The organism is Saccharothrix ecbatanensis (assembly GCF_014205015.1).
Taxonomy (GTDB): Bacteria; Actinomycetota; Actinomycetes; order Mycobacteriales; family Pseudonocardiaceae; genus Actinosynnema; species Actinosynnema ecbatanense.
Map to the genome: position 1 here is coordinate 5,117,259 of NZ_JACHMO010000001.1, position 57,171 is coordinate 5,174,429.

50 protein-coding genes and 1 pseudogene (2 of these 51 running past the window's edge) are annotated in these 57,171 nt (G+C 71.0%); 22 read left to right on the top strand and 29 right to left on the bottom strand.

The genetic code is table 11. The features are described from left to right. The 3 genes from F4560_RS21275 to fxsA form a co-directional block, all read right to left on the bottom strand. Positions 1-783, bottom strand: partial view of a hypothetical protein gene (locus F4560_RS21275; protein ID WP_184922488.1) — the 5' portion only. 180 nt of this gene lie to the left of the window's left edge; the window shows 783 of its 963 coding nt (coding positions 1-783); its start codon is at positions 781-783; its stop codon lies off the left edge, out of view. Between the two features lie 19 nt (positions 784-802). Further along, entirely contained in the window at positions 803-4,513 is a 3,711-nt protein-coding gene (gene fxsT, locus F4560_RS21280) for an FxSxx-COOH system tetratricopeptide repeat protein (RefSeq protein WP_184922490.1), read from the bottom strand. A 95-nt stretch (positions 4,514-4,608) separates the two neighbouring features. Continuing rightward, positions 4,609-4,776 (bottom strand): FxSxx-COOH cyclophane-containing RiPP peptide, encoded by a 168-nt coding sequence (fxsA, locus tag F4560_RS21285; protein WP_184922492.1) that lies wholly within the window; start codon positions 4,774-4,776, stop codon positions 4,609-4,611. 195 nt (positions 4,777-4,971) lie between these two features. Here fxsA and F4560_RS21290 point away from each other — a divergent pair, with 195 nt between their 5' ends. The 3 genes from F4560_RS21290 to F4560_RS21300 all read left to right on the top strand — a co-directional run bounded on the left by F4560_RS21290 (position 4,972) and on the right by F4560_RS21300 (position 10,715). Then, positions 4,972-6,093, top strand: a complete 1,122-nt coding sequence (locus F4560_RS21290) for an FxsB family cyclophane-forming radical SAM/SPASM peptide maturase (protein ID WP_184922494.1) — start codon at positions 4,972-4,974, stop codon at positions 6,091-6,093. Then, positions 6,090-7,229: an aKG-HExxH-type peptide beta-hydroxylase gene (locus tag F4560_RS21295; RefSeq protein WP_184922496.1), complete on the top strand. Its 1,140-nt coding sequence runs from the start codon at positions 6,090-6,092 to the stop codon at positions 7,227-7,229. Before F4560_RS21290 ends, F4560_RS21295 begins: the two co-directional genes overlap by 4 nt. An 84-nt stretch (positions 7,230-7,313) precedes the next feature. Beyond that, positions 7,314-10,715, top strand: a complete 3,402-nt coding sequence (locus F4560_RS21300; RefSeq protein ID WP_184929288.1) for a TM0106 family RecB-like putative nuclease — start codon at positions 7,314-7,316, stop codon at positions 10,713-10,715. 9 nt (positions 10,716-10,724) lie between these two features. Here the strand turns inward: F4560_RS21300 and F4560_RS21305 are convergent, their stop codons facing one another. Beyond that, entirely contained in the window at positions 10,725-11,678 is a 954-nt protein-coding gene (locus F4560_RS21305) for an RNA polymerase subunit sigma-70 (protein WP_184922498.1), read from the bottom strand. Between the two features lie 117 nt (positions 11,679-11,795). Here F4560_RS21305 and F4560_RS21310 point away from each other — a divergent pair, with 117 nt between their 5' ends. Then, positions 11,796-12,170, top strand: coding sequence for a nuclear transport factor 2 family protein (locus tag F4560_RS21310; protein WP_184922500.1), 375 nt, complete (start codon positions 11,796-11,798; stop codon positions 12,168-12,170). A 119-nt stretch (positions 12,171-12,289) separates the two neighbouring features. Beyond that, positions 12,290-12,964, top strand: coding sequence for an LAVTG motif-containing sortase-dependent surface protein (locus tag F4560_RS21315; protein WP_184922502.1), 675 nt, complete (start codon positions 12,290-12,292; stop codon positions 12,962-12,964). A gap of 49 nt (positions 12,965-13,013) precedes the next feature. Here F4560_RS21315 and F4560_RS21320 read toward each other — a convergent pair whose 3' ends face one another. From F4560_RS21320 to F4560_RS21345, 6 genes are all read right to left on the bottom strand, one after another. Continuing rightward, the gene (locus tag F4560_RS21320; protein WP_184922504.1) at positions 13,014-14,003 is read right to left on the bottom strand and encodes a zinc-dependent alcohol dehydrogenase family protein; all 990 of its coding nucleotides are present in this window, start codon (positions 14,001-14,003) and stop codon (positions 13,014-13,016) included. Then, on the bottom strand, positions 14,000-14,800 hold the full coding sequence (locus tag F4560_RS21325) for a carbohydrate ABC transporter permease (RefSeq protein WP_184922506.1): 801 nt from the start codon (positions 14,798-14,800) through the stop codon (positions 14,000-14,002). The genes F4560_RS21320 and F4560_RS21325 overlap by 4 nt, the downstream gene beginning before the upstream one ends. Continuing rightward, positions 14,797-15,744, bottom strand: a complete 948-nt coding sequence (locus F4560_RS21330) for a carbohydrate ABC transporter permease (RefSeq protein ID WP_184922508.1) — start codon at positions 15,742-15,744, stop codon at positions 14,797-14,799. Before F4560_RS21330 ends, F4560_RS21325 begins: the two co-directional genes overlap by 4 nt. 31 nt (positions 15,745-15,775) lie before the next feature. Further along, the gene (locus tag F4560_RS21335; protein ID WP_184922510.1) at positions 15,776-17,119 is read right to left on the bottom strand and encodes an ABC transporter substrate-binding protein; all 1,344 of its coding nucleotides are present in this window, start codon (positions 17,117-17,119) and stop codon (positions 15,776-15,778) included. Positions 17,120-17,212: 93 nt separating this feature from the next. Further along, positions 17,213-17,974 (bottom strand): DeoR/GlpR family DNA-binding transcription regulator, encoded by a 762-nt coding sequence (locus tag F4560_RS21340; RefSeq protein ID WP_184922512.1) that lies wholly within the window; start codon positions 17,972-17,974, stop codon positions 17,213-17,215. A 431-nt stretch (positions 17,975-18,405) separates the two neighbouring features. Continuing rightward, entirely contained in the window at positions 18,406-19,467 is a 1,062-nt protein-coding gene (locus F4560_RS21345) for an alkene reductase (protein ID WP_184922515.1), read from the bottom strand. Positions 19,468-19,575: 108 nt separating this feature from the next. Between F4560_RS21345 and F4560_RS21350 the strand changes: the two genes are divergently transcribed. Next, on the top strand, positions 19,576-20,082 hold the full coding sequence (locus F4560_RS21350; protein WP_184922517.1) for a MarR family winged helix-turn-helix transcriptional regulator: 507 nt from the start codon (positions 19,576-19,578) through the stop codon (positions 20,080-20,082). 47 nt (positions 20,083-20,129) lie between these two features. On the opposite strand, the gene F4560_RS21355 is transcribed toward F4560_RS21350, so the two are convergent. The 6 genes from F4560_RS21355 to F4560_RS21380 form a co-directional block, all read right to left on the bottom strand. Further along, positions 20,130-21,650: a glycoside hydrolase family 13 protein gene (locus F4560_RS21355; RefSeq protein ID WP_184922519.1), complete on the bottom strand. Its 1,521-nt coding sequence runs from the start codon at positions 21,648-21,650 to the stop codon at positions 20,130-20,132. A gap of 26 nt (positions 21,651-21,676) precedes the next feature. Continuing rightward, positions 21,677-22,516 (bottom strand): carbohydrate ABC transporter permease, encoded by an 840-nt coding sequence (locus F4560_RS21360; protein ID WP_312869402.1) that lies wholly within the window; start codon positions 22,514-22,516, stop codon positions 21,677-21,679. Beyond that, complete coding sequence (locus tag F4560_RS21365) at positions 22,513-23,382, bottom strand: carbohydrate ABC transporter permease (RefSeq protein ID WP_184922521.1); 870 nt, start codon at positions 23,380-23,382, stop codon at positions 22,513-22,515. Before F4560_RS21365 ends, F4560_RS21360 begins: the two co-directional genes overlap by 4 nt. Next, positions 23,382-24,737 (bottom strand): ABC transporter substrate-binding protein, encoded by a 1,356-nt coding sequence (locus F4560_RS21370; protein WP_184922523.1) that lies wholly within the window; start codon positions 24,735-24,737, stop codon positions 23,382-23,384. Before F4560_RS21370 ends, F4560_RS21365 begins: the two co-directional genes overlap by 1 nt. 193 nt (positions 24,738-24,930) lie before the next feature. Further along, entirely contained in the window at positions 24,931-25,932 is a 1,002-nt protein-coding gene (locus tag F4560_RS21375; protein ID WP_184922525.1) for a LacI family DNA-binding transcriptional regulator, read from the bottom strand. Beyond that, a complete protein-coding gene (locus F4560_RS21380; RefSeq protein WP_184922527.1) occupies positions 25,929-26,456 on the bottom strand; it encodes an enoyl-CoA hydratase/isomerase family protein in 528 nt (175 codons plus the stop codon). The genes F4560_RS21375 and F4560_RS21380 overlap by 4 nt, the downstream gene beginning before the upstream one ends. A gap of 82 nt (positions 26,457-26,538) precedes the next feature. Here F4560_RS21380 and F4560_RS21385 point away from each other — a divergent pair, with 82 nt between their 5' ends. From F4560_RS21385 to F4560_RS21405, 5 genes are all read left to right on the top strand, one after another. Continuing rightward, on the top strand, positions 26,539-27,096 hold the full coding sequence (locus tag F4560_RS21385) for an acyl-CoA synthetase family protein (RefSeq protein ID WP_184922530.1): 558 nt from the start codon (positions 26,539-26,541) through the stop codon (positions 27,094-27,096). 188 nt (positions 27,097-27,284) lie between these two features. Continuing rightward, a complete protein-coding gene (locus tag F4560_RS21390) occupies positions 27,285-30,188 on the top strand; it encodes a type 2 lanthipeptide synthetase LanM family protein (RefSeq protein WP_184922532.1) in 2,904 nt (967 codons plus the stop codon). Further along, entirely contained in the window at positions 30,185-30,394 is a 210-nt protein-coding gene (locus F4560_RS21395; RefSeq protein WP_184922534.1) for a hypothetical protein, read from the top strand. Before F4560_RS21390 ends, F4560_RS21395 begins: the two co-directional genes overlap by 4 nt. Positions 30,395-30,491: 97 nt before the next feature. Beyond that, entirely contained in the window at positions 30,492-33,416 is a 2,925-nt protein-coding gene (locus F4560_RS21400) for a helix-turn-helix transcriptional regulator (protein ID WP_184922536.1), read from the top strand. 32 nt (positions 33,417-33,448) lie between these two features. Then, positions 33,449-34,144, top strand: a complete 696-nt coding sequence (locus tag F4560_RS21405) for a peptidylprolyl isomerase (protein WP_184922538.1) — start codon at positions 33,449-33,451, stop codon at positions 34,142-34,144. 21 nt (positions 34,145-34,165) lie between these two features. Here the strand turns inward: F4560_RS21405 and F4560_RS21410 are convergent, their stop codons facing one another. Continuing rightward, the gene (locus F4560_RS21410; protein WP_184922540.1) at positions 34,166-34,891 is read right to left on the bottom strand and encodes an SCO4651 family lipoprotein; all 726 of its coding nucleotides are present in this window, start codon (positions 34,889-34,891) and stop codon (positions 34,166-34,168) included. Between the two features lie 95 nt (positions 34,892-34,986). On the opposite strand from F4560_RS21410, the gene F4560_RS21415 reads away from it, so the two are divergent. Together F4560_RS21415 and F4560_RS21420 are read left to right on the top strand one after the other, a co-directional pair. Then, complete coding sequence (locus tag F4560_RS21415; RefSeq protein WP_184922542.1) at positions 34,987-35,646, top strand: MOSC domain-containing protein; 660 nt, start codon at positions 34,987-34,989, stop codon at positions 35,644-35,646. Positions 35,647-35,796: 150 nt separating this feature from the next. Continuing rightward, positions 35,797-36,789: a Ca2+-dependent phosphoinositide-specific phospholipase C gene (locus F4560_RS21420; RefSeq protein WP_184922544.1), complete on the top strand. Its 993-nt coding sequence runs from the start codon at positions 35,797-35,799 to the stop codon at positions 36,787-36,789. A gap of 63 nt (positions 36,790-36,852) precedes the next feature. Here F4560_RS21420 and paaZ read toward each other — a convergent pair whose 3' ends face one another. Further along, the gene (gene paaZ, locus F4560_RS21425; protein WP_184922546.1) at positions 36,853-38,877 is read right to left on the bottom strand and encodes a phenylacetic acid degradation bifunctional protein PaaZ; all 2,025 of its coding nucleotides are present in this window, start codon (positions 38,875-38,877) and stop codon (positions 36,853-36,855) included. Between the two features lie 136 nt (positions 38,878-39,013). Here paaZ and F4560_RS21430 point away from each other — a divergent pair, with 136 nt between their 5' ends. The 3 genes from F4560_RS21430 to F4560_RS21440 all read left to right on the top strand — a co-directional run bounded on the left by F4560_RS21430 (position 39,014) and on the right by F4560_RS21440 (position 42,445). After that, positions 39,014-40,255, top strand: a complete 1,242-nt coding sequence (locus F4560_RS21430) for a glycoside hydrolase family 16 protein (RefSeq protein WP_184922548.1) — start codon at positions 39,014-39,016, stop codon at positions 40,253-40,255. Positions 40,256-40,277: 22 nt separating this feature from the next. Beyond that, positions 40,278-41,357: an acyl-CoA dehydrogenase family protein gene (locus F4560_RS21435; protein WP_184922550.1), complete on the top strand. Its 1,080-nt coding sequence runs from the start codon at positions 40,278-40,280 to the stop codon at positions 41,355-41,357. A 119-nt stretch (positions 41,358-41,476) separates the two neighbouring features. Beyond that, positions 41,477-42,445, top strand: a complete 969-nt coding sequence (locus F4560_RS21440; RefSeq protein WP_312869403.1) for an LLM class flavin-dependent oxidoreductase — start codon at positions 41,477-41,479, stop codon at positions 42,443-42,445. A 283-nt stretch (positions 42,446-42,728) separates the two neighbouring features. Here the strand turns inward: F4560_RS21440 and F4560_RS21445 are convergent, their stop codons facing one another. From F4560_RS21445 to F4560_RS21455, 3 genes are read right to left on the bottom strand one after another with little or no spacing between them, the layout of a single operon-like run. Then, entirely contained in the window at positions 42,729-43,097 is a 369-nt protein-coding gene (locus F4560_RS21445) for a chorismate mutase (RefSeq protein WP_312869404.1), read from the bottom strand. A gap of 50 nt (positions 43,098-43,147) precedes the next feature. Further along, positions 43,148-44,047, bottom strand: coding sequence for a proteasome assembly chaperone family protein (locus tag F4560_RS21450; RefSeq protein WP_184922554.1), 900 nt, complete (start codon positions 44,045-44,047; stop codon positions 43,148-43,150). A 19-nt stretch (positions 44,048-44,066) separates the two neighbouring features. Beyond that, positions 44,067-44,999: a TetR/AcrR family transcriptional regulator C-terminal domain-containing protein gene (locus F4560_RS21455; RefSeq protein WP_184922556.1), complete on the bottom strand. Its 933-nt coding sequence runs from the start codon at positions 44,997-44,999 to the stop codon at positions 44,067-44,069. 92 nt (positions 45,000-45,091) lie between these two features. Here F4560_RS21455 and F4560_RS21460 point away from each other — a divergent pair, with 92 nt between their 5' ends. The 3 genes from F4560_RS21460 (at position 45,092) to F4560_RS21470 (ending at position 49,498) form a co-directional block, all read left to right on the top strand. Beyond that, positions 45,092-46,297 carry an FAD-dependent monooxygenase gene (locus tag F4560_RS21460; RefSeq protein WP_184922558.1) on the top strand — a complete coding sequence of 402 codons (1,206 nt, stop codon included), beginning with the start codon at positions 45,092-45,094 and terminating at the stop codon, positions 46,295-46,297. A gap of 46 nt (positions 46,298-46,343) precedes the next feature. Beyond that, positions 46,344-48,194 (top strand): ABC transporter ATP-binding protein, encoded by a 1,851-nt coding sequence (locus tag F4560_RS21465; protein WP_246478649.1) that lies wholly within the window; start codon positions 46,344-46,346, stop codon positions 48,192-48,194. A 620-nt stretch (positions 48,195-48,814) separates the two neighbouring features. After that, positions 48,815-49,498, top strand: a complete 684-nt coding sequence (locus F4560_RS21470) for an aspartate/glutamate racemase family protein (protein ID WP_184922562.1) — start codon at positions 48,815-48,817, stop codon at positions 49,496-49,498. Here F4560_RS21470 and F4560_RS21475 read toward each other — a convergent pair. Together F4560_RS21475 and F4560_RS21480 are read right to left on the bottom strand one after the other, a co-directional pair. Further along, positions 49,495-50,175, bottom strand: coding sequence for a fibronectin type III domain-containing protein (locus tag F4560_RS21475; protein ID WP_221483600.1), 681 nt, complete (start codon positions 50,173-50,175; stop codon positions 49,495-49,497). The genes F4560_RS21470 and F4560_RS21475 overlap by 4 nt on opposite strands. Then, positions 50,172-50,771, bottom strand: coding sequence for a hypothetical protein (locus F4560_RS21480; RefSeq protein ID WP_246477863.1), 600 nt, complete (start codon positions 50,769-50,771; stop codon positions 50,172-50,174). Before F4560_RS21480 ends, F4560_RS21475 begins: the two co-directional genes overlap by 4 nt. A 148-nt stretch (positions 50,772-50,919) precedes the next feature. Between F4560_RS21480 and F4560_RS21485 the strand changes: the two genes are divergently transcribed. Then, on the top strand, positions 50,920-51,492 hold the full coding sequence (locus F4560_RS21485) for a hypothetical protein (protein ID WP_184922564.1): 573 nt from the start codon (positions 50,920-50,922) through the stop codon (positions 51,490-51,492). An 18-nt stretch (positions 51,493-51,510) separates the two neighbouring features. On the opposite strand, the gene F4560_RS21490 is transcribed toward F4560_RS21485, so the two are convergent. Then, positions 51,511-52,026, bottom strand: coding sequence for a hypothetical protein (locus tag F4560_RS21490; protein WP_221483601.1), 516 nt, complete (start codon positions 52,024-52,026; stop codon positions 51,511-51,513). An 83-nt stretch (positions 52,027-52,109) separates the two neighbouring features. On the opposite strand from F4560_RS21490, the gene F4560_RS21495 reads away from it, so the two are divergent. Together F4560_RS21495 and F4560_RS21500 are read left to right on the top strand one after the other, a co-directional pair. Then, positions 52,110-52,427, top strand: a complete 318-nt coding sequence (locus F4560_RS21495) for a YciI family protein (protein WP_184922566.1) — start codon at positions 52,110-52,112, stop codon at positions 52,425-52,427. A 41-nt stretch (positions 52,428-52,468) separates the two neighbouring features. Beyond that, a complete protein-coding gene (locus F4560_RS21500; RefSeq protein WP_184929294.1) occupies positions 52,469-53,707 on the top strand; it encodes an RNA polymerase sigma factor in 1,239 nt (412 codons plus the stop codon). Here the strand turns inward: F4560_RS21500 and F4560_RS21505 are convergent. The 5 genes and pseudogenes from F4560_RS21505 to F4560_RS21525 form a co-directional block, all read right to left on the bottom strand. Next, on the bottom strand, positions 53,685-54,665 hold the full coding sequence (locus F4560_RS21505; protein ID WP_184922568.1) for an RICIN domain-containing protein: 981 nt from the start codon (positions 54,663-54,665) through the stop codon (positions 53,685-53,687). The genes F4560_RS21500 and F4560_RS21505 overlap by 23 nt on opposite strands. 316 nt (positions 54,666-54,981) lie before the next feature. Further along, a complete protein-coding gene (locus F4560_RS21510) occupies positions 54,982-55,437 on the bottom strand; it encodes a pyridoxamine 5'-phosphate oxidase family protein (protein ID WP_184922570.1) in 456 nt (151 codons plus the stop codon). Between the two features lie 14 nt (positions 55,438-55,451). Next, positions 55,452-56,078, bottom strand: a complete 627-nt coding sequence (locus tag F4560_RS21515) for a VOC family protein (RefSeq protein WP_184922572.1) — start codon at positions 56,076-56,078, stop codon at positions 55,452-55,454. Positions 56,079-56,164: 86 nt separating this feature from the next. Then, positions 56,165-56,407, bottom strand: a pseudogene (locus F4560_RS21520) (helix-turn-helix transcriptional regulator); the annotation flags it as partial. A 123-nt stretch (positions 56,408-56,530) separates the two neighbouring features. Then, positions 56,531-57,171 carry the 3' portion of a sugar phosphate isomerase/epimerase family protein gene (locus F4560_RS21525; RefSeq protein WP_312869405.1) on the bottom strand. It continues 238 nt past the right edge of the window, so 641 of the gene's 879 nt are visible here — the last part of the coding sequence; its start codon lies beyond the right edge, outside the window; it ends in the stop codon at positions 56,531-56,533.

Here is a 57,171-nt window from a genome sequence, read left to right on the forward strand (position 1 = left end):
GCTCACCGCCCGGTTCAGCTTGGTGGCCAGCGCGCCCAGCTCCTGCACGAACCCGTGGTAGAACCGGCGCCGCGCGTCCACCGTGATCTGCCTGAAGAACGGGGCCAGCGACGGGTCGCCGAGGCAGTCGACCATCGCCCGCACCTCGGCGTCCACCACGTGCGCGACGAGGTGCAGGTCGGTCGCCCGCACCGCCTCCATGCACGACACGAGCGGCCCGTCCCCCACCGAGACGTGCGGCTGCGCCTCCTCGTCCACCGGCAGCGCGACGACGTCCTCCGCGCTCTCCCACCCGCCGGGGTTGAGCGAGCCGAGGCTGAGCTGGCCGCGCAGCCGGGTGGCGAGCCCGGCCACCGCGCGGTCCGCCTCGTCCACCGCCGGGTGGCCGAACAGCGGACCGGCGCCCGTGTGGTCCAGCACCAGGCCGACGACGTGCTCGGTCGGCACGACGGAATCGCAGAACAGCGCGCCTTCCTCGGTGTGCACCACGGTCCGGATGACCCGCCCGGTGCGCACTTCCTGGAGGGTCCGGTCCAGCGTGGCGACCTGGAACGTCAGGTGCCGCCCGAGCCGCTTCAGCTCCTCGCGCCGGGTGCCGCCGGGCAGGCCGTCGGGCGGGGGCGGCTGGTCGCCGAGGGCGTCGATGCCGAAGTCGAACACCCCGCTGCTGTAGTGCGCGAGGTAGTGCAGCGCCGGTGTCTCCCGGATCGCCGCGCCGCACGCCTGCCTGGCCAGGTCGAACTCGGGGCCGACGTGCTCGGCCTGCTCCTCGTGCAGCTCCACGCCGGTCCCTCCTGCGCCCTCAGGTGTGCGGGATGTCGACATCGCACTCCCGCCAGTCCTGGTCGGTCGGGTGTGCCGCGAGCCGCAGGTTGTGCGCCGCCACGGCGGTGTGCGGGTGATCGTGCCCCAGGAACTCCACGCAGTCTGTGTGCGTTTCCGAAATCAGTTCGGCGGCCCGGTCCGCGTCACCCGCCGCGGCGAGCACCCGGGCCTCGTCCACGGCCGCCGCGAGCGTCCACGGGTGGGTGTCGCCGAGCCGTGAGCGCAAGGTCTCGGTCGCCGCCGCCACGTGGCTCACCGCGCCGGTGAAGTCGCCCGCGCCACGCAGCGCCAAGCCGAGCCCGAGCTTGCACAGCGCCACGAACGGGTGGTGGTCGCGCAGGCCGACGTGCTGCTGGAAGCCGGTCAACGCGGTGCGCGCCAGCTCCGCCGCCAGCTCCGGGTCGACGCCGATCCGGCGGTGGTCGGCGGCGAAGCTCAGCGAGCAGCCCAGCGTGTACGGGTGGTGCGGGCCGAGGAGTTCGCGGTAGTCGCGCAACGCCTTGCCGGTGCGTTCCTTGGCCGCCTTGGGCCGACCCGCGAGCCGTAACGCGATCGCGTAGTTCCAGTGCACGCCGACCTGGATCTGGTTCAGCTCCGGCCGCAGCGCCTGCAACTGCTGCGACGCGGACAGCAGCGACTCCAGGGCGTCCGGGTAGCGGCCCAGCTCGCGCTGGTACAGGCCGAGCTGCGCGAGCGTCGACCACGTCCGCACGTCACCGGTGCCGAACAGGCGGCGACGACGGCGGAAGTTGTCCTCCTCCATCGCGAGCGCGCCGGCCGCGTCACCGGACAGGAACATCGAGGCCGCCAGGTTGTTCGCCGCACGGCGGGTGTCCGGGTGGTCGTCGCCGAGCACGGAACGCAGACCTTCCCAGGTCGCCTGGTCCTCCGCCAGCGCCTCGGCGAACAGACCGAGCCCGCGCAGGTCGCCGCCACGGCCGCGCGCGGTGATCAGCGGACGGGGGTGGGTGAGGTCCAGCGCGCGCCGCTGCTGCGCCAACGCCAGGTCGTCCAGCCGCAGCGCCTCGACCGGGTCACCCAGGATGCGGTGCACGTTGGCCAGTTCGGTGGCCAGCCGGTTGCGCAACGGGTCGGCCGGGCCGAACCGCCGCGTCCACGCGTCCAGCAGCGCGCGACCCGGCCCCACCGCCGCCCGCCGCACCCCAGCGCCGCCGTCGGTGAACAGGAACCGCACCTGGTTGACCAGCCAGCGCCGCACCTTCGGGTCGGAACTGCCCATCGCGCCGGACGGGATGACGTGCTTCTGCAACTCGGCGAACCGGGCCCGCCGGGTCGGTGACTTGTCCTCCACCTCGGTCGGCGCCAACGCGGCCAGCGCGCTCAGCACGTCCGCCTGCCGTGCGTCCCGTTCGGCCGGGCCCATCCGGTCGCGCAGCGCGCCCTGCACGACCCGGTGCAGGCGCAGCGAGTACTGGTCGCCCCAGTCGACGCGGAACAGCCCGTACCGCGCGCCGTACCAGAGCACCCGGTCGATCTCGGCGGCGTCCAGCTCCAACGGCTCCGCGTCCACCCCGCCCGACGTGATCACCCGGCCGAGGAACGCGGGCGAGCGGACCAGCCCGAGGTCCGCGCCCTCCGGCGACAGGAACGCGCACAGCTGCGCGACCAGCACCGCCAGCCGCCCGGTCGCGTTGGCCCGCAACGAGTCCACCGTGACGTCCACGATCCGCGCCACACCGTCCGATTCGGACCGGTCGAGGCGTTCGAACAGGGTGCGGGTGGCCCACGTCGCCGCGTCCGAGTCCCGGGAGCCCGCGGCCAGCTCGGCGCGTGCCGTCTCGTCCAGCCACGACGACGCCAGGTCCAGCGAGAGCGGCAGGTGGTCGACGGCGTCCGCGACCCGCCGCGCGTCGTCCGCGGTCAGCCCCGGCACGCGGTCGAGCAGCAGGCGCACGCTGTCGTCCGCACGCATCGGCACCAGCTCCACCGACCCGTCGACCGGGCCGGACGTGATCAGCACGTGGCCGGTGGCGCCGGTCGGCAGCAGGTCGGCGATCACGTCCGGGTCGTCGGCGTTGTCGTAGACGAGCAGGGAACGCCCGTACACCGGGTCGTTCGCCAGCCGTTCCAACGCGGAGAGCGTGCCGTAGTCGGTCGAGCCGGGGTGGCTCAGCCGGACGGCGAGGTCGGCGAGGCCGCTCAGCACGGACTGCCGGTCGTGCGCGGACAGCCACCACACCGCCGCGTAGTCCGCCGAGAACCGGTACGCGTACTCCAGCGCCAGTTCGCTCTTGCCGACGCCGGGCACGCCGTTGACCGTGATCACGGCCCGTTCGTCGCCCGCCGCCATGAACTGGTCGCGCAACGCCTCCAGGTCGTCGTCACGGCCGACGAACGCGGGGTGGCGCGGCGGGAGTTCGAACACCTGCGGGTGGCTGCCGGGCACCCGCATACCCGGCTCGTGCACCGTGCCGGGCCTGTCGATCAGGCCGAAGTGGCCGACCAGCCGGGCGCTCAACGTCTCCGGGGTGTGCTCGTGCACGGACAGCGCGCCGTCCACCGGCTCGTCGTCGGACAGGACCAGCCGGAGGATCGTCAGCGGACGGTCGGGCAGCTCCACCGGACCGAGGTTCGGCGACGACAGCACCACCACGCCCGGTGGCACGTCGGCCTCGAACCACTCCGCCGCCTCGGTCGACCGGCGGACCTGTGCGCCCGCACGCTCCAACTGGCCGCGCACCCAGTCCGCCCAGGCCCGGTCGCACGGGGCGTAGACGACGACCACGCGGTCCGGCTCGTCGGTCGACGTCAGGCCGAACACCCGCCGGTAGCGGGACCGCAGCACCGCCGACACCGGGGCCGGTTCGGTCACCGCGCCGCCCGTCACCGCCGCCGCGAGCCTGCCGTACTGGGCCTCCAGCGCGCCGCCGCTGGTCGGCTCCTCGACCAGGATCGCGAGCAGCGGGTCGAACGCGTCGAACGGGCGGTACGGGATCTCGATCGTGCCGCCGTCCGGCACCCGTTTCGCCTGCCCCGCCAGCAGTTCGGCGAACGCGGCGTGGATCGCGGACCGGATGCGCCGCGCGCGGGACTGCTCGTCGGCGTCGTCGAACAGCGTCGCCACCGGCACCACGTCGATCCGGATGGGCGCCCGCTTGCGCAGGCGTGCGGCCAGGTCCGCCGCGTCGGCGATGGCCCTGGGGCGCGGCCGGAAGCACACCACGGCCAGGTCGCACAGGGTCGCGATCAGGGTCAGGGACTCGTCACCGGCTCCGGTCGGCGCGTCGATCAGCACCTGGTCGTAGTCGGACTCGGCGAACCGCTCGCGCAGGTCGGCGATCGCACCGGCGTCACCAGTGCCGGGCCGGGTCGCCGCGACCGGTGACACCACGTCGATGTGGCCGGCCTCGGCCACGTCACCGGCAGGCGGCGCGAACCGCTCGGCCGCGGGCGCCGGTTCCTCGTCGCGCGACGGGTCCGCCCGGTACGCGGCGACCAGGCCTCGGCCCAGCGCGTCCGGCAGGGCGAGGCGGTCGACCAGGAACGGCTCCAGGTACTCGCGGACCCGCGGCACCTCCGAACCCCAGTCCACCACCAGGACCCGCTGCCCGGCCGCGGCCAGCGTCCACGCCAGGTTCGCCACCGCGCTGGTGCGGCCGGTGCCGCCGGTCGCGGACAGGAAGGCGGCGACCCCGGTGTGGGCCGGGGTGGTGCGCGGGGTGCTCATCTGCTTGCTCCAGGGCGGCCGGGGGGACTTCGGAATACCGGGATCTCGGGCCTGCGCGCCCGTGACTCAGCCGCGTTTCACCCGAATGGCCCTGCTCACAGCGAACTCTCGAACGCGGCGAACCGGTTGGGCAGTTCGGCGTTCTCCGCCAGGATCCGGTGCAGCGCGGCGCGCAGCGCGGTCTCCGGCAAATCGGCCAATCGGGCCAGGTCCACGCCCGTGACGTCCAGGAGTTCGGACTCCAGAACGGGTTCCTCCGCCATGTCCGGTGTACCCCCTCACCGCAATGCTGCGGGTTTGTCGGCGGTCGCCGCATTGCCGGCCCCGCCGACGCCGTACTTCCATCGTAGTGAACGACAACGGTCGCCGTCCGGAATCCACCGATTGGCGGAGGCAGCGGGGCGCCGGGCTGTGTTTGGTTGCTTGTGGGGGTTTTGATTGCTGTGGGGTGGGGTGAAATGAAAGCGGCGCCGTTCCGCCAGTTCGTGCTGAAGGTGCACGGCCGCTGCAACCTGGCGTGCGACTACTGCTACGTCTACGAACTGGCCGACCAGCGGTGGCGTTCCCGTCCCCGGGCGATGTCGCCGGTGATCGTCGCGCACACCGCCGAACGGGTGGCGGAACACGTGTGCGGGCACGGGTTGTCCGACGTGGAAGTGGTGCTGCACGGCGGGGAACCGCTGCTCGCCGGACGTGCGGCACTCGGCGCGCTGGTGGCGCGGTTCCGTTCGGTGGTGCCCGTTCCGGTGCGGTTCACGGTGCAGACGAACGCCACATTGCTGGACCGCGAATTCCTGGAGCTGTTCTCGGCGCTCGGTGTGCGGGTCGGGGTGAGCGTGGACGGCACACCGGAAGCGCACGACCGGCACCGCGTGCGGCCGGACGGGACGGGGACTTGGGCGGCGGTGCGGACGGCGTTGGAGTCGTTGCGTTCGTTCCCCGAGGTGTACGGCGGGCTGTTGTGCGTGGTGGATGTGCGGAACGACCCCGTGCGCACCTACGAGTCGTTGCTGGAATTCTCGCCGCCGGTGGTGGATTTCCTGCTGCCGCACGGTAACTGGTCGTCTCCGCCACCGGGACGGGTGGCCGGGTCGTCCTCTGCGCCGTATGCGGATTGGCTGATCGCGGTGTTCGACGCGTGGTATCCGACGCCGGTCACGCGGGTGCGGGTGTTCGAGGAGTTGTTGGCGGTGTTGCTGGGCGGGGATTCCGGGGTGGAGGGGATCGGGTTGAGCCCGTCGGGTCAGGTGGTGGTGGAGACCGACGGTTCGATCGAGGCGTCGGACATCCTGGCGTCCTCCTCCCCCGCCGCTTCCGCTACCGGGCTGCATGTGACGCGTGACCCGTTCGACGCGGCGTTGGACCTGCCCTCGGTGCTGGCCGGGCGTTCGGGGTTGGCGGGGTTGTCCTCGGAGTGCCGTCGGTGCCCGGTGGTGCGGGTGTGCGGTGGAGGGCTGCGGGCGCACCGGTTCCTGGAGGGCGCGGGGTTCGACCGGCCTTCGGTGTACTGCACGGACCTGCTGCGGCTGATCGCGCACGTGCGGTCACGGGTGGCGGCGGACCTGGCGGCGTTGGCGTGACGGTTGCGCCGTTCCGGGTTTCCGTCGCGGACTTCACGGCTCTCGCGCGGGGCGGGGGTGGGGTGTCGGCGGTGCGGACGTTGCGGCTGGCACGGCGGAGCCGGACGTTGCTGATGATCCGGTCGATCGCCGCGGACCCGGCGGCGCGGCCGGCGTTCTCGCTGTTGCGCGAGGTGGCGCGGGTGGCGCCGGAGGCCGTGGACCGGGTGCTGGACCACCCGTCGGTCGGGGCTTGGGCGACGCGGACGGCGTTGGCGCTGCGGCGGGGTGGGGCGGCGCGGCCCGCCGAGTTGGCGTTCACGGCTGCCGCGGCGGCGGTGCGGGCGGGGATGGCGGTGGACTTGGCGTTCCCGCCGGTGTCGGTGTTCTCGTTGCCGTCGTTGGGGGTGGTGGTCGGGCCGGGGTTGGCCTACGAGCCGTTGCCGGAGATCGACCTCGGCGGGTTCTCGGTGCAGGTGGACCTGTGGGCCGGTGGTGGCGTGCCGCCCGAACTGCCGGTCGCGCGTTCCGTCGATCTCGTGTGGTGGCGTGACGCTCTCCAGGCGGCTTGGGCCCTGTTGATCCGTGACCACCCTGAGCGCGCTGTCGAGTTCGCCGAGGTCGTCTCGGTGCTGACGCCGATGCCGTCCTCGCCGGTCGGCACGAGCAGCGCGACGTTGGCCGACGCGTTCGGCTGCGTGTTCCTGTCCCCGATGCCGGACCCGGAGGCGCTGGCGGTGACGCTCGTGCACGAGGGCCAGCACAGCAAGCTGGTGGCGTTGATGGACCTGTTCGCGCTGGTCGAGCCGTCGCCGGACGCCCTGTTCTACGCGCCGTGGCGTGAGGACCCACGCCCTGCGGCGGGGCTTCTGCACGGCACGTACGCACACATGGGCGTGGCCGGTTTCTGGCGCTCGCGCACCGGCCGTGCCGCGCAAGCCGAGTACGCGCGCTGGCGTTCAGCCGCCCTGACCACCGCCGACACCCTCCTGACCAGCGGCGCCCTGACCACGACCGGCACCCGTTTCGTCACGGAGATGGCCACCGTCCTGCGCGACTGGTGCGCCGAACCCCTGCCCGCACCCGTCCTCGCCGCTGCCGCCGCCGAATCCGCCGCCCACCACTCCCGCTGGCAAGCCACGCACCGCCGGACGTAAAGAGCGACTCGCCGGGGTCGGTCCGCTGGGTTGAGGGCTTGGGCCGCGATACTGCCCGCCATGCTCACCGCCGACGGCCATCTGGTGCACTCCCCGGCGGACCTGGTCGACCTGTTGGAGTGCGAGCACCGCAGCAGGCTCGCGCTGGCGCTGGCCGTGGGGCTGCCCGGCGCTCCGGTGCCGGACGACCGGACGAACCACATGGCCACCCGGCACGGGATGGCGCACGAACAGGCCGTCCTTGCCAAGTTCCGCGCCGAGCACGACGTGGTCGAGATCCCGCAGCCCGCGCCGACGCACGAAGCCCTCACGGCAGCCGCTCAGCAGACCGCTGACGCCATCGAGGCCGGAGCGCCGGTGATCTACCAGGCCGTCTTCTACGCCGACGGCTTCCAGGGCCGCGCCGACTTCCTGGTCGCCACCGACCGGGGCTACGAGCCGCACGACGCCAAGCTCGCCCGGCACGCCACCCCCGCCGCCGTCGTCCAACTCACCGCCTACGCCAACGCGCTCAAGCACCTCGCCGGTCCCGCGATGCACCTCCTGCTCGGCGACGGCACCACGAAGACGTTCCAGGTCGCAGACTTCCTCCCGCTGGTCCGCGACCTCCAGACCCGCGTCAAGGCCCGTCTCGCCGCACCCGCCTCCCTCCCCGAACGGCTCTGGGACGACGAACGCCCCGCCTGCGCCACCTGCCGCTTCGGCCGCCACTGCGCCACCGGCCGGGAACAGGACCGCGACCTCTCCCTGGTCGCCGGCATCCGCACCGACCAGCGGCGCAAGCTGGTGTCGGCCGGCCTGGGCACGATCGACGCCCTCGCCAACGCCACCCGCGCCGACCGTCCCGCGACGATGTCCGCCACCACGTTCACCGGCCTGCGCGCCCAGGCCGCGCTCCAGGTCATCCAGGACGACTCGCGCACCGAGGACGACCCGATCGGCAAGGTCGCCTACGAGGTGGTCGGACCGGAAGCGCTGGCCACCCTGCCCGTGCCCAGCCCCGGCGACCTGTTCTTCGACATGGAGGGCGACCCGTTCGCGCTCAACGGCGAAGGCCTGGAGTACCTGTTCGGCGTGGTCGACGCGGACGAGAGGTTCACGCCGTTCTGGGCGCACACCCGTCCCCAGGAGAAGGCCGCGTTCGAGCGGTTCGTCGACTTCGCCACGCAGACCCTCGACACCCACCCGGAAGCGCACATCTACCACTACGCGCCGTACGAGGTGAACGCCCTCAAGAGGCTGGCCGCGCTGCACGGCACCCGTGAGGACGCCGTCGACCACCTACTGCGCTCGAACGCGCTGGTGGACCTCTACGCCGTGGTGCGCAAGGCGTTGCGCGTGTCCCAGCGGTCGTACTCGATCAAGTACCTGGAACCGCTCTACATGCCCGACGCCCGCGCGGGCGAGGTGACGAACGCCGTCTCCAGCATCGAGGCGTACGAGGAGTTCCTAGCCCTGCGCACGGTGGACCCGGCCCGTGCCGAGGACGTGCTGACCGGCATCGCGGACTACAACACGTACGACTGCGTCTCCACGCTCCGGCTGTACCGGTTCCTGCTGGAAGTGCGCGAGGAGGCGGGCATCGAGCCGCACGTGGCCGAGCCGTCGTTCAGCGAGGAGATCGAGGACGAGATCGCGGCCCAGCGCCGCGCCGAACGGGCCGAACGCCTGGCCGCCGTGGTCGACCCGCTGCTCGAAGGCCTGCCGGACAACCCCGCCGACGCGACCGACGACGAGCGGGCGCGGGCGTTGCTGGCCGCCGCCGTCGGCTACCACCGGCGGGAGACGAACCCGGCGTGGTGGGACTTCTTCCGGCAGATGGCGGCGCCGCTGTCGGAGCTGGAGTCGGACAGCGCGTGCGCGGTGCCGGTGTCGGTGCGGGCCGAGGACTGGGTGTCGCCGTCCGGGCGGGTCCGCAAGGCCAAGCGCGAGCTGCGGGTGTGGTGCGACCCGGACCGGCCGCACCCGTTCGCGACCGGTGACCAGGTCCGGCTGCTCTACCCCGGCACGCCGAACGTCACCCGCGACGCGGTGGTGCTCGCCGAGTCGGCCGAGGACATGGTGGTGCTGGAGAGCGCCGCGCCGGACGACGTCCACGGCGAGCAGCCGATCGCGGTGCTGCCCGGCAGCCCGGTCCAGCCGAAGCCGAAGGACGAGGCGGTCTACGAGCTGGCCCGGTCGGTCGTGGACGAGCTGCCGACGCTGCCCCCGCATCCCGGCATCGACCTGATCCGCCGCACGCCACCGCGGCTGAAGGTGGCTGAACTGCCGCGCGGTGAGGACCTGATCGCGGACGTGATCGCGGCGGTGGACGCGTTGGACGGCTCCACGCTCGCCGTGCAGGGGCCGCCGGGTGCAGGCAAGACGTATCTGGCGGGACGGCTGATCGCGCACCTGATCCGCGGCGGGCGGAGCGTCGGCGTGACGTCCAACAGCCACAAGGCGGTGGAGAACGTGCTCAGCGCGGCGTTGGCCGCCGGACGTGAGCTGGGCGTTCCGATCCCCACCGCCAAGCGTGCGAAGGGCACACCCGCGAAGGACTGCAAGTGGGAGCAGCCGCGGGACAACCCGGCGTTGGTGCGGTGGCGCGACGACCAGGGCGGCGGGCACCTGGTCGGCGGCACGGCGTGGACGTTCTCCAACACGGCGTTGCGCGAGCAGCCGTTCGACGTGCTGATCGTGGACGAGGCCGGGCAGTTCGCGCTGGCCGACGCGCTGGCCGTGTCGACGTGCGCGCGGAACCTCGTGCTGCTCGGCGACCCGCAGCAGTTGCCGCAGGTCGTGCAGGGCACCCATCCGGCCGGTGCGGAGGCGTCGGCGTTGGGGCACCTGATCGGTGACGCGGACGTCATCCCGCCTTCGCTCGGCTACTTCCTCGACCAGACGCGGCGACTGCACCCGGCCGTGTGCACGCCGGTGTCGAACCTGTCGTACGCCGGTTTGCTGCACGCGCACCCCAGTGCCGCCGCACGCGGGATCGACGGCGTGCCGTCCGGGCTGTACGTGCACTCGGTGTCCCATTCGCACAACACCACGTCGTCGGTCGAGGAGGCCGAGGCGGTGGTGGAGGTGGTCCGGTCGCTGATGGGTCGCATGTGGACGGACGGGCCGGACGCGCGGGCGTTGGACGACTCGGACATCCTCGTGGTGGCGCCGTACAACCTCCAGGTCCGGTTGGTGCGGCGGGAGCTGGAGAAGCACGGCTACTCGGAGGTGCGGGTCGGCACCGTGGACCGGTTCCAGGGCCAGGAGGCGCCCGTGGTGATCACCACGATGACGTCTTCGGCGGCCGTCGACCTGCCGCGCGGACTGGACTTCCTGTTGTCCCGCAACAGGTTGAACGTGGCGTTGTCACGCGCGCAGGCGGTGGCGGTCGTGGTGTGCTCGCCGAGGCTGGTGGAGGCCGACATCCGTGACGTCGACCAGTTGCGGCTGGTCTCGGGGATGATCGGCCTGATGGCCGAGGCCGGGCGGTGGGACGGCTGATCCCGACCCTCAGAGGCACTCAGCGGCTTTCAGGGGCCCCCAGAGGCCGAAGTGGCGTGGCAGGTCGCCGTCGAGGAAGCGCGTGACGGCGCGGATGCGGTCGTCGGCGAGGGTCAGCACGATCAGCTCCACCGGGCGGTCGGTCGACGCGCCCAGTTCGGCCAGGTAGGACGCGAACGCGGGCTGCGTGTTCGCCCTGGTGGCGACCAGGCGGACTCGGCGTGGTCGCCGCCAGCCGAAACTGGCGCGGAAGAACGCGGCGATCGCGGCGGCGCCGTGGTACTCGTGCGGCGCGGGCGGCATGGCCAGCCACGCGTCGTCGGTGAGCAGCCCGACCACGGCGTCCACGTCGCCCGAGGTGAACGCGTCGGCGAAGCGCCTGCTCAGCTCGCGTTCCTCCGGTGAGCCCGGTGCGGGGGCGGGTCGGCCGTCGCGGTGACGTTCGATCGCGGCACGGGCGCGTTGCAAGGTGCCTTTGATCGCGACCTCGGTCGTGCCGAGCATGTCCGCGACCTCCGCGGCCGGGTAGCCGAGCACGTCGCGCAGGACGAGGGTGGCGGCCTGCCGCGGCGGCATCAGCTGCAAGCCCGTGACGAAGGCCAGCTCGACCGCCTCCCTGGCGTGGTAGCGGGCTTCCGGTCCCGGCGCGTCGTCCGCGACCTGCTCCAGCAGCGTGTCCGGGTACGGCTGCAACCACGTGGTCTCGACGCGGCGGGTCGGTTCCGGCGGGGTGAACGGCGGCACCGGCTCGGACGGGCGGCGTCGGGCGTCACGCAGCGCGTTCAGGCAGCGGTTGGTGGCGATCAGCGTCTCCTGCACCACGTCCTCGGCGTCGACCAGCGAGCCGAGGATGCGGTAGCAGTGCAGCCGCAGCTCGCCCCGGTACCGCTCGGCGAGGTCGCGGAACGCCTGCTCGTGCCCTGGCTGCGCGTGGTCGGGTCCGGTCCGGCTCACGAACCGCATCCTCGCACGGCGGTACGACAGTCACCGTCCGGCGGAGAAATCCGGCCGGGACCGTTCCGTTCGACGCACCGGCGGTGTCCAACCAACGAACCGTCCATCTCACGAGAGGAATCGAGCATGACCGGCACCGCCCTGGACACCGCCCTCGCCTACTACCACGCGTGGACCGGCCACGACTTCGACCGCGCCATGACCTACATCGCCGAGGACGTCGTGTGCGACGCACCGGCCGGGCGCATGGAAGGCGCGGCCGCTTTCCGTGACTTCATGGGCCCGTTCACCCAGATTGTCGTCGACACGACCCTGATCTCGGCGTTCGGCGACGACAAGACCGCGCTGTTGATGTACGACACCAAGACCTTGCCGGTGGGCAGCGCGCCCGGCGCCGAGCACCTGACCGTCCGGGACGGAGTGATCACCCACGTCCGGATCATCTTCGACCGGTTGCCGTTCGACGCGGCGCGCAAGGCGTCCGAGGTGGACGCGCGGTGATCCCCGGGAGGCGATGTCGAGGATCTACGGAAAGTAGTTATGCAACCCCAGATCGGGCTGTCTTCTTCCACCGATAGTGTGACGCGGTTCTCCTCAGTCCTTCCCTCAGGAGCCCTCACATGCAGCTCGCCAGAGTCGGAGCCTTCCTCGGCGCCGTCACCGCCGCCGTCGCCGCGACCGTGTTCGCCGCCGCGCCCGCTCACGCGCACAACGCCATCTTCAGCGCCGGGTGCGAGGGCGAGAAGAGCACGCTGACCGCCGACCTGCAGTGGTACGACGCGCACGAGACCAAGAAGAACACCGTCAAGATCACCCTTGACGGCGAGGAGATCGAGAACACCACCTTCGGCCAGCACTTCAAGGAGACCTACGTCCGCGACAGCGACGTCGAGCTGGTCTTCGAGTACGAGGTGCTCGCCTGGAACGACCCGATCGACGAGGACAACGACAAGGCGTGGTCGGTCCGCGGCACCTTCAAGGTCCCGTCCTGCGTGAAGACGACCACCACGACCACCACGACGACCACCACCACGGCCGTCACCACGACCACCGCCGAGGTCACGACCACCGCGCCGACCACCACCACGGCCGAGACCACGGTGGAGACCACGACGGAGTCCACGACGCCGGTCACCACGACCACGACCGCCGAGGTCGTGCCGGTCGCCGACACGGGTGACGACCTGGCCGACACGGGCGCGAGCATCGCGATCCCGCTGGTGATCGGCGTCGTCCTGCTCGGCGGTGGCGCGGCCCTGCTGATCGTGCTGCGCCGGCGCGCGGCGAACAACTAGCTCTTCCACTCGGCCCCGGTCACGTGCGCGTGACCGGGGCCGAGCCGTGCTACGGCAACACCTGGATCTTGCGCCCCTGCCCCGCCCGGAACCTCGACAGCGCCGAGGCGTAGTCCGCCAGCGGCAGCCGGTCGCTGATGAACACCTCCGGGTCGAGCACGCCGGTGGCGAACAGGTCGGCCGCGCGTTCGAACGAGTGCAGCACGGCCATCGACCCGGTGATGGTGATCTCCTGGTTGTAGATGCGGTACGGGTCGATGGTCACCCGCGCCGCGTAGTCGGAGACGCCGAACTGGAGGAACGTGCCGCCCTTGGCGACCCGGCCGAGCCCGTCCTGGATGGCCTTCTCGTTGCCGGTGGCGTCGATGACGACGTCCCACCCGCGCGGCCGGTCCAGCTCGTCGGCGGACGCCGCGGTGGCCGTGACGCCCAACTTCTCGGCGGTGGCCAGGCGGTCCGGGTTGAGGTCGACCACCTCGATGGACGACGCGCCGGTGAGCTTGCCGAGCTGGAGCATCATCAGGCCCATCGTGCCGGAGCCGTAGATCAACACCCGTTCGGCCAACCGCGAGCGCAGCACGTCGTAACCGCGCACCGCGCACGACAGCGGCTCGATCAGCGCGGCGTCCTCGGTGCGCACGTGGTCGGGCAGCTTCACGCAGTTCGCCACCGGCGCGAGCGCGTACTCGGCCGCGCCACCACCGGTCGTGACGCCGATCGCGGCCCACCGCTCGCACAGGTTGTTGCGCCCGGACCGGCACATGCGGCACTCGTGGCAGTACAGCGAGGGGTCCACCGCGACCCGGTCGCCCACCACCAGCTCGGTGACGTCCGACCCGACCTCGGCGACGACGCCCGCGAACTCGTGCCCCGGCACCACCGGCAGCGTCGGCGCGAACTCCCCTTGCAGGATGTGCAGGTCGGTACCGCACAGCCCGCACGCCGCGACGTCCACGACGACCTGGCGCGGGCCGGGGGTCGGGTCGGGCACGTCGGCGACCTCGACCGCGCCGACCCCGGTGATCACGGCTGCTTTCACTTCACGGCTCCCAGGGAGAGGCCCTGGACCAGCTTGTCCTGGGCGGCGAACCCGGCGACGAGCACCGGCAGCGACACCACCACGGCGGCGGCGCACACCTTGGCCAGGAACAACCCCTGGCTGGTGACGAACCCGGTGAGGTAGACCGGCGCGGTGCCCGCGACCACGCCGGTCAGCACGCGGGCGAACAGCAACTCGTTCCAGCTGAAGATGAAGCAGATCAACGACGTCGCGGCGATGCCGGGCATGGCGACCGGCGCGACGACCCGGCGCAGCGTGGTGACCAGGCCCGCGCCGTCGAGCGCGGCGGCCTCCAGGATCTCGACCGGCACCTCGGCCAGGAACGACCGCATCAGCCACACCGCGATCGGCAGGTTCATCGACGTGTAGAGCACGACCAGGAACGAGATGTTGTCCAGCATCCCGGTGAACTGCGCGACCAGGTAGATCGGCAGCAGACCGGCGACGACGGGCAGCATCTTGGTGGACAGGAAGAAGAACAGCACGTCCGACCACTTCTCGACCTTCTTGATCGAGAGCGCGTAGGCCGCCGGTATCGCCAGCAGCAGCACCAGGACCGTCGAGCCGATGGACGCGCTGAGCGAGTTGATCAGCGGTGGCCACGGTTCGGAGTCGAAGAAGCCGGCGTAGCTGTCGAACGTGATCGGCGCGGCCAGGGACGGCGGGTTCGTCGCCGCGTCCGGCTCGCTGTGCAGCGAGGTGAGCACCATCCAAGCGACCGGCGCGAAGAACAGCAGTCCGGCGAACCAGGCGACGACGCCCCAGATCCGGTTCATCCGCGCACCTCCTCTCGGAGCAGCGACGACACGACGCGCAACGCGAACGTGGCGATGATGATGGAGCCGATCACCACGACCACGCCCGCCGCGGACGCCTGGCCGTAGTCGTGCGCCTGGTAGAACGTCTGGTAGATCGTGTACGGCAGGTTCGCCGTGCCCAGGCCGCCGGACGTGATGGTGAAGACGGCGTCGAAGTTCTGCACGACGTAGATCGAGCCGAGCAGCGCGCCCAGCTCCAGGTACTGGCGCAGGTGCGGCAACGTCAGGTAGCGGAACACCTGCCACGCCGTGGCGCCGTCGATGCGCGCGGCCTCCACGGCGTCCTGCGGGCGGCTTTGCAGGCCCGCCAACAGGATCAGCATCATGAACGGCGTCCACTGCCACACCAGCGACGCCTCCACCGCGAGCAGCGGCATGCCGCTGATCCACTCCGGCTGCGGGGCGTCCGCGCCGAACAACCACGTCAGCACGCCGTTGAACAGGCCGTACTCCGGGTTGTAGAGCGCGTGCTTCCACAGCAGCGCGGCGGCGACCGGCACCACCAGGAACGGCGCGATGAGCATCGTCCGCACCAGTCCGCGCCCGGCGAACTTGCGGTCCAGCAACAGGGCGAGTCCGAGGCCGAGCAGGAGGCTGACCAGCACCACGGTCGCGGTCAGCACGACCGTGGTGCCGATGGCGCTGCGCAGATCCGGGTCGGTGAACACGGCGGTGTAGTTGTCGATGCCGGCGAACCCGCGGTTGGCCGGGTCCAGCGAGTTCCACCGCATCAGCGAGATGATCAGCGTGGCCACGAACGGCAGTTGGGTGACCACGATCGTGAAGATCAGGGCGGGGAGGAGCGGGGCACGCCTAGCCCAGCGCGCCGCCGCGTTCACCTGCCTCGTCCGCGTCGGGGGCCTCGGCTCGGCCGGTGCCGCCACCTCCCGCACGGCGGTCATCGGGACCTCCCGATGGGGGTGGGGTTGCTCATCAGTTCCCCCGGTACTTCTTCGCCACGGTTTCCGCCAGCGCCTGACTCTCGTCCAACGCGGCGTCCACTGTGGACGAGCCGGCGATGGCGGCGCTGATCTTCTGCGACACCTGCGTGCCCAGGTCGGTGAACTCCGGGATGCCGACGAACTGGATGCCGCTCGCGGGCCGTTCCTGCACGCCGGGGTCGGTGGGCTTGGCGCCCGCGATGGCCGCCTCCGCCTGCTTGGCGAACGTTCCGCCGGCCGCCAGGTACTCGGGCCGCTGGTACGTCGACTTCCGCTTGCCGTCGGGCAGCTTGGACCAGCCGAGGTTCTTGCCGACCAGCTCCTCGTAGCCCTTGCCGGACGCCCAGGACACGAACTTCCAGGCGTTGTCGGCCTTCTTGCTCGCCTTCTGGATGCCGAACGCCCACGTGTAGAGCCACGCGGAGCTTTCCGTCTTCACGACCGGGGCCTGGGCGAAGCCGAGCTTGCCCTTGACCGGCGAGTCGTCCGCCTCCAGCAGACCGGCGGCGACCGTGGCGTCGTACCACATGGCGACCTTGCCCTGGGTCATGTTGTTCAGGCACTCGGCGAACCCGGCCTGCGGCGCGCCCGCCTCGCCGTGCGCGCGGACCAGGTCGACGTAGAACTTGGTGGCTTCCTTGAACTCCGGCGCGTTGAGCCGCGCTTGCCAGTCCTTGGTGAACCACGTGCCGCCGAACGTGTTGACGACGGTGGTCAGCGGCGCCATCAGCTGACCCCAGCCGGGCTGGCCGCGCAGGCAGATGCCCTTCATGCCGGGCTGCGCGCCGTCGACCTGGGCGGCGATGTCGGCGACCTGCTGCCACGTCGGCTTCTCGGGCATGGTGAGGCCCTTGGCGTCCAGCACGTCCTTGCGGTACATGAGGAACGACGACTCGCCGTAGAACGGCTGGGCGTACACCTTGCCATCGGCGGCGGTCAGCGACTGGCGGATCGGCGCGAGGACGTCGTCCTGGTCGAAGCCGGTGTCCTTGGCGACGTAGTCGTCCAGCGGGGTGAGCCAGCCGTTCTTGGCGTAGATCGGCGTCTCGTAGTTGCTGATCGTGGCGACGTCGTACTGGCCGGCCTGGCTGGAGAAGTCCTGGCTGATCTTGTCGCGGACGTCGTTCTCGGGCAGCACGGTGAAGTTGACCGTGATGCCGGTGTCCTTGGTGAAGTTGTCCGCGGTGAGCTTCTGGAGGTCCTGCATCTGCGGGTTGTTCACCATCAGGACGTTGATCGAGTTGTCGGCGCCGCCGCCCCCGCCACCCGCGCCGGCGCACGCGGTCGTGGCCAGGAGCACCGCGGCCAGCAGGCCGCCATACCGCAATGACTTCATCGTCTTGCCTTCCTTAGGGCGAGCGGAAGCAGACCCCTGGTGCCGGGGCCTCTGGGTGGGTTGGGTCAAGCCCGGACCGTTAAGCCCGAACGGTCAAGCGCGGACGACCTTCGGTCCGAGCAGGGCGTAGCGGTGCGCTTCGCCCGCGGGCAGCACGGAGTCCGTGACGACCGCTTCCAGGTCGGCGACAGTGCCGAACCGGTGGAAGCTCGCGACGCCGAACTTCGTGTGCACGCCGACGAAGATCCGTCTGCGGGACGACGCCAGGGCCTGGGCCTTCACCGCGCCCACCGCCGGGTCCGGCGTGGTGAGGCCGTGCTCGCGGGAGATGCCGTTCGCCCCGATGTAGGCGAGGTCGATCACCATCTCCGACAGCATGCGGGTGGCCCAGTGGTCCACGGTCGCCAGCGTGTGGCCGCGGACCCGTCCGCCGAGCAGCAGCACCGTCGCGGACGGGACCTCGGACAGCACGGCGGCGGTCGGCAGCGACGCGGTGATCACGGTCAGCGGCCTGCCGGTGGGCAGGGCCTCGGCGACGAGCTGGGGTGTGTAGCCCTCGTCGATGAACACCGTCTCCGCGTCACCGAGCCGGTCGGCGGCGGCTCGGGCGGTCCGCCGCTTCTCCGGCACCATCGACGCGGACCGGAACTTCAGGCCCGTCTCGTAGCCGGCGCTCTCCACCGGGAACGCGCCGCCGTGCGTGCGGCGGACCAGGCCGTGCTCGTCCAGCAGTCGCAGGTCGCGCCGCACGGTCTCCTGCGCGACGTCCAGCTCGGCCGCGATCTCGGCCACGTCGACCCGGCCGTCCGCCCGAGCCCTGGCCAGGATGCGGCGCTTGCGTTCGTCCGCCCGCATGGCGCCTCCTTGCCCGCTCGGACCGTCGCTGCCCGTTCGGGCCGCGCATAAGGTGTAACACCGCGGAAATAGTGTGGCCAGCGCCACAGCCGGGTCAGCGATGCCCGAGTTTCGCCCGCTTTCCCTGACCGAACACACACCATCAGCCCGTTTCGTGCCCGATCGGCCCCAATTCCTTGCCCGTTCCCACCCCACTCAACGCGTCAGGCCCCTGGGTTCACGCAACCCAGGGGCCTGCACACACGTTCCGAACGTTGAATTCACCCGTCCTGAACGTAGGACACGGTGGTCCTGAACGTACGACTCGCGCGTTCTGAACGTAGGACTCACGCGAGTCGAACGCTCAGGTCGCGTGAGTCCTACGTTCGCGTCGCGTGAGTCCTACGTTGGGGACCACCGTGTCCTACGTTCCGGTACCCCGAATTCAACGCTCAGGACAGGGCTGGGTAGTCGATGTAGCCCTTCTCGGTGCCGCCGAAGAAGCTGGTCTGGTCCGGGGTGTTGAACGGGCCGCCGTTGGCCAGGCGGGCAGGAAGGTCCGGGTTGGCCAGGAACAGCGCGCCGAACGCGAGCGCGTCCGCGACGCCGTTGTCCAGCAGGGCCAGCTCTCCGGGGCCGGTCACACCTTCGGGCGTGAACGGGTTGAGGATCAGCGTGCCGGAGAACCGCTTGCGCAGCTCCAGCGTCAACGGCCGCTCGTCCTGCTCGGCGACGTGCAGGTAGGCCAGGCCGATCGGGTCGATGGCGTCGACCAGGGCCGGGTACAGCTCGCGGTGGGTCACCTCGGCGATGTCGTTGTAGCCGTTGCCGGGGGAGATCCGCAGGCCGACGCGGCTCGCGCCGATCGCCTCGGACACCGCGCGCACGACCTCGACCACGAACCGGATGCGGTTCTCGATGGAGCCGCCCCACTCGTCGTCACGCAGGTTCGTGTTGTCCGCCAGGAACTGGTGCAGCAGGTAGCCGTTGGCCCCGTGCAGCTCGATGCCGTCGAACCCGGCCTCGATCGCGTTGCGCGCGGCGGTGGCGAAGTCGGCGATGGTCGCCTCGATGTCCGCCGGGGTCAGCTGCACGGGCGGCAGGTAGTCGAGCATCTCGGTGCCCGTGAACAGCTGCCCGTCCGCGCGCACCGTGGACGCGCTCACCGGGTGCAGACCGTCCGGCAGCAGGCTGGGGTGGCCGATCCGGCCGGCGTGCATGATCTGCGCGAAGATCCGTCCGCCCGCCGCGTGCACCGCGTCCGTCACGCCACGCCAGCCCTCGATCTGCTCCGCGCTGTGCAACCCCGGCGTGTGCGTGTACCCCTGACCCACGGGGGACGGTTGGATGCCCTCGGTGATGATCAACCCGGCACCGGCACGCTGGGCGTAGTACTCGGCCATGACCGGCGTCGGCACGGTGTCGTACGCGCGGCTGCGGGTCATCGGCGCCATCACGATCCGGTTGGCCAACTTGGTGCCGGCCAGGTCGAACGGCTCGAACGCGGTGCTCACGGCTGCCTCCAGGATGCTGTTTACCTGTCCGAACAGCAATCACCCCGGAGTACATTCCGATCAGCCACTGTGACGGCGCTCACGATCGAGGAAGACTAGAATCGTGCCATGGCTCCGACCGGACAAAAGCCCACGTCAGTACCCACTCCTCCAGCCACGGAGGACAGTCCGATCAGCCATGCCATCGTCCGGATCGCCCGGCTGCACCGCCTGCTCGCCGCACAGCTGCTCAGGCAGGCAGGGCTGCACCCGGGCCAGGAACTCGTGATGATGCAACTCTGGGAAAGCGGCCCACGGCGGCAGGCCGACCTGTGCGGCGCACTCGGCGCGGACTCCCCCACCATGACCCGGACCGTGCAGCGCCTGGAACGCGCCGGTTTCGTGCGCCGCTCCCCCGATCCGACCGACGGGCGCGCCGCCCTCATCGAGCCGACCGCCGCCAGCCAGGCCCTGCGCCACCAGGTCGAACGCATGTGGCGTGAGCTGGAGGAGGCAACGGTCGGCGAGCTGGACGACGACCAGCAGGCCGAGACCCTGAGGGCGCTCGGCCTGCTGGAGACGAACCTGGCGAGTCGGGCACACCGCGCGTGCCCCGACGGCGACGGCGGGCGGTAGCCGGCGGAGCTAGCGGGCGGGACCTGGCCGGGAGCTAGCCGGCGGAGCTAGCGGGTGAGCCTGATCCAGGCGGCGGTGTCCGTCGGCACGGCGCCGTCCACGAGCGGCCCGCTGGTCAGCAGCACGCCGTCGTGCGCGGGCAGTGGGACCGGCGAGTCGGACAGGTTCAGCACGCACGCGAAGTCCGTGCCCCGGGTGAACGCGACCACCCCCGGCCCCAGGTCCAGCCACTCCATCGGCCCGTCACCCAGCGCCTCCTCCGAACGCCGGCGGGCGAGCACGGTCCGGTAGTGCGCCAGCATCGAGTCCGGGTCGCCGGTCTGCGCGGCCACCGACAGGGACTTCCAGTGCTCCGGCTGCGGCAGCCACGACGGCCCGCCCTCACCCCACGGGATCGGCACCCGGCACCCGTCACGACCCCGGTCGGTGTGCCCGGACCGCACCCACACCGGGTCCTCCCGCAGCTCGTCGGGCAGGTCGTCCACCTCCTCCAGCCCCAGCTCCTCCCCCTGGTAGACGTACACGCAGCCGGGCAGCGCGGTGGTCAGCATGATCGCCGCACGCGCCCGTTTCGCGCCCAGCTCCAAGTCCGTCGGAGTCAGGTGCTGCCGCCGACCGAAGTCGAACGACGTGTCCGAACGCCCCATCCGCGACACGTGCCGCGTCACGTCGTGGTTGGACAGCACCCACGTGGGCGGCGCACCGACCGGCGCGTGCGCGGCCAACGTGCCGTCGATGACCCGCCGCAACTCGCCGGATTCCCAAGGGCAGCACAAAAAATCGAAGTTGAACGCCGAGTGCAGCTCGTCCGCGCGCAGGTAGCGGGCGAACCGCTCCGGGTCCGGCAGCCACATCTCGCCGACGAACACCCGCTCGTCCGCGTACTCGTCCAGCACCTCCCGCCACGACCGGTAGATGTCGTGCACGCCGTCCTGGTCGGAGTACGGCAGGTCGGCGTCGGGCCTGGAGAAGTCCTTCACCAGCCCGTCGGCCACGTCGATGCGGAACCCGTCCACCCCCCGGTCCAGCCAGAACCGCAGGATCGACTCGAACTCGGCCCGCACCTCCGGGTTGGTCCAGTTCAGGTCCGGCTGCTCCGGGCTGTAGAGGTGCAGGTACCACGAGCCGTCCGGCGCCTGCGACCACGCCGGCCCGCCGAACCTCGACTGCCAGTCGTTCGGCGGCGAATCGCCCTCGTGGAACCAGAACCGGTCACGCCCCTCGCCCCGCAACGCCTCCTGGAACCACGGGTGCTGGTCCGAGCAATGGTTGGGCACGATGTCGATGATCACCCGCAGGCCGACCCCGTGCGCCTCGCCGATCAGCTTCTCCGCCTCCACGAGCGTGCCGAACACCGGCTCGATGTCGCGGTAGTCGGCGACGTCGTAGCCGCCGTCGGCCAACGGGGACGGGTACCAGGGGCTGAGCCAGATCGCGTCCACACCCAACTCGGCGAGGTAGGGCAGCTTCCGCCGCAGTCCCGCCAGGTCGCCGACACCGTCCCCGTTGCCGTCGGCGAAACTGCGCGGGTACACCTGGTAGATGGCCGCACCGCGCCACCAGTTCATGTGGAATCCTCCCTCGGTGATGTGTTTCAGCCCTTCACGCTGCCGGCGGTGAGACCCGCCAGCACGTGCCGCTGGAACACCAGGAACAGGCCGATCATGGGCACGCTGGACAGCACGAGGCCGGCCAGCAGCAGGTTGACCGGTGTGTCGGGGGCGAAGCGCTGCAACGCCACGCTGAGCGTCTGCCGCGCCGGGTCGGAGAACACCAGCAGCGGCCAGATGAAGTCCTTCCACGCGGCCACCACCGCGAAGATGGACACGACCGCCAGGATCGGCCGGGACAGCGGCAGCACGATCCGCCACAGCATGGTGAGCTGGCCGGCGCCGTCGATCCGCGCCGCCTCCAGCACCTCCACCGGCAGCTGGTCGAAGAACCGCTTGAGCAGGAACACCGTGAACGCGTTCGCCGCGCCCAACAACCACAGCGCCAACGGGTTGTTGAGCAGACCGAGGTCCGCGATGGTCAGGTAGGTGGGGACGAGCAGCACCGCGGCGGGCATCATCAGGGTCAGCAGCATCATACCCAGAATCCCCTTGCCCAGCACGGGTTTCAGCCGCGACAGGGCGTAAGCGGCGGGCACGTCCACCGCGAGCTGCACCGCCCACACACCCACCGCGACGACGATCGTGTTGACGAAGTACCGGCCCAGGTCCATCAGGTCCCACGCCTCGGCGTACGTGCCGGGCGTCCACGTCTCCGGCACGATCGTCGGTGGCACGCGGGCCAGTTCCACGGCCGTCTTCATCGCCGAGACGACCACCCACAGGAGCGGCACCACGAACACCACCGTGAGCACGATCGTGGTGATCACGAGGGTGATGGTGTACCCGGCACGTCGCCGCCCCGGTGCGATCAGCGTCCTCACGCGTCCGCCTTCCGCGTCACCCGCAGGTACAGCGCGGTGAACGCGCCGAGCACCAGCAGCAGCAACAGGCTCAGGGCACTGGCCGTGCCGAAGTCGTTGTAGTAGAAGGCGTACCGGTACAGCAGCAGCAGGACCGTGACGGTGGAGTCCTCCGGTCCGCCGCCGGTCATCACGTACGGCTCGGTGAACACCTGCATCGTCGCCACGATCTGCAACAGCAGCAGGACGAGCAGCACGAACCGGGTCTGCGGCACGGTGACGTGCCACAGCCGGCGCAGCACGCTCGCGCCGTCCAGCTCGGCCGCCTCGTACAGGTCACCGGGGATGCTCTGCAACGCGGCCAGGTAGATGAGCGTGGCGGTGCCCAGGTTCGCCCAGGTCGCCACGATCACCAGCGACAGCATCGACGTGTCGGCGCTGTCCAGCCATGCCGCCCCGTCCAGTCCGAGCCCGCGCAACGCCGAGTTGAGCAGGCCCGGACCGGGGTCGTACATCCACTTCCAGATCAGCGCGGCCACCACCGGCGGCAGCATCACCGGCAGGTACACGACCAGCCGGAAGTACGCCTTGAAGTGCTTGAGCTCGTTCAGCACGACCGCGAGCAGGAACGGCACCACGAAGCCGAAGACCAGCGCCAACGCGGTGAACAGCAGGGTGTTGCGCCACGCCGTGGCGAACAGGGGGTCGGCGAAGAGGCGTTCGAAGTTCTCCCAGCCGACCCACGTGGGGTCGGAGACGAAGTCGACCTGCTGGAATCCCAGCACGGCCCCACGCGCGATCGGGTACCAGGAGAACACCGCGAAGCAGACCAGCGCGGCGGACAGGAACCCGTACGCGACCAGGTTCTCCTCGACGCGGCGGCGCATCACTTGACCTGGGCCAGGACGGGGTTCACCTTGGCTTCGGCGTCCGCCAGCAGCTTGGCCGGGTCCGCGTCGCGGTCGGTGAGCACGGCCTGCATGACGTTGTCCAGGATCGCGTACACCTGCTGGGCGTTCGGCGGCTCGATCTTCCCCTTGGGCGTGGCGTCCACGTAGGACTTGAAGTTCGCCACCGGCACGGTCGCCAGCTTCTCCTTCAGCTCCGCCTGCTTGGCCGCGAGCTCACCGGTCCAGATGTCGGCGACCGGCGGCACGGGCAGGCCGATCGGCTGACCCTCGTCCTTGTACCGCTGGAGGTTCTTCTCGAACCGGTCCGGGTTGAGGTACTTCCACTGGATCCACTTCAGCCCGGCCTTGATCTTCTCCGGCGTCGCCTTCGGGTTGAGCATGTAGCCCTCGCCGCCGATGAGCGTGCCCTCGCCGTCCGGGATGCCGGTCAGGCCGTAGTTCGCGTAGTCGCCCTTGAACTGGTTGACCAGCGTCGGCACGTTGTCCGGCGCGGCGAGGTACATGCCGAGCTGGCCCGCGCCCATCATCTGCTGGACGTCCTCGATGACGAGGAGCTGCTTCTCGCCCATCGTGTTGTCGGTCCAGCGCATGTCCTTGAGGTGCTGGAGTGCTTTCCGGCCCTTGTCGTTGTTGAAGTCCGCGACCCACTTGTCGCCGTCCTGGCGGGCGATCTGGCCGCCGACGGAGTACATCCACGCGGTGAAGTGCCAGCCGCCCTGGTTGTTCTTGCTGTACTCGGCGAAGCCGACCTTGTTGCCGCCCAGCGCGGTGATCTTCTTGGCGGCCTCGCGGACCTCGTCCCACGTCTTCGGCGGCTGGTCGGGGTTCAGGCCCGCCTGGGTGAACAGCGCGCGGTTGTAGAGCAGGCCCATCGAGTAGTTGGCGGTGGGGACGCCGTAGACCTTGCCGTCCTTGCTGAAGACGTCACGCAGCTCGGGCCGGATGGCGTCGTAGTGCGGCATGTCCTTGACGTGCTCGGTGATGTCGGCGGCCTGCTTGCGGGCGATGAGGTTCGCCGGGTCGGTGAAGTACGCGTAGAACACGTCCTCCAGCTGACCGCCGGCGAGCTTCGCGGAGAACGTCTTGGGGTCCATGAACCCCTCGTGCGGCTCGATGTCGACGTCCGGGTTGGCGGCCTCGAACTCCGCCACGTCCTGGTCGAAGACCTTGCGGTCGAACGGCTGGGTCTGCGGCGGCTGGCCGTTGACGGAGATCGTGACCTTGCCGCCGGCGGCGCCGGTGTCGGCCGCTTCGGAACACGCGACGGCGGTCAGGCTCAGGCTGCCTACCAGCAGCAACCCCGCCGCTCTGCGGAGGCTGAATGAGTTCATGGGGGCGGACCCTCCTCGGGTGTGGTGTGGCGCACACGGTAGGTCGACTCGACACCGTTCCGCAAGATGTGGACGAAATCTCGCAACTTATCTACATCAAGCCGTAAGCTGACCCGGCACAGCGCATCCGAAAGTGCGCACACAGAAGCTGCCGCCCACCCGGAGGGATGGACGGCAGCGGAGAGGAGTGGGGCTAGCGCGGAGCGGGGGCGGTGGAGGAGCGGACCACCAGCTCGGGCTCGAAGAGCAGTTCCTCGTCGGGGACCGGGGTGCCCGCTATCTGGTTGGCCAGGAGTTCCACAGCGGCCCGGCCCATGGCCTCGATCGGCTGGCGGACCGTGGTGAGCGGCGGCTCGGTGCACGTCATCAACGGCGAGTCGTCGTAGCCGACCACGGAGACGTCGTGCGGCACCTTGAGGCCGTGCCGGCGCACGGCACGCACGGCGCCCAACGCCAACGGGTCGGAGGCGCAGACGATCGCGGTGACGCCGCGGTGCAGCAGGCGGGTGGTGGCGGCCTGGCCGCCTTCCAGGGAGAACATCGCGTGTTCCTCGAACAGTTCGACCCCGGCCGCGGCCGCGCACGACGTCAGCGCGGTGAGCTTGCGCCGCGACGGCATGTGGTCCGAAGGCCCCAGCACCGCGCCGATCCGCACGTGCCCCAACGCCACGAGGTGGCCGAACGCCTGCTCGACGGCCACCGCGTCGTCGCACGAGACCCTGGGGAACCCGATGCCGTCGATGGCGGCGTTCACCATCACGGCGGGCAGCTTGCGCCGCGTCATCTGCCGGTAGTGCTCGTGCGACGCGTCCGCTTGCGCGTACTGACCGCCCGCGAACACCACACCGGACACGTGCTGCTCGAACAGCAGCTCCAGGTAGTCCGCCTCGGTCACGCCGCCCGCCGTGCGGGTGCACAGCACCGGCGTGAAACCGCGCTGCGCGAGGGCGTTGCCGACCACGTCGGCGAACGCGGGGAAGATCGGGTTCTGCAACTCCGGCAGCACCAGGCCGACCAGGCGGGCACGTTCACCGCGCAGCTGGGTCGGCCGTTCGTACCCGAGCACGTCCAGGGCGGTGAGCACGGCCGACCGCGTCGCGTCGGACACCCCCGGCTTGCCGTTCAGCACCCGGCTGACCGTCGCCTCGCTCACGCCGACCTTCGCGGCCACTTCGGCCAACCGCCGTTGCGTCATGGAGCAACTATACGGCAGGATTTACGCACGGCTTGCGCGGACTTGCATTCGTTTGCGAGTTCCACCGCGGTGCGCACCACCGCGGCCGACGGCACGACCCGGTCCACCAGCCCTGTGCGCAGCGCCTCCGCGGCCGTCACCCGACGTGCCACCAGCACCCGATCGCCGGTCACCCGACCGAGACCGCCGTCCGACGCCAGCACCCGCAGGTCGCACCCCATCGCCAGCCTCGCCGCCTCACCTGACGCGCTGCCTCGGATCGCCGCGACCAGCGGCACCGGCAGGTTCGCCAGCTCTTCCCGCACGCCGCGCAACGCCGCCGACACCGCCTCGCGCTGCGCCGCCGAACTCCGGACCAGCCGTTTGATGTCGTCCCCGCACACACCGCCCTCCACCAGGAGCACGATCGCGCGGGCGTCGACGGCCCGGTTCAGCAGCGCGCGCACGTCCGGCAGGAGGGCGTCCGGCGACTCCTCGATCCGGATGACCGCGATCCCGCAGGACAGTTCCAGTGAGACGGCCATGAGGCAGCCATGGTGGCGGATGATTCCCCCGGTTGTCATGTTCCACCCCTCTGCCGGGTGATGGCCGGGTACAAATCCCCCTGTGAAGCGGTGGATGGTGGCGGCGGTGGCGTTGGTCGGGCTGACGGGGTGCGCGACGCCGGTCACGGGCACGCCGACCGCGGGGCCGACGTCGTCGGCGGCCAAGGCCAAGCCCGAGGTCGTGCGCTGGATGGACAACTTCTGCGGCGTGGCGCAGTACATGATCGCGTCGGGCGGGGTGCAGTTCGACCCGACCCAGCACGCCACCGATCCGGCGGCGATGAAGAAGGCTCTCGGCGACTCGCTCGGCCGGGTGATCGACGTGCTGGACGTCGTCCTGCACGACCTGGACGAGCTGACCCCCGCGCCGGAACCGGCCGCCGACACCGCGGTCGAGGTCATCAACGAGCCGCTGACCAGGGCGCGGGACAAGTTCGTCTCGGCCAAGTCGACCGTGGACGCCGCGCCGGAGATGACCACCGACGTGTTCTCCACCGTCATCCAGGACGTGACCGAGGCCGTCACGGTGATGAACGAGGCGGTCGAGAAGATGGCCGTCGTCTCGCTGCCCGACGAGTTCAAGGACGCCGCCGGTGAAGCCGAGAACTGCGAGGCGTAGACCCGGTGGCACTTGGTCACAGCGGCAGGTTCATCCCATGAGCAGCGCTCGTTCACCGTCCGGCAGGGTGCTGGTGACCTGCGGCGGAGAGGTTTCCGCACATGTGCGGTCCCAGGTTCGTCGCGCCGGCAAATCTGGGGGCACCGCCCCCATGTGCGCCGCCGTGTGCGCGTGACACGTTGAGCGACGTGTTCCCGTCCGCCGTAGACCGGCCACCCGCATCGTGGTGGCTCAGCGGCGTGCGCGAGGACACCCGGAAGCTGGTCGTCCCTCGTGGACGGCCCTCATGGGCCGCGTTCGTGGAACGCGCCACCGCGACCGCGGCCCGTGCAGATTTCCCCGATGCCGACCCGGGCGACGGCGTGGACGGCACAGACGGCGCGATGAGGGCGTTCGCGTCCGCGTTGCAGCCGCTGGTCCAGGCGGCGATGGCCCAGGACCCCCGGCTGGACGCGGAGTTCGGCCGCGCGCTCGGCCACCGCCTGACCCGGATCGCGGCACGCACCCTCGTGCTGGAGCTGAACCTCGAACGGATCGACGAGCGGCTCACCGGGGACACGCCGCGGGAGCGGTTCGCCGACTTCGTCCGGCACGTCGACCTGCCCACGCTGTTCGGCCGCTACCCGGTGCTGGCCCGGCTGCTCGGCCAGGCCTGCCTGCACGCCGTCGACGCGCACCGCGAGCTGCTGGACCGGTTCGAGCGGGACCGCCCGGAGATCGTCCGGACCCTGCTCGACGGCCGCGACCCCGGCCCGCTCGCGCGAGTGGAGACCGGGCGGGGCGACCGGCACGCGCGGGGCCGTTCGGTGGCCGTGCTGACGTTCGAGGACGGTCGTCGGGTCGTCTACAAACCGCGCCCGGTGGCGTTGCACCAGGCGTTCGCGGACCTGCTGACCTGGTACGACGGCCACACCGGTCTCGGGCTGCGGGTGCCGCGCACGGTCGTACGGCCGGACCACGGGTGGCTGGAGTTCGTCGAGCACACGCCGTGCGCGGACGTCCCCGCCGTCGGCCGGTTCTACCACCGGCTGGGCGCGCTGATCGCGCTGCTGTACGCGATCGACGGCGCCGACATGCACTACGAGAACCTGATCGCGGCGGGCGACGAGCCGGTGCTGGTGGACGTGGAGACGCTGTTCCACCCGGCGGTCGGCATCCCGGCGGACCCGGCGGTCCAGGCGCTGGCACGGTCCGTGCACCGCACCGCCCTCCTGCCGCAGGTGCTGCTGGGCGCGCACGGCGCGCTCGACATCGGCGGCATGGGCGGCGACCAGGGCGACCGGTCGGCGGCCGACGGCGTGGCGTGGCTGCACCCCGGCACGGACCGGATGCGGCTGGTGCGCAGGCCCGCGCCGATGCCGCCGGCGCACAACCGCCCGGTGGTGGACGGCCGCGAGGCCGAGCCCGCCGACTACCAGGGCCCGCTGCTGGCCGGGTTCCGGGTCGGCTACGACGCGCTGTGCGACCACCGCGCGGACCTGCTCGGCCGGCTGACCCCGTTCGCCGACCTGCCGGTGCGGTTCCTGGCGCGGATGACCCAGCTGTACGCGACGTTGCTGGACGAGTCGACGCACCCGGACGCGTTGCGCGGCGCGGCGGCCCGGCAGGACGTGCTCGACCTGCTGTGGGACGACTCGGCGGACGAAGCGCTGCTGCACGCGCTCGTGCCGTACGAGATGAGCGACCTGTGGTCGGGCGACGTGCCGATGTTCACCACCCGGCCCGGCAGCCGTGACTTGTGGACGTCCACCGGCGAGCGGCTGCCCGACCTGCTGCCGGTGTCCGGCTTGGACGGGGTCACCGCCAAGGTCGCCGCACTCGGCGAAGTGGACAAGCACGACCAGCAGTGGCTGATCACCGCCGGGTTGGCGAGCCGGCCGCGTCCGGTGGAACACCGCACCGGACAGGGCGTGCCCGTGCCGCTGGAAGCCGTCGTGCCGGACCCGCAACGGCTGCTGGTGGCGGCGTGCGGCGTCGCGGACGAGGTGCTGGCGCACGCCACCGCCGCCGACGGCCGGGTCAACTGGGTCGGGCTGGAGCTCGTGGACGACCGGCACTGGGCGGTGGCCGCGATGGGCGCGGGACTGTCCAACGGCTACACCGGCGTCGCGTTGTTCCTGGCACAGCTGGGCAAGCTCACCGGCGCTGCCCGCTATACAGAGCACGCGCGCGACGCGCTCGCGCCGATCCCCGGTCTGCTGGCGGCGTTCGCCGAGGACACCGAGTTGGCGGTCGCCGTGGGCAGCGGCGGGTTCCACGGCCTGGGCGGCATCTGCTACGCGTTGGCGCGGTTGGCGGACCTGCTGGACGACGCGGAGATCGGCGGCTGGCTGCGTGCCGCGGTGGACATCGCCGCGACCGTGGAGGCGATCGGCGAGGACCCGGCCAACCTGGTGGAGGGTTGGGCCGGAGGCTTGGCCGCGATGCTGGCGGTGCGGGCGGAAAGCGGCCTGCCCGCGGCCGGAAAACTGGCCCGCGCCTACGCCGACCGACTGGTGGCCGCCAGTCCCGGCGGTGACGGTTTCGCGCGCGGCCGGGCGGGTGTCGGCTGGGCGTTGCTGCGCTACGCGAAGGTCGGCGGCGACAGGTACGGCGTGGTCGGCCGGGCGAACCTGCGCGCCGATCACGCGCTGCGGCAACGACTGCTCGACGTGACGGAGGCGGACCACAGCTGGTGCTCCGGGCTGTCCGGCGCCGTGCTCGCGCACACCGCACACCCCGAGCAGCCGGTCGACGCGTACACCCTGCACCTCGACCGGTGCATGAACGCCTTGGCGGTGCACGAACCCCTGCGGGACCTGAGCCTGTGCCACGGTGAGCTGGGCGTGATCGAATCCCTGACCGTCCTCGCGGAACGCGGCCACGGTCTGGCGTCGGCCATGCGGAACCGGCGAGCAGGGCTCGTCCTCGGCGCGCTCGACCAGTACGGAGCACGCTGCGGCACACCGGATGGCGTGCCGTCGGCCGGTCTGCTCACCGGGCTCTCCGGCATCGGCTACGGCTTGCTCCGCCTCGGATTCCCCGAGCAGGTGCCTTCTGCGCTCCTGCTCGGGTCCAAGCACGACACCTACCACGAGGAGAACGCCCGATGAGCAACGCCAACCACGACGCGGTCACCACCTGGCACGAAGACCAGGACGGCGACCACCCCGCCGGGGAAATGGCGCTGAACCGCAAGACGAAGACCGGCGCCCGCGCCCGCGCGCTGGCCGGTCTGACCCTGGCCGTCGGCGCGTACGTGGTGGTCGCCGCGGGCGCGAACAGCAGCATCACGGTGAGCGCGCCCGGCATCGGCTGAGCGGCAAAGCGCGACACCGTCGCACCGCCGGACTGCCCGCCCACTGGGGGTGCGGGCAGTTTGGTGTGCCGTGGTCCGGCTTGACTAAGGTCGGCCCATGCACACCCGCGCGCCGGTCGTGGTCGGCCGCGACGAAGAGCTCCGCGTGCTGGAACGGGCGCTGGCCGACGCCGCCGTCCGTCGTGGACGCGCGGTGTTCCTCGTCGGGGAGCCGGGCATCGGCAAGACCCGGTTGGCGCGCTTCGCCGCCGGCGCCGCCTTCGAGCGCGGCATGAGGGTGTTGCGCGGGCGCAGCAGCACGATCGGGCCGATCGTCCCGTTCCGACCGCTGGCCGAGGCGCTGATGTCCCTCCTGCGCGCGAGGGACAGTCCTGATCTGCGTGAACTCGGCCCGTACCAGCCCGCGTTGGGCAGGCTGGTGCCCGAGTGGGGCACCGACGAACGGCGTCAGCCGCACTCCGTGGTGGTGCTCGCCGAGGCGGTGCTACGACTGCTGACCGTTGTCGGCCGGAAGCAGCCGTGCCTGGTGGTGCTGGAAGACCTGCACGACGTGGACGCGGAGACGCTGGCCGTCGTCGACTACCTGGTGGACAACCTCGACGACGTGCCGGCCGTGCTGCTGGTGACGACCCGCGCCGACCCCGGTCCGACGCTGGACGTGGTGCGCCTTGCCGCGCAACGGGAGGCGGGCGTGCTGCTGGAGTTGGGCCGACTGGACGAGTCCCAGGTGCGCCGGATGGTCGGCACCTGTCTTGAGGTCGACGCCTCGGAGGTGCCGGACGCGGTCGCCGCGCGGATGTGGGCGGACAGCGCGGGCAACCCGTTCGTGGTCGAGGAGATGCTGCACGGCCTGGTCAACAGCGGCCTGCTGGTACGCGGTCCCGGTGGCTGGCAGGTGCTGGGCGAGCTGCGCATCGACGTGCCGTCGGCGTTGGTGCGGTCGATCGCGCACCGCACCGACCGGCTCGGGCCGCAGGGCCGCGAGGTGCTGTCGGTGGCCGCCGTGCTGGGCCACCGGTTCCCGCTGTCGGTGCTGCGCGCGGTGACCGGGCTGGACGACCGGAGCCTGCTGTCGCACCTGCACGCGGGGGTGGCGGCGCAGCTCGTGACGCCGGACGAGCCGGTGCCGGACTGGTACGCGTTCCGCCACCCGTTGACCGCCGAGGCGCTGCTGGCCCAACTGCCGCCGACGCGCCGGGCCGAGCTGTCCCGCCGGACCGCGGACGCCGTGCAGGAGCTGCACCCCGGCCTGCCCGGCGAGTGGTGCGCGCTGGTGGCGTCACTGCGGTTGGACGCCGGGGAGACCGCCGAGGCGGGCGCGTTGCTGGCCGAGGCCGGACGGCGGGCGCTGGCGGACGGCGCGGCCGGGTCGGCGGTGCGGCTGCTCGACCACGCGCACCGGCTGCTGGCCAGTCAGGTGGACGTGTCGGTCCGCGCCGACGTGCTGGACTCGCTGCTGCCCGCGTTGGCCGAGGCGGGCCAGTTCGAGCGGGCGTTCGCGCTGGTCGACGCGGTGGCCGAGCTGAGCGCCGCCGGGTTGAGCCGGGTGCGGCGGGCCGAGCTGCACACCAAGTTCGCCCAGGTGGCCAACACCGCGGGCCGGTGGGCGGACAGCACCGCGCACGTCGAGACGGCACGCGCGCTGCTCGGCCCGGACGCCGACGACGAGCACACCGCGCGACTGGACGCCGTGGCGGCGCTGATGACGCTGTACAGCGACGTGCCGGACCGGGTCGCGTCGGCCGAGTTCCTGGCCCGGCGCGCGGCCGACGCGGCGAAGCGCGTGCCGCTGCCCGAGGTGGGCTGCGAGACGTGGCAGCTGCTGGGCGTGCTGGCGCGCGAGCGTGACCTGGCCGAGGCCGCCGAGTGCTTCCGGCTGGCGCGGGAGATGGCCGAGGAGCACGGCCTGCCCATCCAGGGTCTCTACGCGACGAGCCGGCAGGCGGGGCTGGACTGGCTGGCCGACGGCACGTCCATCGAGCTGGTCGAGGCGCGGGAGGAGGCGCTGCGGATCGGCGCGATCAGCGTGGCGTACAACGTGGACTCGATCCTCGGGCTGGACGCGGTGCTGCGCGGGCAGTACGCCGCCGCGGCGGACAAGCTGGCGGGGACGGTGGCGGACACCCGGCGGCTCCAGCTCAAGCACCTGACCCTGTACGGGTTGATGGCGCAGGCGACGGCGGCGGCGCACCAGGGTCGGCGGGCCGAGATGGAAGCCGCGATCGAGGCGTTCGAGGCGATGGGCGGGGTCGGCTCGCAGGAGCGCCCGCTCTGCTACGGGCTGGCACGGGCGTTCTGCGCGCTGTTGGAGGAGGACCGTGCGGCGGCCGGGCACGACCTGGCGCGCGCGCTCGCGTACGAGGCGGAGGCCCCGACCGTCTACCACCTGTCCGGCCGGCACGGGTTGCTGCTGTTGCTGGACGCGCTGTCCGGGGCGCTGGACCTCGACACGTACCGCTCGGTGACCCGGTCGGCCGCCGCCGGGATGCGCTGGAACCGGGTGTTCGCGCAGTTCGCGCTGGCCGTGCTGCTGAGTCGGGAAGGTCTGGAAGCCGAGGCGGTGCAGGCGATGCGGGCCGCTCGGGACGCGGCGTCCCTCTACCCGATGGCCAAGCACCTGGGGCTGCGGCTGGTGGCCGAGGCGGCGGTGATCGACGGGTGGGGCGAGCCGGTGAGCTGGCTGCGGACCGCCGAGGAGTACTTCCACCAGGCGGGTCAGCCGGCCGTGGCCAGCGCGTGCCGGGGGTTGCTGCGGCAGGTGGGCGCGTCCGTGCCGCAGCGGCGCACCGGATCCGACCAGGTGCCGCGCGAACTGCGGGCGCTGGGCGTGACCGTGCGGGAGTTCGAAGTGTTCCGGCTGCTCGCGGGCCGGTTGGGGAACAAGGCGATCGCCACCCGGCTGCACATCTCGCCGCGGACCGTGGAGAAGCACGTGGCCAGCCTGATCACGAAGACCGCGCAGCCGGACCGGGAGTCGCTCAGCTCGTTCGCCGCGTCGCTGGGACCAGCCGACCGGCCCTAGTGGTGTGGTGCCGGGTCCGCTAGACCGGTGCGATGAAGATCCTGTTGGCAGTGGCGCTGATGGCGGTTCTGGGCGGTGGGACGGCGCAGGCGTCGCCCGAATCCGACGTGACGCGTGGCCCGTGCGGGTACGAGGTGACGCCGGACGAACCGGCCGCGCGGCCCGTGCCGCTTCCCCCGGACCCCCGGCACACCCCCGACCACGGGTACCCGGAGGTGCTGCTGGCGACCAACCTGGGCCCGGTGCCGTTGGTGCTGGACCGCGCCCAGGCGCCGTGCACCGTCCAGAGCTTCCTGCACCTGGTGCGGAAGAAGTTCTACGACGACACGACGTGCCACCGGATGACGGCGTACCCGACGTTGAAGGTGCTCCAGTGCGGCGACCCGTCCAACACCGGTGAGGGCGGCCCCGGCTACAAGTACAAGGACGAGCTGCCGACCGACCTGGCGCCCGTGCCGAACGACCCGACCGGCCTGCGCCGCATCTACCCGCGCGGCACGCTGGCCATGGCGAACGCGGGCCCGGCCACCAACGGCAGCCAGTTCTTCCTGGTCACCTCGGATTCCGTGCTGCGGCCCAACTACACCGTGTTCGGCCGCATCTCCCCCGCCGGGCTCGCCACCCTGGACAAGATCGCGGCGGGCGGCATCGCGCCGAACCCGGACAGCCAGGTCGACGGCCGTCCGGCGCTGACCACGGACATCGGGCGGGCCAAGCGCACCGGCTGACCGGGATCACGCCGACCGGGATCACGAGATGGGCGCGGTCACCCGGATGTCGGCGTTCCAGTCCGTGAAGCGGTGGAGGCTGCGTTGGAAGACGTTGTCCTCCAACGTCTTCAGCACCTGCTCGACCCGCACCGGCAGGTCTCCCGGACCGACCCACACCGTGGCGGACGCGGTGAAACCGGACTCGTAGGCGGCCAGCAGGTGGGAGCGGCGCGTGATGTCCGACGTCCGCTCCGCCTGCTGCCGCAGGTCGACCAGCATGGTGTAGCGGCGCGTCGGCACGCCGTCCAGCTCTTCGTCGCCCTTGGTCACGACCAGGCTCCCGGCGAGCGACTTCACCACCGACGACGGGTCCACCTCGTCGGGCAGGCCGGCCACGGTGGTGTCCGCCCGCACGGGCGCGCGGTCCGCCATCCCGAGCTTGGCCCACGAGCCGCCCGACGTCCGGGAGTAGGCGGCGTCCGCCATCACCACGACCTCGGTCGACGAGTCCTGCCGCAACGACATCAGCCGGCCCTCACGGGCGCGCAGCAGGTCGCCGGCGAGCGTCACGTGGAGACCGGACATGGTGGTCTCGGCGTCGAACCGGACCGAGCCCTGCTCGGCGGCGCGGGCCGCCACGATCTTGATCAACGACGCGCTGTCGTCCACGACCGGACCGAGGGTCGGTGTGGGCAGCCCTGTCCGCTCCGCGCAACCCGCCAGACCTACCAAGGCCAGCACCAACGCGACGACGGACTTGCGCATGACACCCCCACTTACGGTGAACACCCACCATCCTCCCGCACCTGCGGCGGATAAGGGGTGCTAAAGCCGAAAGTACCTCCGCTACCGTCAGAGCCATGCCTCACGTGCTCTCCGTCAACGTCGGCTCCCGCGTCGAGTTCGACTACGCCGTCATCGGCCACACCGGCATCGGCAAGCGCCCGGTGGACGGCCCCGTGGACATCAAGGCCCCTGGTCCGCGCGGCACGGGCGGCAGCGGCGTCGCGGGCGACCACATCTCCGACTCGCGCAACCACGGTGGCGAGGACCAGGCCGTCTACGCCTACTCGCGGGAGGACTTGGACGGGTGGTCGGCGGAGCTGGGCCGCGACCTCCGGCCGGGGCTGTTCGGGGAGAACCTGACCACGGTGGGCGTCGACGTGTCCGGCGCGCTGGTCGGCGAGCGGTGGCGGATCGGCTCGGTACTGCTCGAGGCGACCAGGCCGCGCATCCCGTGCCTGACGTTCACCGGCGTGATGCAGGAGAAGGGCTGGGTGAAGAGGTTCACCGCGCGGGGCCTGCCGGGCACGTACTTCCGGGTCGTGGAGCCCGGGACGATCACGGCGGGTGACGAGATCACCATCGAGCACCGGCCGGACCACGACGTCAGCATCGCCGTGACGTTCCGCGCCCTGACGTTGGAGGCGGACCTGCTGCCGCGCTTGATGACGGCGCGTGACTACCTGCCCGAGGACCTGCTGCGCCGGGCCGAGCGGCGGATGTTCGACCCGGCGTAGGCGCGCACCGGCTCAGCCGACCGGGCCGGTCGCTGTTCCCCGTTGTGCGGCACGCCTCGATCAGCGTCCATTTGGTGGACATCGTGAAGACATTTCGTGTTTCTAGGGTGGGAGGCGACCTGGGCGCAGGACCACGAGGAGCCTTCACCGATGAAGCGTCTGACAATCGCAGTGGCCGCACTCCTGATGACGGCCCTGCCCGGAACCGCACACGCCGCGACGGCGACCGGCGGTACCGCGGTGGGTGTCCACAACGCTTACACGCAGCAGACCGCCCCGTTCCTGGTCGACGTGCTGGACAAGAAGCCCGGTCTCGTCGAGTTGGACGTGTGGACCAACTTCCTGTTCAGCCGTGACTTCCAGGTGGGCCACGACCCGGGCAACGCCAACAACTGCGCCCGCGCCACCGCGTACGACCAGCTGCGGACCGGCGCCCGCAACCAGAACCTCGCCACGTGCCTGCGCAACATCCGGCTGTGGCACGACCGCAACCCCGCCCACCCGCTGATGGTGCTGAAGGTCGAGTTCAAGAACGGTTTCGACGACCGCGGCGGGTTCGGCCCGGACGAGTTCGACCGGATCGTGGCGGACACGCTCGGCGCGTCGTCGGTGTTCGGCCCGGCGCAGCTCATCGGCTCGCACGCGACCTTGGACGCCGCCGCCCGCGCGGGCGCGTGGCCGCACCGTTCGGCGTTGACCGGCAAGTTCGTGATCCTGGTCGAGGTCGGCACGTTCGAACAGGGCAACCCGTTCGACAACTACGACACCGACCTGGAGTACGCGGACCGGCTGATCTCGGCCCGCAACGGCGGCGTGCTCGGTTCGGCGCTGGCGTTCCCGGCGATCAACGGCGCGTCCCAGTCCGACCCGCGTGTGGGTGACCGCGGTGGCGCCCGTGCGCCGTGGTTCGTGGCGTTCGACGGTGGCGCGTCGTCGTACGCGGGGTGGCCGGGCGACTCGTACCTGGGCGGCCACTACCTGGTGGTGATGACGGACGCGCACGCCGTGTCACCGGCGATCGACTCCCGCAACCCGTCCGTGTCGGACGCGCAGGCGCGGGTGCGGCAACTGGCCGGCAAGGGCGCGACGATCGTGTCCAGCGACTGGGTCGACCCCGCGATCGTGGGCTACACGGTCGGCTGACGCGGCTTGCGTTTCGGCCGGCACCGGGGTGGGGTCCGACTGCTCGGACCCCACCCTTGGCTTCTACTGCTTGGCCACGAAGGTGAGCACGTCGTACTTGGCCACCGACTCGCCCTTCTGGTTGACCAGGTCGGCGTCCCACCGGACCTCGCCGTAGTCCTTGTCCTCCCGCGGCGTGATCTGCTTCGCGGTCAACGTCACGGTCAGCTCGTCACCCGGGAACGTGGGCGTGAGGAACCTCAGGTTCTCCAGCCCGACGTTCGCCAGCACCGGCCCCGGGTCGGGCGAGACGAACAGGCCCGCCGCGAACGACACGACCAGGTACCCGTGCGCGACCCGGCCGCCGAAGAACGGGTTCGCCGCCGCGGCCTCCTCGTCCATGTGCGCGTAGAACGTGTCGCCGGTGAACTCGGCGAAGTGCTCGATGTCCGCCATCGTCACGACGCGCGGCCCGGCGACGACCGTGTCACCGATCTTCAGCTCCCGCAACGACTTCCGGAACGGGTGCACGTCCGACTCGGTGCGCGGCGCGCCCGTGACCCACCGCCCCGTGACCGCGCTCAGCACCCGTGGGCTCGCCTGGACGGCCGTGCGCTGCATGTGGTGCAGCACGCCGCGGATGCCGCCCATCTCCTCGCCGCCGCCCGCCCGACCCGGTCCGCCGTGGATCAGCGCGGGGAGCGGCGAGCCGTGGCCCGTGGACTCCTTGGCGTCGTCCCGGTCCAGCACCAGGACGCGGCCGTGCCACGGCGACACCCCGATCACGACCTCGCGCGCGAAGTCCGCGTCGTGCGTGACGACCGAGCCGACCAGGCTGCCCGCACCCCGGGCGGCCAACTCCACCGCGTGCTCGACGTCCTGGTAGGCCATCAGCGTGGACACCGGTCCGAACGCCTCCACCTGGTGCGGCTGGGCGTGGTCCGGGTCGGCCTTGAGCAGCACGGGCGACAGGAACGCGCCGCGCTCGGCGTCGGCGTCCACCACTTCCACCCGGTCGGGTGAGCCGTAGACGACCTCGCCGACTTCCAGCAGTGCCTTCAGCGACCGCCGGACCTCCTCGCGCTGCTCCAGCCCGGCCAGCGCGCCCATCCGCACGGTGTCGTTGGCGGGGTTGCCGATGACGACCTTCGCCAGACGCGCGCTCGCCGCGTCCGCGACGGCGTCCATGAGGGAGGCGGGGACCAGGGCGCGCCGGATCGCGGTGCACTTCTGGCCTGCCTTGACCGTCATCTCGCTGACGAGCTGCTTGACGAACAGGTCGAACTCGGGCGTGCCCTCGACCGCGTCCGGGCCGAGGATCGAGCAGTTCAGCGAGTCCGCTTCGGCGTTGAAGCGCACGCTGTTGCGCACCACGGCCGGGTGCGTGCGCAGGACCTGGGCGGTGGACGCGGAGCCGGTGAAGCCGACCAGGTCCTGGGCGGTCAGGTGGTCCAGCAGGTCGCCCGCGCTGCCGGTGACCAGTTGCAGCGAGCCTGCCGGCAGCAGGTCGGCGGCGAGCATCAGCTCGACCAGCTTCTCGGTGACGTAGGCGGTCTGGGAGGCGGGCTTGATCAGCGACGGCACGCCCGCGATGAACGCGGGGGCGAACTTCTCCAGCGGGCCCCACATGGGGAAGTTGAAGGCGTTGATCTGCACCGCGACGCCCCGCAGCGGGGTGGCGATGTGCTGGCCGACGAACGTGCCGCCACGGCTCAGCGGCTCCACCGCGCCGTCCACGTAGACGGTGTCGTTGGGCAGTTCGCGCTTGGCCTTGCTGGCGTAGCCGAACAGGACGCCGATGCCGCCGTCCACGTCGATCAGCGAGTCGGTCTTGGTCGCGCCCGATCGGGCGGACAGGGCGTACAGCTCTTCGCGGTGTTCCCGCAGGTGTGACGCCAGGGCCTTGAGCAGGGCCGCGCGCTGGTGGAACGTGAGCTCCCGCAGCGCCGGTCCGCCGACGCGCCGGCCGTGGTCCAGGGCCGCCGCCATGTCGATCCCCTGCGACGAGATCCGGGCGAACTCCTCGCCGGTCACGGCGTCGTGGAGGGGTGTGCCCTCGGCGGACGAGGCGTGCCAGCGACCGGACACGTAGCTGCGCAGCATGGCCATCGGGTGTCGACCTCCTTGTCGGGCCGGTGGGTGTCCCGGCATGTGGACAGTAAAGCGCCCCTACTTTCATCGTGACTTGATTAAAGGCTATGGAGTAAGTTCCAGCCTGGTCGTCGCCAGAGTGAAGGGAGTGTCGATGAAGACACGAGTGATGGTGGGCGCGGTAATACTCGCCTTCAGCGGGCTGGCCGTGCCCGCCGCGCAAGCCGCCCCGGCAACGAGCGCCGCCGCCGATGTGGGCACGATGGCGGTCACCTTCGCCGAAGAGTTCAACGGCCCGGCTGGTTCGCGGGTCGACGGCTCCAAGTGGAACACGGAGGTCGGCGACAACAACGGGGCCAACCGCGAGCACCAGTACTACACGACGTCCGCGAGCAACGCCGCGATGGACGGCGCGGGCAACCTGGTGATCACCGCCCGCCGGGAGAACCCAGGCAACTACAACTGCTGGTACGGCCGCTGCCAGTACACGTCCGCCCGGATCAACACCGCGGGCAAGTTCACCACGACCTACGGCAAGGTCGAAGCGCGGATGAAGATGCCGCGCGGCAAGGGGATCTGGCCCGCGTTCTGGATGCTGGGGCAGGACATCAACTCCGGCAACCCGTGGCCGGGCAGCGGCGAGATCGACATCATGGAGTTCCTGGGCCACGACCAGGACACGGTGTACGGCACCATCCACGGTCCCGGGTACTCGGGCGCCGGTGGCATCGGCGCGGCGTACAACGGGCCGAACTTCGCCGACGGCTTCCACACGTTCGCGATCGAGTGGTCGCCGACCGGCATCTCGTGGTCCGTGGACGGCAACGTCTACCAGCGCCGCACGCCCGCCGACGTCGGCGGCAACCAGTGGGTGTTCAACAAGCCGTTCTTCGTCATCCTGAACCTGGCGGTCGGCGGCGAGTGGCCGGGATACCCGGACGCGAGCACCGTGTTCCCGCAGCAGTTCGTGATCGACTACGTGCGCGTGTCGACGCTCGACGGCAACCCGCCCGCCGGTGGCGGCCGGATCACCGGTATCGGTGGCAAGTGCGTCGACGTAGCCGGTGCGAACTCCGCCAACGGCACCCCCGTCCAGTTGTGGGACTGCAACGGCACGGCGGCCCAGCAGTGGTCGCGTCCCGGTGACGGCACCATCCGGGCGTTGGGCAAGTGCCTCGACGCGGCGGCGGGCGGCACGGCGGACGGCACGCTGATCCAGTTGTGGGACTGCAACGGGACCGGTGCGCAGAAGTTCGCGGTGAGCGGCGCGAACGACATCGTCAACATCCAGGCGAACAAGTGCCTGGACGCGCAGAACAACAGTTCCGCCAACGGAACCCGGTTGCAGCTGTGGACCTGCGGCGGCACCGCGAACCAGAAGTGGAACGTCGCGTAACCGAGCGCGGCATGATCGGGACATGCACACCCTGATCAGAACGCACGCGGCCAAGGCCGACCACGATCGCCGACTCTCCCCGGCGGTCGTGGCGGCGCTGGTCGAGGCGGGCGCGACGCGGATGCTCGCGCCCGCCTCCCTCGGCGGCGGCGAGGTGGACCTCCCGTCGTGGGCGGTGGCGATCGAGGACCTGGCCCGCGCCGATGGTTCGGCCGGGTGGACCGCGATGACGACCAGCGCGACGTCGTCACTGGCCTGGTACCTGCCACCGGACACGGCCGCCGAGGTGTTCGGCTCGCCGACGTCGGTGGTGGCCGGAACGGCAGCGCCGGTGGGTCGGGCGGTGGCGGCGGACGGCGGGCACCACGTCACCGGCCGTTGGGGCTGGGGCAGCGCGGTGCCGTTGTGCGACTGGGTGGTCGGCGGCGCGATGACCCCGGACGGTCCGCGTCTGATGCTCTTCCCGTCGTCCGACGTGACGGTTCATGACACGTGGCACGCCGCAGGGCTGCGTGCGACGGAGTCCCACGAGTGGGAGGTCTCGGGCGCGTTCGTGCCGGCACGCCGTCAGGTGTGGCCACCGGCCGTGCGGGTGCCCGGTCCGCTGCCGACGTTCCCGTTCTTCGCGTTCCTGGCGGTGGGCGTGGCGGCGGTGGGGTTGGGGATCGCCGCACGGGCGATCGAGGAGGTCGAGGCACTGGCCGTGACCAAGACGCCTCAGCACGCCCAAGGCCTGTTGGCGGAGCAGACGGATGCGCAACGCGACCTGGGTGTGGCCGAGGCGCGTCTGTCGGCGGCACGGGCGTTCCTGCACGCCGAGGTGGCGGCCAGGTGGGCTGCGGCGGTGGCTGGACAGGCCGGCACGACCCAGGAACGCGCGCGCCTGCGCCTGGCGTGCTCGCACGCCGCGACGGAGTCGGCGTCGATCACCCGTCAGGCCTTCGACACCGGCGGGGGCACGTCGGTGTTCGAGAACTCACCGTTGCAGCGCTGCCTGCGCGACGCCCACGTGGCCGCCCAACACGCAATGGTGTCCCGCCGCCTGTTCGAGACCTACGGCAAGGTCAAACTCGGCGTCCCCACCGACACCACCCGCCTCTGACCCGCGCTGTTGCTGATTTCCCACCGACCCTCACCCTCCTAACTTCCCATCGGCCCACCTGCTCACTTCCCACCGGCCCTCACCGGAATGCAAGACCGCCCGAAGCCGTTGACCTTGTGGTGAGGCTTTCCGTGCTCGACCGGTCGAGAGTGCGCGCCGGCCACAGCCACCCCGAGGCACTGCGCGACACGGTGACGTTCGCCCGCGAGGCGGAACAACTCGGCTACCACCGCTTCTGGGTGTCCGAGCACCACGGCGTGCCAGGCGTGGCCGGGTCCGCGCCGACCGTGCTGGCCGCCGCCGTCGCCGCCGCGACGAGCCGGATCCGGGTAGGCACCGGCGGCGTGATGCTGCCCAACCATCAGCCGTTGGTCGTGGCCGAGCAGTTCGGCGTGCTGGAGTCCCTGTTCCCGGGCCGGATCGACATGGGCCTAGGGCGTTCGGTCGGCTTCATCGAGGCGGTCCGCAAGGCATTGGGGCACGACAAGGACGATGCTGCCGAGTTCGGCCCGAGGCTTGCCGAACTGCTGGGCTACTTCACCGGCGACCAGCCCGTGCGGGGTTATCCGGCCGACGGCCTCCGCGTGACCCCGTTCGTCCTGGCCACCGGCGCCGGAGCCCAAGTGGCCGCAGCCCACGGCGTGCCGCTCGTCATCGGCGCGTTCCGGGGTGAGGAAGCGATGATCGACGCCATCACCACCTACCGTGCCCAGTTCCGCCCTTCGACGTGGGCGGCGGACCCGTACGTGGTGATTTCCTCGACGGTTGCCGTGGCGGACACGACCGAGGACGCCTGGCGCATCCTGGTGCCCGAGGCGTGGGCGATGGCCTATTCAAGGACAAGAGGCGAATTCCCACCTCTCAGCGCGGCAGAGGACATTCTGGCTGAGCCCATGACGACCCGTGAGCGGGCACTGTTCGAGCAGTCCTTGCAGGGACACGTCTTCGGAACACCATCGGAAGTAGAAAAGGCCCTGGACGCCCTAACCGAGCGCACCGGCGCCGACGAGGTCCTGGTCACGACAAGCACCCACGACCGAGCAGCAATGCTCAACTCCTACCGCCAACTAGCCGCCCTCTACCACTGACACCACTGGTACCGGTTCAACTCCCGCCCTTGGCCTCTGCGTTCCCGACTCGGCTGCGTCCCCAGCTTCCGCGGGTGCAGCCGGTTGGTGCCCAACGGTGTCGTGCCGAGTCGGCCCGAGCCAGAGTCGGCCCGAGCCAGAGCCGGGCCGTGTCGGGCCGTGTCGGACCGGGCCGTGTCGGACCGGGCCGTGTCGGACCGGGCCGTGTCGGACCGGGCCGTGTCGGACCGGGCCGTGTCGGACCGGGCCGTGTCGGACCGGGCCGTGTCGGACCGGGCTGGGCTTAGCCGGGCTGGGGGTGGGTCACCTGAGCGTGTGCGGCCAACTCGAAGTCGATGAACGCCCCGATCATCGCCCGCCACACCGCCTCGGCGACGGCGGGCTCGAGCCCTGCGCCCAGCGCCCGCTCCCGAACCGAGGCGATCACCTGCTCGACCCGATCCGGTGCGCGAACCGCCCGGTCGTCAGCCTTGAACGACGCGGCGGCCCGGACCAACCCCTGCCGTTGCGCCAGAAGTCGGACCAGTTCCGAGTCGATCACGTCGATACCCGCGCGCACCTCGGCCAACGACGCCGGCGCAGTCGGTGCCGCTAGTGCCGCTGGTGCTGCCGTCAGGGCCGTGGCCTGTGCGGATGATGCGGATTCAGACACGTCCTCATCATCCACGACCACCACCGGGCGCTCTCCGATGGCAGGCAAGGTCAGTGGTCTCGTTGCTGTTCGGCCAGGAAGCGCTCGAACTCGGCACCCAGCTCATCCGCACTGGGCAGCGACTCGTCGTCCGACAGCAGCAGATTCTCCGAAGCCTCGGAGAACGCGTCGTACTGCCGCTCCAGTGCCTCGACCACCTGCGCGACCTCCGACGACTCCGCCACCTGCCGCGAGATCTCGGCATCCGTACGCTGGGCCGCCTCGGTCAAGGCGGCGGCTTGGATGACGAGACCCGTCGCCTTCGTCACCGACTGGAGCAGCCCCAACCCGGCCGCCGGGTAGGTGCCCTGCGCCAGGTAGTGCGGGACGTACGCGGCGAAGCCCATTGCGTCGTGGCCGGCCTGGCCGAGCCGGAACTCCAAGAGCGCGGACAGGTTGCCCGGCACCTGCACCCGGCTGAACGGCGAACCCTCGATGATCAGCTCGGGCCTGGTGGCGTGCGAGATGACCGACAGCTTCCGGGTGTGCGGCACGCCCATCGGGATGCCGTGGAAACCGACGGCGAGCCGCAGGCCCCACCGCTCGACCAGCGACAACACGGCCGCGGTCACCGCCTCCCACCGGCGATCCGGCTCCGGGCCGGTCATCAGCAGGAACGGGGTGCCCACAGCGTCGTGCAGCAGGTGGACGACCAGCTCGGGCGCGTCGTAGGACTCCCACCGGTCGGTGGCGTAGGTCATCGTCGGCCGACGGGACCGGTAGTCGATCAGGTCGTCGATGTCGAACCGTGCGACCACCCGATGCTCGTGCACATCGAGCAGGTGGGCGACGAGCGTCGCTCCCGCCGCACCGGCGTCCATGAAGCCCTCGAAGTGGTGCAACAGCACCGCTCCGCTCAGGTCCGGGACGTCGGAGTCGACCTCGTACAGATCCTCCGGGTCCAGCGCCACCTCATGCCTCCCCAAGTGCTCACATGCCAGTCCTCCTTTCCGTCAACATCGACCGACCACTGATCCATTCCCCGATCCCGTCGAGCATCCGGGCCAGGCCGAATTCGAAGAGCGTGTCCAGCTCCATGTCCACCTCGGTGCCGATCACCTGGCTGAACATCGGGAACCTGCCGGTGGCGGCGATGTCCAGCAGGGCCGGCGCCTGCTGGGTCATCCACTCGTCACCGGTGATCCCGGTGTCGTGCCGTTGTCCCGCTTCGGGCTCGATGTTGACCGCGACACCTCGCACAAAGCCGAACACCGTCACCACGGCGTGCATCATTTCCTCCAGGCTCAGCCCCCTCCCGTCGAGAGCGCTCAACATCCACTCGGTGTGCGTAATCGCGCTGGGCAGCAGCTGCGGCCTGGTCATCGACATCGCCGGCGCCAGCCACGAGTGCTCCTGGAACAGCCTCCACTGCAACCGGGCGGAAACCTCCAGTCGCTCCCGCCAGGTCCGCGGCGCCGGGTCCGGCAACTCCTCCTCTCCCAACACGTGGTCGATCATCCGCAGGACCAGTTCGTCCTTGTTCTCGACGTGCCGGTACAACGACATGGTCGCCACGCCCAGCTGTGACGCCACCCGCCGCATCGACATCCCGTCGAGCCCGTCCGCGTCCGCGACACGGACGGCCGCGAGGACCAGCCGCTCGCCGGTCAGGTCGGTCTCCTGCGCCCGCGGTCGCGCAGTTTCCCCACCTTCCGACGAGACGACCGTCCCCACGCCGGCCACCGGACGAACAACGCCCTCTGTCCGCAGGGTGAACAGGGCCTTGGTCGCCGTGGCCATCGCGACGTTCCAGTTGACGGTGATCTCGCGCGTCGAGGGCACTCGATCACCGGGTCGGAGCTCGCCCGACTCGATCCGATCACGGATTTCGCGCGCTATCCGCTGGTAGATCGCGTCAGTCATGACCGCCTCCTCGAATGTAGTGCACCGGAGTCTAGCGCACTAGTGCACTATCGAGTGATTGAGCAGGTAGAACAGTGATGTACGCTGTACGCATGAACACCGTACTGATCTCCGGCGCCAGCATCGCCGGCCCCGCCCTCGCCTATTGGCTGCACCACCACGGCCTCACCCCCACCGTCGTCGAGCGGGCGCCCGCGCCCCGGCCCGGCGGCCAGGCGGTCGACCTGCGCGGCACGGCCCGCGAGGTCGCCGAGCGGATGGGCATACTCGACGAGGTCCGCGCCGCGCACACAGACGCGAGAGGCATGGCGTTCGTGGACTCGGCGGGAAAGCGCACGGCGACCATGGCGCCGGACACGACGGGCGACTCCGGCGGCGCGATCGCGGAGCTGGAGATCCTGCGGGGCGATCTGGTCCGCATCCTCCACGAGGCGACCGCGACCGGGGTCGAGTACGTCTTCGACGACAGCATCACCTCGCTCACCGAGACCGCACACGGCGTGGAGGTGGTCTTCGAGCGCGGCGAGCCACGCACCTTCGACCTCGTGATCGGCGCCGACGGGCTGCACTCCAGGGTGCGATCGCTGGCGTTCGGCCCGGAGTCGGAGTTCGCGCACGACCTCGGCGCCTACATCTCGATCTTCGGCACCACCCAGCGGGAAGACCTGGACGGGTGGCAGCTGCTGCACACCGTGCCCGGTCGCACCGCGGGCATCTACCCCACGCCCGGCGGCGAGGCCAAGGGCATGTTCGTGTTCGCCTCACCCCCGGTGGAGCACGACCGGCGGGATACCGACCGGCAGCGCGAGCTGGTCGCCGAGGCGTTCGCGGATGGCGGTTGGGACGTGCCCCGGCTGCTCGGCGACATGCGGGACGCACCCGACTTCTACTTCGACCGGCTCTGCCAGATCCGGATGGACAGCTGGTCGCGCGGGCGGATCGCGCTGCTGGGTGACGCGGCCTTCTGCGCGTCGCCGATGGCGGGCAACGGCACAAGCATGGCGTTGGTGGGCGCGTACGTCCTCGCGGGCGAGCTGGCCACCGCGCCGGACCACCGGACGGCGTTCAGACGCTACGAGGAGGAGATGCGGGAGTACGTGGCGCGGTGCCAGAAGTTCGCGCTGGGCGGGGTCGACAGCCTGATGCCGAAGTCGCGGATGTTCATCCGCATGCGTGACTTCACGCTGCGCGTCGTACCGCACATCCCCGGTGGGATGAGATTGTTCGGGGGTCTCCAGAAGATCGCGAACACCGTGTCGCTGAAGGAATACCGGCCCCGGAGCTTGACCTCCAGCTGACTCCAGGTCTTACGTTCCGGGCATGGACATGGAAACCACCGCGTGGATGTCGCTGTACCACGTGGCCAACGCGCAGGACGACAAGCGGCCGTTCTCCGTCGCAACCCTCCGCCGCATCTGGGTGTTCGCCCAGCCGCACCGCAAGCGGCTGGGTCAGTACCTCGGGTTGAGCGTGGCGGTGGCGGTGCTGGCCGTGGCGACGCCTGTCCTCGCGGGACGGATCGTGGACGCGATCGTCAACGGCTCGACGTACGAGGTGGTGCTCGGGCTCGCGGGCCTGATCGCGGGCATCGCGATAGTCGAGGCGGCGTTGGGCCTGCTGACACGGTGGTTGTCGGCGAGAATCGGCGAAGACCTGATCCTGGACCTGCGGACCACGGTGTTCGACCACGTGCAGCGGATGCCGATCGCGTTCTTCACCCGCACCCGGACCGGGGCGCTGGTGAGCCGGCTGAACAACGACGTGATCGGCGCGCAGCGGGCGTTCAGCGACACGCTGTCCAGCGTGGCGGGCAACCTGGTCACGCTGGTGCTGACGCTGGTGGTGATGATCAACCTGTCGTGGCAGATCACCCTGCTCGCGCTGGTGTTGCTGCCGGTGTTCGTGATCCCGGCGCGGCGGATGGGTTCCCGTCTGGCGCGGCTGGAGCGCGAGGCGGCCAACCACAACGCGACGATGAGCACGCAGATGACCGAGCGGTTCTCGGCGCCGGGCGCGACGCTGGTGAAGCTGTTCGGCCGGCCCGCGCACGAGTCGTCGGAGTTCGCGCAGCGGGCGCGGCGGGTCCGGGACATCGGCGTGCGCACGGCGATGGTGCAGACCGTGTTCCTCACCGCGCTGACGCTGGTGTCGGCGCTGGCGTTGGCCGTGGTCTACGGGCTGGGCGGGTTCTACGCGCTGCGCGGCGAGTTGGATGCGGGCTCGGTGGTGGCGCTGGCGTTGCTGCTGACCAGGCTGTACGCGCCGCTCACCGCGCTGGCCAGCGCACGGGTCGAGGTGATGAGCGCGCTGGTGAGCTTCGAGCGGGTGTTCGAGGTGCTCGACCTGAAGCCGTTGATCACCGAGAAGCCCGATGCGGGGTCGGTGCCGGACGGGCCGGTGTCGGTGGAGTTCGAGAAGGTCCGGTTCGCCTACCCGTCGGCGGACAAGGTGTCCCTGGCGTCGTTGGAAGAGGTCGCGGTGCTCGACAGCCGCGGCGGGGTGGAGGTGTTGCACGACGTTTCGTTCCGGGCCGAACCGGGCCAGGTGGTGGCGCTGGTCGGTTCCTCGGGCGCGGGGAAGTCCACTATCGCCTCGCTGTTGCCGCGGCTGTACGACGTGGACTCGGGCGCGGTGCGACTGGCTGGTGTGGACGTTCGGGACCTGTCGGCCGACTCGGTCCGCGACGTGCTGGGCATGGTGACCCAGGACGGTCACCTGTTCCACGAGTCGATCCGGTCGAACCTGCTCCTGGCGCAGCCGTCCGCGACCGAGGAAGAGCTGTGGGAGGTGCTGGGCCGGGCGCGGCTGGCCGACCTGGTCAAGTCGCTGCCGGACGGGCTGGACACCGTGGTCGGTGAACGCGGCTACCGGCTGTCCGGTGGCGAGCGGCAGCGGTTGACGATCGCCCGGCTGCTCTTGGCCAAGCCTCGCGTGGTGATCCTGGACGAGGCCACCGCGCACCTGGACTCCACATCGGAGGCCGCGGTGCAGGCGGCGTTGGGTGAGGCGCTGGCCGGGCGGACGGCACTGGTGATCGCGCACCGGCTGTCGACGATCCGGGCGGCCGACCTGATCCTGGTGGTCGAGGACGGCCAGGTGGTGGAGCGCGGCACCCACACCGACCTGCTGGCCGCGGGCGGGCGTTACGAAGAGCTGTACCGGACCCAATTCGCCGAGGAAGCGCAGACTGCATAGACCTCGGGCCAGAGGGGTGAGGGGCCCAGGCGCCCTCGGCCATGCCGCGGGGACGGGTCGGGCAGGAGCGGGTCGGATAGGACAGGACGGGGCGGGGCGGGCGGGAGCGGCCGGGCAGGAAGGGTCTGGGCGGGAACGGGCGCGGCCGGACCGGGTGGAGGCAGAGCGCGCGGGGCGGTCGCGGCCGGAGCGGGCGGGCCGGTCGCGGGCGGGCCGGGCCGGGCGGGCCGGGCCGGGCGGCTGGAAAGGGGCGGGCCGGGTGGGCGGCCGGAAAGGGGCGGCCGGAAAGGGTGCGCCAGAAGGGTGGGGGCGGCCAGAGGAGACCAGACGGGCCGGAGGGCGCAGGGCCGGAGGGCCGGGAGGGGCCCGGGAGGGGCCGGAGGGGCCGGAGGGGCCGGAGGGGTCGAGGGCTCGGAGGGGTCGAGGGCTCGGAGGGGTCGAGGGCTCGGAGGTGCGGGGGCTCGGGGGTGCGGAGGGCTCGGGGGTGCGGAGGGCTCGGGGGTCGGAAAAGGGCAGGGCCAGAGAAGTTGGGGCCCGAGGTGCGCAAGGCGGGCACCATGGCGGCCAGGGGCGGCTTTAACCTGGTTGCCAGGGCCTCGCGGACGGACACAATCTTGGCTATGCGGACCATTGGGTTGATCGGTGGGATGAGTTGGGAATCGTCGGCCGAGTACTACCGGCTGCTCAACGAGGAGACGCGGCGGCGGCTTGGCGGGCACCACTGTGCGCCCAGCCTGCTCCTGACGGTCGATTTCGCCGAGATCGAGGAGTTGCAGCGGACTGGTCAGTGGGAACGCTCGGGCGAACTGCTGGCCGACGCCGCCCGCACGCTCGAAGGTGCTGGCGCGGAGTTGGTGCTGTTGTGCACCAACACCATGCACAAGGTTGCCGACGCGATCACGGACGCCATCCGGGTGCCGTTCGTGCACATCGTGGATGCCACGGCCCGAAAGACGGCCGGCTACCGAAAGATCGGGTTGCTCGGCACCCGTTTCACCATGGAGCAGGGCTTCTACCGTGACCGGATGCGGGAGCACGGCATCGAGCTGGTCGTCCCGGACGAGCCTGACCGCACGCTCGTCCACGACGTGATCTACCAGGAGCTGACCAAGAACCGCGTGGAACCCGCCTCACGCGCCGCGTACCGGGACGTGATGGCACGCCTGGTTGACCGCGGCGCGGAGGCGGTGATCCTGGGCTGCACCGAGATCACGTTGCTGGTGGACGCGTCCGACAGCACCGTGCCGCTGATCGACTCCACCCGCATCCACGTGGAAACTGCGGTGGGTCTGGCCTTGGACTAGGCAGTGTCCCCAGTCTTCTGGTGCGCGACGTTGGTCGCCGCACCGTAGTAGTAGGCACGCACCCGGTAGGTGGCGTTCTTCTCCGTCGGCAGCGTGATCAACCCGAACGACCTCACATCCGGATCGAGCTGCGCGGCCACCGAGAAGTGCGCCGCACCCGAGGGTCTGACCTCCAGCAAGTACCCCTCCTCCCCTTCGAAACGGTCGGTCCACGTGAACAGGATTCCGTTGGCGTGCTTGATCTCGGCACTGAGATCAGGAAGACCCGCGTCAGCCGAACGCACCGGACTCGCGCCGCTCGGACCGGTTACCGGCTCGGCCCACGCGTGGCCGTCGGACTCGGGCACCTCGTCACCGGGCGGCAACGTGACGTCCACGGTCGCCGACGCGGGGCCGTGGAACGACCGCACCCGGTAGTAGAACTCGGTCTGCGGGATCAGGTCCGGGTGCTCGTACGACGTCCGGTCGGGGGGAACGAACTCCAGGACCGTGTAGTCGCCGTCGGGGACGTTCGCGTACTCGACGACCTGCCCCACCGCGCCCGGTTCCGCCTCCCACACCAGGGAAACGTCGGTCGGCGAGGTCAACGTGGCGGTGAGCCGTTGGCGCTCCTCCTGACCACAGCCGACGAGGCACGCGGCCAGGAGCAGCACCAACACCGGGACGGGACGGCTCACTTGCGCCAGAACCGGATCCCGCTCCACACGACCGTGGCCGGGCCTTGACCGCTGTTGGTGCGGTAGGCGCCGAACTTGTCGTAGAAGCTGCCACCGGGGCTGGCGTAGGTGTGCCGCAACGACCCGTTGATGTACGTGCGGTGCTGGCTGCCCACCGCGTGCACCGTGTTCACCCGCACGGTGGCGCCCACGGTCGCGCCGGTGGCCACGGTCGCACCGCCGTGCACCGCGTACAGCCGTCCACCCCGTTCCACGGCCAACATGAAGTACGGGCCGGGCGTGGAGTCGTTGAACGTCTGCTTCAGGCTGATCCGCGTCCCACCGAGGCTGGTGATACGGAACGACCCCTCGAACTGGCGGGTGCCCCCGGTGTACGTGGCGTAGCGGCGCTCGGCGCGCTGGTCGCCGCTCGCGGTGGAGCAGGTGAGGCGGAAGGTCAGGTCCGCGACATCGCCGCAACCCCGTTCCTGCACGGTGAACGTGGGCGAGTACGAAGTCCACGGGCCGGACTCGACCTGCGCGTGCGCGACCGGCGCCGCCATCAGCAGGCCACCGGCGAGCACCGCTCCGACCAGGGTTCGGAGCATTCCGGACATGCGTGCCTCCTTCGACTCCCCGGACGTCGGGGGAGCGTCGAGGCGGCGACGAAATCGACTGTAATTGGTCTGGACGACTCGGACAAGGATCACCCCCTCGGGGAACTCCCCGAGGCCCGGGACGCCCCGGTGAGGCAGAGTGGACGGCATGGAGCTGAACCCGCGCGCCCTGTTCGATCTGGCCAGGACCACCGTCGAGACCGCCGTGTCCGTGCCCGGCCGGGTGCTCGACCTGTTGGGCGCGGCCGAAGCCGTCGTCCGCCGCGCCGACGAGCTCGTCGCCCGCACCGCACAGGTGCTGGACGAGACCGAGGCGCTGGTCGGCCGCGCGAAGGCGGTCACCGCGGCGGCCGAGGGCGTGACGATCGACGCGAGCCACATCGCCCGGACGTCACGCGAGCTGACGGACACCTACGCGCCGATCGCGCAGAAGGCGCAACCGTTGGCGCAGCGGTTCGTGGACGAGCTGTCGCCGCACGAGGTGGACGCCGCGATCCAGCTGGTGGACCAGCTGCCGGTGCTCACCAAGCACCTGTTGGACGACGTGCTGCCGATCCTGACCACCCTGGACCGCGTCGGGCCGGACATCCACCAGCTGCTGGAGGTCACCAACGACGTCCGGCAGGCGATCCTGGGCATCCCCGGCTTCGCGTTCCTGCGCCGCCGCGGTGAGGACAAGGAGGACGTCGACGTGGTGAATTCCTCCGTGCCACAGGCCTGAGGCACTGGCCGGACGGCGCTACCCGGCGGCCCGGAGGAAGAGTTGGCGGATGGACCCCATCCCGTACCGGTCCACGTCGCTGGACATCGCGGCGACCTCGCGCAGGATCGGGTCGACGTCGACACCCGCCTCCCGGCCCTCGTCGCAGACCGCCCGCAGCACGAGGATCTCGTCCCGCGTGTCCGCGCCCTGGTCACGGACCGAGAGCAGGAGCAACGCGGACCGGACGCCGTCGGGCGTCATCGGGAACCAGGGGTTCACCGCCCAGCGGAACGACCCGTACCGGTCGAACAGTGCGCGGAGGGCCGGCCGCACCGCGTCGTCTTCCGCGTAACGGTCGAGGATCTCGGCAAGCACCGCTTCCGCCTCGGCACGCACCCCCGCCCGGTCCAGTGGCGGGGGCGCGGCCTGGAGCTTCGCCATCCAGTCCGGGTCGCCCATGTCCACGGGCTGCTTGGCGATCGGCTCCAGGACCGCGTCGAGCAGCGCGACGTCCTCCTCGATCGCGGCCAGGTCTCTCGCCCCGAAAGTCATGCCCGAAAGCGTAGGGCAGGTGTCCTCGGACGGTGTTCCCGTTCGTCGTAGTGGTGGAATGCACCGAACGACAGGAGTGACCGATGAAGTACATGCTGCTGATCTGCGTCGACGACACCATCGAGCCGACCGCGGCCGACCCGACGATCGAGCAGTGGCTGGCCGAGGTCGGGGGCAGGCGGCTGGACGGGTCGGAGCTGCGGTCGATCCAGGACGCCACGACCGTGCGCACGCGCGGTGACGAGGTGCTGTTGACCGACGGGCCGTTCGCGGAGACCAAGGAGCACATCGTCGGGTACGACATCGTGGACTGCGCCGACCTGGACGAGGCGATCCGCATCGCGTCGCGGCACCCGTGCGCGCGGTTCGGCTCGGTCGAGGTCCGGCCGTTCGCCGAGTGACCGAAGTGACCGAAGTGCCCGACCAACCCGAAGTACCCGACGTGCCGGTCGAGGCACGGGTCGCGGACCTGTTCCGGGCCGAGCGGGGGCGGATCGTGGCCACGCTGATCCGCCTCACCGGGGACTGGGACCTGGCCGAGGAGTGCGTGCAGGACGCCTTCGCGCGGGCGCTGGAGTGCTGGCCGCGCGAAGGCATCCCCCTCCGTCCCGGCGCGTGGCTCACCACGACCGCCCGCAACCGGGCGCTGGACCGGTTGCGGCGGTCGACCGTGGAGGCGGCGAAGCTCCGGGAGGTGGTGGCGATGCCCGACGACGACCCCGAAGCCCTCGATGACCACGGGTTCCGCGACGACCTGCTGCGGTTGATCTTCACGTGCTGCCACCCGGCGTTGACGCTGGAGGCGAGGGTCGCGCTCACCCTGCACACGGTCACCGGCCTCACCACGGCCGAGATCGCGCGGGCGTTCCTCGTGCCGGAGCAGACGATGGCGAAACGGCTGGTGCGTGCGCGGCAGAAGATCCGGAACGCCCGCATCCCGTACCGGGTGCCGCCGGCGCACCTGCTGCCGGAACGGACGGGCGGCGTCCTGGGCGTGCTGTACCTGCTGTTCAACGAGGGTTACGCGGCCGGCGCGGGCGCGGAACTGTTGCGGCGGAACCTGTGCCTGGAGGCGATCCGGCTCGCCCGCACGCTGGTCGACCTGATGCCGGACGAGCCGGAGGCGGTGGGCCTGCTCGCCCTGGTGCTGTTGCAGGACTCGCGTCAGGCGGCACGGTTCGACGGTGGCGACCTGGTGCCGCTGGAGGAGCAGGACCGGGCGCGGTGGGACGGCGAACAGATCAGCGAAGGAGTGGCACTGCTCGACTCGGCGTTGCGGCGGGGTCGGCCGGGGCCGTACCAGGTGCAGGCCGCGATCGCCGCGTGCCATGCCACTGCGGAACGTGCGGCGGACACGGACTGGCCGCAGATCGCCCTGCTCTACGGCGAGTTGGCCAAGCTGGTGCCGTCACCGGTGGTGCGGCTCAACCGGGCGGTCGCGGTGGCCATGGCGGACGGCCCACTGGCGGGGCTCGCGCTGGTGGACGGCTTGGCGGACGAGCTGACCGGTCACCTGCTCCCCGCGACCCGTGCCGACCTGCTGCGGCGGCTGGGCCGGAACACCGAGGCGATCACCGCGTACGAGGAGGCCTTGGCGCTGGCTCCGACCGACGCGGAACGCCGTCACCTGGCCCGCCGGATCACCGAGGTGACGGCCGTCAAGGAGTCAGCTCGACCGTGAACTCCTGATCCGGCTTGTCGGCACACGGCTCACGAACCGCCTCCGCACCTTCCACGACCGCACCGCCGCGCAACCCGATGCACGCCGAACCGCCGGCCGACCGGATCAGGAAGCGTTGGTCGCGGACGTGTTCGACGCGGAACAGCTGGTCGACGTTGTCCTCGGCGCACTTGTCCCACGGTTCGAGCAGGTGGGCCGCCGGTCCGGAGCGGAGCACCGTCAGACACCCGAGGCCCTTGTCCTCCGGGTGCTCCCACTTGATGGTGGTGAACTCGCCTCGGACGGGTTGCAGGAGCACCCGCGGTCCAGGCGCGTCACAGGGGCGGAGGGCCGCGACGACCGCGTTGTGGGCGCCGGTGCTGTCGCGTCCCTCGGTCAGGCACAGCTCGGGCGCGTCCGCCGCGTGGATGCTCCCCCAAGCGCCCTCGGCAGGCAGGGACAGCAGCTCACGGCCGGGTTCGACGGTCTGCTCGACCGCGGTGGTCTGCCCAGGTCCGGTGCTCCCGACAGCAGTGGTTCCGACAGCAGTGGTTCCGACCGCGGTAGTCCGGACCGCGGTGGTCTGCACGACCGCGGTGGTCTCGGGCGGATCGCGTTGCATCAGCAGGGCGGCGACGACGAGAGCGACGGCGACAACGGCGGCCAGCACTGTCGACGGACGCCGCCACAACGACCGCGAGGAAGCCGGCTCCCCCTGCTCCGGCACATCGACCACTTCACCGACGCCGATCGCCAGCCGCTCGCGTGCCCCCAACCACGGCGCCGGCTGCTCGACACCACAGGCGCGAACGTAGACGGCCAGCAGTTCCGGCCGAGGCAGGCTGTCCTTGCGCAGCATGTCGGCCACCGTGCTGCGGGCCAACACCTCGCCCTGCGCCGTCGCACGCTCTTCCAGCCCACGCAGGGTGAGCCCCGACTGGTCCTTGAGCGTCCGCAACATCGACACGAACTCGGCCACATCACATGCCGTATCCGGCTGGGCACTCTGCGACGTCACACGGGAATCTTGGTGGTCGCCGTCCGTCAGGGCAAGGGCGTTCGGAACCTTGTCCGGCGCATCGAACAGCAGGCCGTCGACCAGGCCGGACAAGTTCGAACTGTCCGGGACACCTGAGGCTGTTGCCGGTGGTCGCGGACGTCGGAAAGGCTGGTGAAGCGCCGGACGAGGGGTACGGCGCAAGGCCGGGGAAGCCGGGCGGCCCACGGTCGCCAGGCCTTCCCGGTCGCCAGGCCTTCCCGGTCGCCAGGCCTTCCCGGTCGCCTCGGGCTCGCGGTCAGCCGAGCCAGCGACCGTCGCGCATGAGGTCGCGCCCCCGCATCTCGTCCACCTCACGCCAGGCCTGGATGCGCCTCGGCCGGATCAGGAAGTACTGGTAGGCCTCGTCGAGTTCACGCGGGTCGAAGCCGGTCTTGGTGGCGAACGCGTCACCGGTCCCGGGGTCGAGGTCGGCGATGTCCACCGGCTCGGCGACACCGTCGACCACCACGACGTCGCGGGTCGGCCCGAGGCTGAGTCGCACCCGCCCGTCCGCCAGCAGGTTGCGGGCGGTGACCGACGCGAGCGCCGTGGCGATGAGGAACGTGGCTCCGTCCCAGAGGTGCGAGAGCGGGATGAGGTGGACGCCGCCCGGGGAACCCGACGTGGCGACCCAGAGATCGACATCGCTCTCCAGCCTCGCGCGGGTGTCCCGCAGCCTCTCATCGAGTCCACGCGGTGGCGCGGCGGTCATGCTTCCCCCAGTGGTCACTTCGTGGCGTGTGCGGACGACACAGCTTCCCAGGCGAAGCCGTCCGGGTCGGTGTAACCGGCGTCGCCACCGATCACGAGCCGGTGCGATCCGGTCCCGTCAGGCGAGACGCCGACGTCCTTGGCCAGGGCGCGGCGCCGGTACAGGGCCAGCTTGACGGGGCTCGTCCCGGCCGCGAACTCGACGTACATGCGGCTGAAGCTCTTCCCCACGACATGGCCCTGCTCGACGTAGAACCGCTTGCTCGCGACCACGTCCGCGACGCCCAGCAGGAGCACGATCTCGTCGATCTGCCGGGTGGCCGGGCCGGTGTCCTTCTTCGCCGACGTCGCCACCTTCCAGATCGTGCCGTCGGGCGCCTGCACGACGCCGCCGTAGCCCCAGAACGACTTCGCCACCGGCTTCAGCGACGTGGCGCCCTCGGCGAGCGCGGCGTTGACGAGGGTGTCCACGGTGGACGGCTGGGACACGGTGAGCGCCATCGTGTACCCGCGGAAGCCGGTCGTGGGCGCCTCCGAGGCCCTCAGGCGGATCTGGGTGTCCAAGCCGAAAGCGTTGGTGTAGAAGCGATCGGCGGCGGCGGTGTCGGTGACTTCGAGGGTGACTGCTGCGATGGATGTCATGCCGATGACGCTAGTTCCGCCGGGACCGCCGACGCTTCTCGATTCCTGACCGGTCCGCCGAGGCCGCTTCCGATGCCGATGCCGAGCAGCAGCGCCGCCGCACGCTCGACGCGCCGCGTCACCAGGTACCCGTACGGCGACATGCCGTACGCAAGCCGGAACTGACGGCTGAGGTGCCCGGCGGCCATGCCCACGCCGCGCGCCAGCGCCTCGACGTCCAGCGGCCTCGCGTGGTCACGGTCGATCCGGTCACGAACGCGCCGCAGCCGCGCGAGGTCGTCCAGGCGCTGCGCCGCGATGCGTGCGCGCGCCCACGAAGGGAGACACATGGGGACAACTCCTTCTGTTCGAGTGATCCCCATGACGCTAGGTGACCCCGGTGACCTCGCCTTCTCGATTCCTGACCGATCGCGCCGCCCAGCTCAGAGCCGCACAGCTCTGAGCCATCCAGTTCAGAACCGGAGGTCGCGCAGGTAGTCGTAGCCGATCCGGGCGGTGGCGAGGGCGTCCCGCGGCTGGTCGTTCTCCACGATGTACTCGGTCACGTTCGTCGCCCGGAAGATGCCCGCGAAGTCGATCGTGCCGGTGCCCAGGTCCGCGAACGACCCGTCCGCCGCACGGTCCTTCACGTGGAACTGCCGGACGCGCGGGAAGTGCGCCCGGCACACCTCCACCGGGTCCACACCGCCCACCACCGCCCAGTACAGGTCCAGCTCCAGGTGCACGTTGCGCCGAGACGTCCCCGCCGTGATCACGTCGAACGGCCGCGTGCCCTCCACCAGCGCGAACTCGTGCGCGTGGTTGTGGTAGCCGAGGCTCAGACCCGCCCGCCGCAGCTTGTCCCCCGCCGCTTCCAGCCGCACGGTGAACGCCTTCCACTCGGCGAGCGTCCCGTAGTTCACCCACGGCACCACGACGTGCTTGTTGCCCAGCGTCAGCGCGTCGGAGACGACCCGGTCGAGATCACCGTCGATGCCCACGTGGGCGGACGTCGCCCGCAGCCCGTGACGCCGCAGCACGGCTGCGAACTCGGCGGCACTGCGCCCGTACGTGCCGGCCAGCTCGACCTTGCGGTACCCGATGTCCGCCAACG

Excerpts from the sequence above, each read along its gene's own strand:
- fxsT (WP_184922490.1), bottom strand. The coding sequence starts at position 4,513 with ATGAGCACCCCGCGCACCACCCCGGCCCACACCGGGGTCGCCGCCTTC.
- fxsA (WP_184922492.1), bottom strand. The coding sequence starts at position 4,776 with ATGGCGGAGGAACCCGTTCTGGAGTCCGAACTCCTGGACGTCACGGGC.
- F4560_RS21290 (WP_184922494.1), top strand. The coding sequence starts at position 4,972 with ATGAAAGCGGCGCCGTTCCGCCAGTTCGTGCTGAAGGTGCACGGCCGC.
- F4560_RS21305 (WP_184922498.1), bottom strand. The coding sequence starts at position 11,678 with ATGCGGTTCGTGAGCCGGACCGGACCCGACCACGCGCAGCCAGGGCAC.
- F4560_RS21310 (WP_184922500.1), top strand. The coding sequence starts at position 11,796 with ATGACCGGCACCGCCCTGGACACCGCCCTCGCCTACTACCACGCGTGG.
- F4560_RS21315 (WP_184922502.1), top strand. The coding sequence starts at position 12,290 with ATGCAGCTCGCCAGAGTCGGAGCCTTCCTCGGCGCCGTCACCGCCGCC.
- F4560_RS21325 (WP_184922506.1), bottom strand. The coding sequence starts at position 14,800 with ATGAACCGGATCTGGGGCGTCGTCGCCTGGTTCGCCGGACTGCTGTTC.
- F4560_RS21330 (WP_184922508.1), bottom strand. The coding sequence starts at position 15,744 with ATGACCGCCGTGCGGGAGGTGGCGGCACCGGCCGAGCCGAGGCCCCCG.
- F4560_RS21335 (WP_184922510.1), bottom strand. The coding sequence starts at position 17,119 with ATGAAGTCATTGCGGTATGGCGGCCTGCTGGCCGCGGTGCTCCTGGCC.
- F4560_RS21340 (WP_184922512.1), bottom strand. The coding sequence starts at position 17,974 with ATGCGGGCGGACGAACGCAAGCGCCGCATCCTGGCCAGGGCTCGGGCG.
- F4560_RS21350 (WP_184922517.1), top strand. The coding sequence starts at position 19,576 with ATGGCTCCGACCGGACAAAAGCCCACGTCAGTACCCACTCCTCCAGCC.
- F4560_RS21355 (WP_184922519.1), bottom strand. The coding sequence starts at position 21,650 with ATGAACTGGTGGCGCGGTGCGGCCATCTACCAGGTGTACCCGCGCAGT.
- F4560_RS21365 (WP_184922521.1), bottom strand. The coding sequence starts at position 23,382 with ATGCGCCGCCGCGTCGAGGAGAACCTGGTCGCGTACGGGTTCCTGTCC.
- F4560_RS21370 (WP_184922523.1), bottom strand. The coding sequence starts at position 24,737 with ATGAACTCATTCAGCCTCCGCAGAGCGGCGGGGTTGCTGCTGGTAGGC.
- F4560_RS21375 (WP_184922525.1), bottom strand. The coding sequence starts at position 25,932 with ATGACGCAACGGCGGTTGGCCGAAGTGGCCGCGAAGGTCGGCGTGAGC.
- F4560_RS21380 (WP_184922527.1), bottom strand. The coding sequence starts at position 26,456 with ATGGCCGTCTCACTGGAACTGTCCTGCGGGATCGCGGTCATCCGGATC.
- F4560_RS21395 (WP_184922534.1), top strand. The coding sequence starts at position 30,185 with ATGAGCAACGCCAACCACGACGCGGTCACCACCTGGCACGAAGACCAG.
- F4560_RS21400 (WP_184922536.1), top strand. The coding sequence starts at position 30,492 with ATGCACACCCGCGCGCCGGTCGTGGTCGGCCGCGACGAAGAGCTCCGC.
- F4560_RS21405 (WP_184922538.1), top strand. The coding sequence starts at position 33,449 with ATGAAGATCCTGTTGGCAGTGGCGCTGATGGCGGTTCTGGGCGGTGGG.
- F4560_RS21410 (WP_184922540.1), bottom strand. The coding sequence starts at position 34,891 with ATGCGCAAGTCCGTCGTCGCGTTGGTGCTGGCCTTGGTAGGTCTGGCG.
- F4560_RS21415 (WP_184922542.1), top strand. The coding sequence starts at position 34,987 with ATGCCTCACGTGCTCTCCGTCAACGTCGGCTCCCGCGTCGAGTTCGAC.
- F4560_RS21420 (WP_184922544.1), top strand. The coding sequence starts at position 35,797 with ATGAAGCGTCTGACAATCGCAGTGGCCGCACTCCTGATGACGGCCCTG.
- paaZ (WP_184922546.1), bottom strand. The coding sequence starts at position 38,877 with ATGGCCATGCTGCGCAGCTACGTGTCCGGTCGCTGGCACGCCTCGTCC.
- F4560_RS21430 (WP_184922548.1), top strand. The coding sequence starts at position 39,014 with ATGAAGACACGAGTGATGGTGGGCGCGGTAATACTCGCCTTCAGCGGG.
- F4560_RS21435 (WP_184922550.1), top strand. The coding sequence starts at position 40,278 with ATGCACACCCTGATCAGAACGCACGCGGCCAAGGCCGACCACGATCGC.
- F4560_RS21455 (WP_184922556.1), bottom strand. The coding sequence starts at position 44,999 with ATGACTGACGCGATCTACCAGCGGATAGCGCGCGAAATCCGTGATCGG.
- F4560_RS21460 (WP_184922558.1), top strand. The coding sequence starts at position 45,092 with ATGAACACCGTACTGATCTCCGGCGCCAGCATCGCCGGCCCCGCCCTC.
- F4560_RS21465 (WP_246478649.1), top strand. The coding sequence starts at position 46,344 with ATGTCGCTGTACCACGTGGCCAACGCGCAGGACGACAAGCGGCCGTTC.
- F4560_RS21470 (WP_184922562.1), top strand. The coding sequence starts at position 48,815 with ATGCGGACCATTGGGTTGATCGGTGGGATGAGTTGGGAATCGTCGGCC.
- F4560_RS21480 (WP_246477863.1), bottom strand. The coding sequence starts at position 50,771 with ATGTCCGGAATGCTCCGAACCCTGGTCGGAGCGGTGCTCGCCGGTGGC.
- F4560_RS21485 (WP_184922564.1), top strand. The coding sequence starts at position 50,920 with ATGGAGCTGAACCCGCGCGCCCTGTTCGATCTGGCCAGGACCACCGTC.
- F4560_RS21490 (WP_221483601.1), bottom strand. The coding sequence starts at position 52,026 with ATGACTTTCGGGGCGAGAGACCTGGCCGCGATCGAGGAGGACGTCGCG.
- F4560_RS21495 (WP_184922566.1), top strand. The coding sequence starts at position 52,110 with ATGAAGTACATGCTGCTGATCTGCGTCGACGACACCATCGAGCCGACC.
- F4560_RS21510 (WP_184922570.1), bottom strand. The coding sequence starts at position 55,437 with ATGACCGCCGCGCCACCGCGTGGACTCGATGAGAGGCTGCGGGACACC.
- F4560_RS21515 (WP_184922572.1), bottom strand. The coding sequence starts at position 56,078 with ATGACATCCATCGCAGCAGTCACCCTCGAAGTCACCGACACCGCCGCC.